Here is a 57,671-nt window from a genome sequence, read left to right as displayed (position 1 = left end):
GGATATGAATGATCCAAATGACCCAGTGAACAACGGCAACTTCGACAGTGATGGCGATGGCGTAAAAGATGGTAGAGAAGCCATAGAAGGATGGGATTCTAACGACCCTAATAGCCCTGTAATCGATGGAGATGCCGATGAAGATAGAGACGGTATCAATAAGGGGCTAGAAGAAATTGAAGGCTGGAGTGACACAAACCCAGATGACCCGGTTAAGAACGGAGACTCCGATAGTGATGGCGACGGAATTAAAAATGGTAAAGAAACAATTGAAGGCTGGAATCCAGATGATCCTAACGACCCCGTAAACAAGGGTGATTCAGATAGTGACGGCGACGGAATAAAAGATGGCAAAGAAACTATAGAAGGTTGGGATCCGAGTGACCCTAACGACCCTGTCGCTAACGGTGCCTCTGACGATGACGGTGATGGGCTTGAAAATGGACGGGAAGTAGTCGAAGGTTGGGATCCAAACGACCCTAATGACCCTGTTGTCGATGGCAATATTGACAGCGACGGTGATGGTATCCCAAACGGTAAAGAAACCATCGAAGGCTGGGATCCTAACGACCCTTCCGACCCATATGATGGCTTCTGCTCTATGCCGCAAGAAGATGGAAAGCCTGACTGTGGCGGCGAAGACAACGATGGCGATGGCCAAGGCGACAACGGCAGCAGTAACCTAAACGGGTATTGCGAAGCTGGTGAACACCATACACCTGATTGCGATGGTTTATACGTATCTCCCGCAGAAGATGGGTCGATTGACGGAAATAAGGGCTCTGCGTTAACAGATTTAGCAGTGACCCCCGAGGCTTTAGGATTAGAGCAAGATCTAAAAGGTCAACTTTCTGCAACGGCGACATTTGCTAATGACATGCAGAAAAACGTATCTGGCTTAGTTGTTTGGCTGAGTGATAACGAGAGTGTTGCATCAGTCTACAACCCTGCCGATTCGGGTTACGACGGTCATAAAAGTACCGTAGATGTCACCGCAAATTCGAGTGGAGAAACCGATATTTCAGCTACCGGTTCATCTAAATCCTCATCGGCCAGAATAACAGTAACAGAGCCAGGGGCTGTTTTAACAAATACAGTTCTATTAAAACTTGAAAATACTCACGTTGCTGTCGGGTTAACAAACCAAGCTTTTGTTGAGTATAAGGTCGAAGGGAGTGATCAAACCCGTACAACATTAGATATAGCTGACACCGACGCTATCACATGGTCAGTAAGCCCTGTGACCGAAGGCCTTTCAATTGATGCCGAAGGAAAGATAACGGTTGGAAAAAACGATAAAACCATAGCATTGATTGGAAGTAACAGCATTACCGCTACGGCAACCTATAAATCGACGGGGATATTTAATGGTGTAACCTCCCAGTCTGAAACTTTTTCACTAACTCTCGGGACAGTGTCTGATACTAACGTAGCGCTAAGCAAAGACGGTACGACGCTATCCACGACAGACAGTATTTATAAAGGTGATAATTTAAAAGCTGCGGCTGTATTAACCGATGGAAATGGTGACGAGTACATTACGTCAGATCCAGATCTCGTTGAATGGAATATTTCCCCAGCCAGTAGTGGAGTTACTATCGATAGCGATAGGAATATAGATACAAGTAATGCAGATACTTCACAAGGGCCAATCAAAGTAACGATAACGTGGACTGGTAAAGGAGGACTTGACGGTCAAAATGGTTCATACGAAATGACTATCAATGACGCCTTCTCTAACTTCAGCAACGCTGCATGTGGTAGTCAATTAAATGATACCGACCAAGAAAATGCAAAAGGTAGTTGTTTAAAAATTGCTACAGCCGAAGTTGATGGTAAAGCGTTGTGGTATACATCAAGCCCTAGTGTCGCATTAGTACAAGAGCTTGGCTTTGTAACTTCTAAAGGCGATATCAATACCAACAATGGTCTTACCTACGTCGATGGTTATAATGAATCAGGTTCTCAAGGGCCAAATGGCGGCGTATTTGCAAGATTTGATCAACTCTCATATGACGGTGTAGGTATCGAGAACAGTCAATATGCCAGATGGTGTAAACACTTGGCCTCAATAAACTATGCAGGTCGCGATAATTGGCGCCCAACAAACGCGCATGAGCTAGGATTAAATACAAATGACTCTACTGATTTAGGTGTCACTCAAGGTCAAGGTTTACGTAATATCAAAGGTAATATGTGGCAAAACTATGGCTGGCCAACCGATCGCCACTATTGGAGTACCACGTTTAAATCTGGAGACAGATACTACAACTTAGATCTTGGAGATTCTCAATTTCGTTTTGATCAACCTACCTCTGAAGCTGACTATGTATCTTGTGTTTCTGAATAACTTGAACACCAGATAATAGACAATAGCGCCACTTTACTATCAGAGTGGCGCTTTCATTTATTAAGCAAGCCGAAGACAATACCAAAGAGCATTTGCTTAATGTTTACTATAATCGGTCTGTTAACTCGTTACTGGTCATTTTCAATTGAAACTTCAAACTCAAAACGCACTCGCGACTTCGACTTGAGCTCGTTGCAATCACTATTACAAAAATAGCTCGCGGCACCACAGGCTTGAAGCTTCTCTAATTGGCTGCTGCACTCAGGGCAAAACCCAACTTTAGTAAAGTGAGCCTGACAACTTTCACAGTGATACTTGCCATCCCAAGCTAGCTCTGACTGACACTTAGGGCAGATATTTTCACTCATTAGCATTTCCTAATTCACTACTATTTCGACAATCTACTACTGCTGAGACTTAGCTTGCTTGATTTGATACATGTTCTTATCAGCTTGTGCGATCAACTGGTCTAATCCTTGAGGATCTTTTTCACAAGCAAGGCCAACACTCACTGAGAACTGCACATCATTAATGTAAAGCGCTTGCTGTAGTGCTTTCTCTAAGCTGTGGTAAAAGTTAACAACGCTTTCTTGATCATCAAAACAAGAGAACACCACAAACTCATCACCACCATAACGACCTATCTTGGCACATGCAGAGGTAGCATCATCAAGGACTTTTGCAACCGCTAACAGCACATCATCACCAAAGCTATGGCCATAGGTATCGTTGATCGATTTGAATTTATCGACATCGACAAACAAACACGCCATCACCTTTTCTGAAAAACATCGTTTAGCCAATACTTTTTCGGCTTCATTGAACAGTGCCCGACGATTCAAGCAATGGGTAAGAGAATCACGATTGGCGAAAAAGTTAAGCTGATTCTCCAACTCAAACTTTTCTAGTGCTACCGAATATAGGGAAGCCAATAGTTCCAAGATCTCGAGCTCAAATTCATGTGGCTCTGAGATGTACTGGCTATAAATGGCAAAGGTACCTAATACATTACCGCGCGATGAGATAATTGGCACCGACCAACAAGCATGCAAGTTAGCTTTGTTGGTTAACACTAAGAAAGGTGCCCAGTTTGGGTGTGCATTTATATTGGAGACCATCACTGCTTTCTTAAGCGCAGCGGCCTCACCACAGGAACCAATCCCAGCACCAATTCCCACCCCTTCTATCTGTTGATTGTAAAAATCAGGCAGGTTAGGGGCATATTCAAGGTGTAGAGTTTTAGATTCTGAGTTGAGCAGCAAGATTGAAGCCATACGCTGCCCAAAAAGCTGCTCGGTAAGCTGAATAATCTTGTGATTTAAATCTTTGCGATCCATCCCAAGAGCAAGCTTCCGCAGCAAACTATTAACGGCTCGATGGCCTTCTAATAAAAATTGTTGTTCCATTCACTAAGGCTTTCAATTGTGTAATCGGGTACAGCTTGTTCTTATGCAAGCTTGTTATTGGTTAATAATAACACACTAAATTAGTACGACACACAATCGAAGATCATAGGTTGATCTTTCGCTTTATCTATTTTGATCAGCGATCTACCCCAAAAAGAATATTTATATCACCACACACCGAAAGCATAAGTTACATGTGCTGCATTTCAATTTTAAATAGTCATTTATATTAAAAGTGACATCCAAAAACAAAATAAACAGCACAAGTTATTTCGATCTGTAACCTAAATCATCGAATTACATGCGTCAGCATTTCAATGTGTTGGTCATCTAGCTGGGTTAATTTAACCGATAATGCATTAAGCTCTGAGGTGTTCTCTATGTGAGTACCACCACACGGAATCGACACCAACGTCTCAGCATCCAGTTGCCATTCCCAGTAACGAGAGTCAGTGAGTGCCTCACCTTCTAGTCTCATCGCGACTGGAGTCGACTGTGTGAGCCAACCTGAAATCATCTGGTTAATGTCGGCTTCGATACCTTCAAGGTTTGCAAGCATGTCTGCAACGTTCAAGCCGCGCTTCTTCAGAGTTTTACCCAAACGATACTTATCAGTACATAGCTCAGGAGTCACAAAGCTGGTCACTTGTGCGTAGCTATTAAAGTCGTAACTTCCGAGCGGATCTTTTCTGTCGGCATCTTTACGCCAGTAGCTCTCAGCCAATACTTTATTCAACGCTAAGAAAGCAATGTGCCCCGCACTGTGACCACGACTCAAGCTTGCTTGATACTCTTTATCTACCGACAACACCACTTCGTCGTTAACATTAATCATAGAAGCAGATGCGGGTAGCTGGTGGACAACCACAAACGCCCACCCTTCCGTATCACGCTTAACAGGGATATCTGCTGCGATATGAAGCTTGCCAGTAGATTGTTCTATTGCACCAACAAGACAGTCTTCCATTGAATATTGAACGTCACCAACAGTCACAAACCCTTGGTCTGCCGGGTGATCAGGCCAAATATGACTTACAGGGTGAAAAGGCGTCACATCAGTGATCAGGTAGGTTTTACTGCTGTCACTTTCTACATACAACGCTTTCGCCGTCAGTTGCCACGCTTGATGACAGAATTGAGTAATGGTTGGCGTGATTGCTTGAGCTTGTGTAATCAAATCGCTAGTGGTCATATCGTTCTTCTTTTGGAATCTAGTCTGATTCGTTAAGCCACAGCGAAACAAAAATGTGCCGTTGTGGATTAACGTGAATTTTGCTTAAAAAAATACCCGAGACAGGCTCGGGTATCAAATCTATTGGAAAGGACTATTTACGGCCTTTAACCATGCTCATCATACGCTTACGTTTACGCTCTTGAGAGATTGTCAGCTTGTTAGTCTTAGCTTCAAATGGGTTCTCGCTGTTCTGGAATTGAATGCGAATTGGTGTACCCATAATCTCTAGTGAACGGCGGTAGTAGTTCATCAAGAATCGTTTGTATGAATCTGGCAAGTTACGTACTTGGTTACCGTGGATAACGATAATCGGTGGGTTATAGCCACCAGCGTGCGCGTATTTCAGTTTCACACGACGGCCACGAACCATAGGCGGTTGGTGATCATCAGTTGCCATTTTCATGATACGAGTTAGAACAGAAGTACCAACACGAGTCGTCGCTGACTTGTAAGCTTCTTGTACAGACTCAAATAAGTGACCAACACCTGTACCGTGAAGTGCAGAGATAAAGTGAATACGTGCGAAATCAACAAAGCCTAAGCGACGATCTAGCTCTTTCTTAACGCGTTCTTTAACGTCATTATCTAGGCCATCCCACTTGTTTACAGCAATAACAATTGAACGACCAGCGTTCAACGCAAAGCCTAACAAGCTTAGATCTTGATCAGAGATGTTTTCGCGAGCATCGATAAGCAGCAATACAACGTTAGCATCTTCAATCGCTTTCAGTGTTTTAACCACTGAGAACTTTTCTACCGTTTCGTTGATGTTTTTACGACGACGAACACCCGCAGTATCGATTAAAACGTATTCACGCTCATCACGTTGCATTGGGATGTAGATAGAGTCACGAGTTGTGCCTGGCATATCGTAAACAACCACACGCTCTTCACCAAGAATACGGTTAGTTAGCGTTGATTTACCTACGTTAGGACGGCCAATGATCGCTAGCTTGATCGGTTGATCTTGAAGGCGCTTGAATTCTTCTTCAGCTTCTTCTTCTGTAAACTCAACCTGCTCTTCTTCTTCGTCTTCAAACTCAGTCAAATCGCTTACTTCGCCATTTTCCGCTTTTAGCGCTTCTGCGAATGGGTTAAGAGCAAGGTCAATAAGTGCAGTAACACCACGACCGTGCGCCGCAGCGATTTGGTACATGTCTTCTACGCCTAGTTGCCAGAAGTCAGCACTTGCAGCATCAGGGTCGATACCATCAACCTTGTTTACTACTAGCATTGAAGGCTTTTCTAGTTGACGTAGGTGCTTAGCAATCGCCACGTCTGAAGGTGTTAGACCCGCACGGCCATCTACCATAAATAGAACGACATCAGCTTCATCAATCGCCGCTAGCGACTGTTCTGCCATTTTAGTTTCAACACCTTCTTCAGTACCGTCGATACCGCCAGTGTCAATAACAATAAAGTCATGCTCGCTAAAATGAGCATGACCGTATTTACGGTCACGCGTTAAGCCAGGGAAATCCGCAACCAATGCATCACGAGTTCGAGTCAATCGGTTAAATAACGTAGATTTACCTACGTTCGGACGCCCTACTAGAGCAACAACAGGTACCATAACAACCTCTACAATTTCTTCTCTAAATGTAGTTATAGGTAAGCACTTGTTCGCAAGTTTAAACTCTTACCTATAACCACATGGTTTATTAATTTTTAACAACAAAACGGCTCCTGGCTGTTACCAACCAGGAGCCGACTGTGAATTATATCACGCTTTTATTGGCTAATCGTTAGTTTCTTTACATCGCCATTGCGAGTCGTCACTAAGTAGCCTTCAGGCAGTTCAATTGGCGCAACCGCAAAGCCGCTATCATCGACAAGCTGTTGAGCAACAAACTCACCCGATGAACGATCTAACCAGTGCAGATAACCTTCTGTATCACCCACGACTACATACCCATTAATAATAGCAGGAGCTGTCAGTAAGCGGTTTTCTAACAATGGAGTGCTCCAAAGTTCAGTACCACTACGAGCATCGACTGCAACCACATGGTCTTTGTCGGTAACAACGAACAAACGGCTGCCATCACTTGCTAAATCAATCGCTGACGAATAGTTACGTTTCCAAATTGGCTTACCAGAACGAAGATCGATTGCAATCAGCTGACCGTTGATACCTACAGTATACAGGGTTCCACCAAGAACAATTGGAGATGCATCAACATCAACCAAACGATCGATTTCCGTTGCACCTTTTGGCGTACCTACTGGCTGTTGCCAAATAAGCTGACCACGGTCAACGATAGCTGCAGCTAGACGACCATTTGCAGTTCCCCAGAATACACCGCCAGAAACCGCAACAGGCGAGCTATCGCCACGAAGTGTTAGGCTTGGTACTTCAGTACTGATGGTCCATTTTTGTTCGCCGCTTACTTGATCTAACGCGATCAACATACCGCGACTGGTATGAACAATAACCATGTTGCTATCAGTTGCAGGGGATGCAAGCACCTCGCCATTCACTGATACACGCCACAGCTCTTCACCGGTTGATTCATCCATCGCGATCACTTCGCCATTTTCAGAACCAACAAATACTTTGCCGTAAGCCGCCGTTAAACCACCCGATAAACGAGCCAGTACGTCTTTCTCAAGATCGACTTTCCACAGCTCTTTACCTGTTTCAGGGTCAAGCGCTTTAACCATACCTTCACGGCTCGCAACAAATACTTTGTCGTAAGCCAATTCTGGCGATAGTTTTGAAAAGTAGTGACCAACACCATCACCAACCGACGTAGACCATTCCTGACTAGGAGTGAACTCGCTGTTTACCGTTGGTACTGGAGCCATGATTACGGTGTCTTCTTCACCCGCACAGCCAGCTAGTAGGCCAAGAGCAATCGCACACAACGCCGCTTTTGGAAACATCTTCTTCATTCAAAGCGCCTTATTTAGCTAGGTCGTCAAGTTTGATTTGAAGCGTTTGGCTAGCGTCAACAGCTTGCTGTGCTTCTGTGTAAGCACTGTATGCTGCGTCAGTGTCGCCTTTACGAAGTGAGATATCACCACGCAGTTCGGCAACACGGCCTTTCCAAGATTCATCTGTCATAGCAGCAAGATCAGCCAGTGCTGCGTCAAATTCACCTTGCTCAGCTTTAATACGTGCAACACGGTAAGTAAGTAGTGGCGCAAGTGCCGCGTCCTTAGTTGCCGATTTTGCCCACTCTAGCTGTTCAAGTGCTGCTGCTAGCTCACCCGCTTGTACTTGTACTTTTGCTAATTGCATAGCAGCAAGTACTGAGTACTCAGCATCTTTGTTTGCGTCGATGAAAGCTTGAATATCAGATTGAGCATCAACGCCCTTAGCATCAAGAGCTGAAATTACAGAGGTGTAGCTTTCTGAAGCAGCTTCACGCGCTTCAACGACTGAATCTTGGTAATAGCGCCAGCCAAATAGACCACCTAAACCAATAACCGCACCAAAGATTACGGCTTTACCGTTCTCTTTCCACCAATCTTTAATGGCTTCAACTTGTTGCTCTTCGCTATCGTAAAGTTCCACTTCCTGTCCTCTTTAATTCTTTAAACGCCAGCATAGTGCTGACGTTAGTATTCATTATGAGCGTTTGCTCAATGGCTAATTAGATTAGCGCAGCAACTTTCTCTGCAACTTCCGTTTGAGACACGGTTTCTTGCTCGCCGCCAACCAGATCTTTTAGCACAACTGTATTGTCAGCAACTTCGTTCTCACCAAGTACCAACGCCACAACAGCACCTACTTTGTCAGCACGTTTGAATTGCTTCTTGAAGTTACCACCACCGAAGTGGTTCATTACACGTACGCCTTCAACGGTGTCGCGTAATTGATTCGCTAACTGCATACCCGCGATCATAGTACCTTCGCCAGCAGCAACTACGTATACATCAACGCTACGGCGAACTTCTGTTAGCTCTAGCGTTTCCATCATCAGAACCAGACGCTCTAGACCCATTGCGAAGCCAACTGCATTGGTTGCTTTGCCGCCTAGTTGCTCAACAAGACCATCGTAACGGCCGCCGCCACATACTGTACCTTGAGCACCAAGACTATCAGTGATCCACTCAAATACGGTGCGGTTGTAGTAATCTAGGCCACGAACTAGACGCTCATTAACTTGGTATTCGATACCAACAGCGTCAAGAAGTTCACATAAACCAGCAAAATGTTGCTTCGATTCTTCACCTAGATATTCAGATAGTCGAGGTGCGTCACCTAAGATAGCTTGAACATCAGGGTTCTTAGTATCAAGTACACGTAGAGGATTAGTGTGCATGCGACGTTTACAGTCTTCATCTAGCACATCAATGTGTTGCTCAAGGAAAGCCACTAACGCAGTGCGGTAGCTTACGCGATCTTCTTGAGAACCGATTGAGTTTAGCTCTAGGCGAACGTGCTTATCGATACCTAGCTCACGCCATAGACGTGCTGTCATCATGATAAGTTCTGCGTCAACGTCTGGACCGTCTAGGCCAAACACCTCAACACCACATTGGTGGAATTGACGGTAACGACCTTTTTGAGGACGCTCGTGACGGAACATCGGGCCCATGTACCATAGGCGCTGTTCATCACGGTTGATAAGGCTGTTTTGAATACATGAACGTACACAACCAGCTGTGCCTTCTGGACGCAGCGTTAGGCTGTCGCCATTACGGTCATCAAAGGTGTACATCTCTTTAGAAACAACGTCAGTTTCTTCACCAACTGCACGGCTAAATAGGTTTGTTTCTTCAACGATAGGCATACGTACTTCGTTGTAACCGTATGCGCTCACCACGTTTTTAACTGCGCTTTCTACTTTCTGCCACAGTGGTGATTGAGTTGGAAGGCAGTCGTTCATGCCTCGAATTGCTTGGATATTTTTAGCCACAGTATTTATTCCGTAATTTCTCACGACCAGGTGTTAGTGCGAATAGACAATCACACCCCATCGCGTTGTATTAATCTTCTAAGTTTTCTACATCAATGCGATTTGCTTGATCAAGCACTGATGCTTTTGCACGAATCTTAGCTTCAAGTTTGTCGACAAGGTCATCGTTGTCGAATCGCTCTTTCTGACGCTTACCGTCTTCGTAGAAAGCACTCTTGCGTGCACTACCTGCAAGACCTAAATGAGACACTTCAGCTTCACCTGGGCCATTAACCACACAACCGATGATTGACACATCCATTGGAGTGATCACGTCTTCTAAGCGCTCTTCAAGGGCATTAACAGTGTTAATAACATCGAACTCTTGACGAGAACAGCTCGGACACGCAATGAAGTTGATGCCACGCGAACGAATGCGCAAAGATTTAAGAATATCAAAACCAACTTTGATCTCTTCAACAGGATCAGCCGCTAGCGAGATACGCAGCGTGTCGCCGATACCTTCAGAAAGAAGCATACCTAAACCTACCGCGGACTTCACAGAACCAGCACGCGCACCACCCGCTTCGGTAATGCCAAGATGAAGAGGTTGGTCAATCTGCTTAGCAAGCAAGCGGTAAGAACCGACGGCAAGGAATACATCAGACGCCTTAACGCTGACTTTGAATTGATCAAAGTTCAGACGGTCGAGGATATCGACATGACGCATTGCTGATTCAACAAGCGCTTCTGCTGTAGGTTCTGTGTATTTCTCTTGGATCTCTTTCTCTAGAGAACCGCCGTTAACACCAATACGAATCGGAATATTCATATCACGTGCGCAATCAACAACTGAGCGGATACGGCTTTCGTTACCGATGTTGCCTGGGTTGATACGCAGACAGTCAACGCCGTATTCAGCCACTTTAAGTGCGATACGGTAGTCGAAGTGAATATCAGCAACCAAAGGAACAGAGACCTGCTGCTTGATTAGCTTAAAGGCTTCAGCGGCATCCATAGTCGGTACGGATACGCGAACGATATCAGCGCCAACTTTTTCCAGAGCTCTAATTTGAGCAACGGTAGCGGCTACATCTGTTGTTCTTGTGTTGGTCATGGATTGCACAGCAATTGGTGCACCATCACCGATCGGCACATCACCCACATAAATACGGGTTGATTTGCGACGAATAATAGGAGATTCGTGTTGCATATTAACTCTAAGGTAAGGTTATTCTAGCTACTTTGCCTGAAGTATACCCAGAAAGGTCGACAGGTTCACTTGCAAATGTCATTGATACGCCCTCTGGCGCACCTAGAATCACTTTATATGGCGCAGTTCCTGAAAGATTTAGCGACTGACCTGCTTTTTTAATGCCAGTCGACAAGGTTTTACCCGTTGCATCTTTTACTTGGATCCAGCAATCAGCAGAAAACTGCATCACTAATTCTTTAGTAACAGCTTCAGGAGTTGTGTTTGCTTCAACAGCTTCTGCATTTGCAGTAACTTCAGCAGTTGGTTCTGTCTCTGTTGCTTGCTGCTCAGGAGTTTCGTCAGCTGGAGTAACTGCATCAGAAATATCTTCCGCATCGCTTATCGCAGCAAGGTCTTCAGTACCTTCAACAACAGAAGCACCCGCTTCGTTTTGTTCAGCTTCAATCACTTCTAAAGAGTTGAATTCAGGGGCAAGTGATTCTTCTACCGCTAGCTCTTCTGAGCTTTCAGTATTCGCTAAAGATTGAGATAGAGTGTCTTGCTGTTGGTTCTGCCACCACCAAAGTGAGGAGATACCCGCAATGACCGCAAAAATGCTCCAAGTCAGGATCATAATACGGCTGTTGTGCTTCTCGGTTTTAGTCTTACGAGAAAAGCTCAGCATTTCTTGCTCTTGATGCTGAGCATCACCGGCATGATGCAGAGCACTCAATACGACTTTTTCGTCAAGATTGACGTATTTCGCATATGAACGAATGTAGCCACGCATAAACGTCGCCACTTGATCTGACTCGAATTGGTTTTCTTCAATTTGTTGGATCAGCGTAACGCGAAGTTTTAAGCGATCAGAAATCTGCTTTTGCGTTAAACCAAGAGATTCTCGTTTGTTCTTAAGCAGCGTTCCTGCTTCCAAAGCTGGAGCTACGGTTTCTTGCGTCTGTGTATCTTGTTCTGTGTTCATAGAGAGTGAACTTCTAAAGTATTATCGCAGGTTGAGGAGAGCGTTTTTTTATTGTCGTTTAAGCTCAATCTAACAACCCACGTTATGTGGAATTTTTCCTGCTATCTAAATCATCAACCCTTAAAGACGAACATCATTCATTTATTATGGATGACCTTCTCAGGAAGCTAGTTTATCAAGTAGCCAACCTAAATAGACATATTGACGATCAGTAGCAAGCGAGCACTTAAATTAATTTAAGATTAGTTAATCATAAGCTAATGCCATTACAAGGCAAAAACACTTTAGACAAAATTTACCGTCAGCTCATGGTTTTGTCCAAAATTTGACGAAAAATGTAAGAAAGCGTGGGCAAGAAGTCCAAAAAATCAAAAACTGTACCCCAGAAAAGCAACAAGCCAGAAGTAAGACTTCTGGCTTGTTTAGGTTCTAATCGCGTTTTATACCGCTTTTACTTCAATCACATCACCGGCAATCAAGTTCGCTTCAGAGGCTGCTTTAAGCATTTTAGTGCGCTTGGTTCTGTCAATAACATCACCGACTAACTGACCACACGCGGCATCAATATCATCACCACGAGTTTTACGAACAGTTACTGTGTAGTTATATTCCATCAGCGTTTTTTGGAAGCGATCAATACGAGAGTTGCTTGGCTTCTTATAAGGCGAACCCGGGTAAGGGTTGAATGGAATCAAGTTGATCTTACAAGGCGTCTCTTTCATTAGCTCTGCAAGTTCACGTGCATGGTCCATATCATCATTCACATGGTCCAATAACACGTACTCAACCGTTACTTTACCGCGGTTAGCATTTGAAGATGCAATGTAACGACGAACAGATGCTAGGAAGTCTTGGATATCCCAACGGTCGTTGATCGGCATGATTTGGCTACGTAGTGCATCGTTTGGCGCGTGTAGAGAGATAGCCAATGCTACATCGATGTTGTCTGTCATTTGGTCAAGGCCAGATACAACACCAGAAGTTGATACGGTTACACGACGCTTAGACAGTGCGAAACCTAGATCATCAAGCATGATTTCTAATGATGGCATTAGGTTCTTCATGTTCAATAGAGGCTCGCCCATACCCATCATTACAACGTTAGTAATTGGACGACGACCGGTTTCTTTTTCTAGACCGATTTCGCGAGATGCACGCCAGATTTGGCCAACAATCTCTGAAACTTTTAGGTTACGGTTAAAGCCTTGTTGAGCTGTAGAACAGAACTTACATTCAAGTGCACAACCAACCTGTGAAGACACACACAGCGTCGCACGGTCACCATCTGGGATGTATACCGTTTCAACGTCTTGATCGCCAACGCTCATCGCCCATTTAATTGTGCCATCTGAAGAGTGTTGAGCTTCAGAAACAACAGGTGCAACAATTTCACAGCGACGTTGAAGTTTCTCACGTAACTTTTTGTTGATGTTGTTCATCTGTTCGAAGTCATCGACACCGAAGTGATAAATCCACTTCATCACTTGCTCTGCTCGAAACGCTTTCTCATTCAGTTCTTCTGTGAAAAATTTACGAAGACCTTTACGATCAAAATCGAGTAGATTGACTTTAGCTGTGGTCATGATGCCTCTCAATGACGGAACAATAATTAAGGGCGCGAATTGTACAGGCTTTACGCAACTTCAACAAGCATTGTAAAACCCTGTGTTTATTAAGACATTCAAACTTAAGCGATTAAAATTTGAACAAATATATTTATTAGCCTGAGATTACCCAATTTAAAGAAAAGATTCCCGATTACACTCCTTCGTCGCTTGCGGGAATGACGTAGACAATCACCGACAGCTCGCAATATTTATTACGATATTTTTTCTCCAAAGCTCCCCGTCATTCCAGAACCGAGGGACGAGGTATCTGGAATCTCGCTTTTCACTACACATCTTTTCCCACTACCTATCAGAAACGAAAAAAGCCTCACCGAAGTGAAGCCTTTAGAATTATTTGCTGTGCCGATTATTGAGCTGGGCGTGGGCAAATTTCAGATTCTGGAAAGAAGAATTCGATTTCGCGAGCTGCAGACTCAGGGCTGTCGCTGCCGTGTACTGAGTTGTAGCGCATGCTGATTGCGTAATCAGCACGGATAGTGCCGCACGCCGCTTCTTCTGGGTTAGTTTTACCCATTAGTTCACGGTAACGAGCGATCGCGTTTTCGCCTTCAAGCACTTGAACCATGATAGGTCCAGAAGTCATAAACTCTTTAAGAGCTGGGAAAAACTCTTTACCTTCGTGTTCAGCGTAGAAGCCACTCGCTTGCTCTTCAGTAAGACGAACCATCTTAGCAGCAATAATTTCTAGACCTGCTTTTTCGATACGGTGGTAGATTTCACCAACAAGGTTACGCTTAACTGCATCCGGCTTAACAATTGAGAACGTTCTTTCTAGAGCCATAGGGATTCCTTCACTTCATTTTTTTGTTATTAAATACTGAAATTACTGAGATCTTTCGATCTTAGCTTTATGAATGAGCGGCACAAAATACCGCTCACCCTTATTATTTTGCTTGGTCGATAAGAAGACGAGCCAGTGTGCGAACGCCCATACCCGTTGCGCCAGCCGCCCACTTGTCACTTGCTGACTTACGGTAAGTACCTGCGCAATCCATATGAATCCAACCTTTTTTGTAGTCATCTACAAAGTAAGAAAGGAACGCAGCCGCTGTACTTGCACCCGGTGTGTAATCGCCCGTGCTGATGTTTGACAGATCAGCAAAGTTTGAAGGCAACATACCACGGTGGAAATCAGCAAGAGGCAGTGGCCATAGGCCTTCTTTCTCTTGGTTTGCCGCCGTCAGCGCTTGGTGAGACAACTCATCGTCGAAGCTTAGTAGTGCGTGGTAATCATTACCTAATGCATTTTTAGCTGCGCCTGTTAGCGTTGCACAATCGATAATCAACTCAGGATTTTGTGCACTTGCGTACATCAGACCATCAGCAAGTACCAAGCGACCTTCCGCATCGGTATTCATGATCTCAACTGTCTTACCATTTTTGTAAGTAATGATGTCGCCAAGCTTCAATGCGCGACCAGAGATCATGTTCTCTGCGCAACATAGAATAAGCTTGATACGCTTATTCAGACCACGTTCAATCGCTAGACCTAAACCACCAGTAATCGTTGCTGCGCCGCCCATGTCAGCCTTCATCGCTGTCATGAATTGACCTGGTTTAATGCTGTAGCCGCCCGAATCGAACGTAATACCTTTACCCACTAAGCAAGCAAATACAGGTGCGTTTTCATCGCCTGTTGGGTTGAAGTCCAGTTGCAGCATTGCTGATGTACGCTCAGAGCCACGGCCTACCGCGTAGATGCCTTCCCAACCTTCAGTTAGGAGATCTTTGTCTTTAACGATTTTTGCTTTTACTGTGCCCGCTGGCGCCACTGATTTGATGTATTCAGCTGCCATCGTCGCTAATTGACGAGGCGCCACTTCTTCAGCGGTTTTGTTGATAATGTCACGCGTCCAGTCAGTTGCACGAATACGAGCTTCAAGCTCAGTTTGATCAGCTTCTGAAAGAGCATCCCATTCCAATGCATTCTTTTTCTTTGGTCCACGGTAGCCTTGGTAGAAAGCCCAAACGCTTTCTAGATCCCAACCTTCACCACGAAGTGAAACGAATGCGATACCTTGTCCGTCAAGCGTACGACCAGCACGTTGAACTGCGCCTAGATCGTGGCCTTCACCAATGTGAATGGTCGCTCCTGCTTCTGAGAACGATAAAATAGCTCTTGCTCCCCACTGAGGCTGGGCAGCTTCTTGACTTAAAAATACTGACATCTGTGTAGACATGATTTCTCCTTGTCATGAACCACTTTGAGTGTGTGATTCTGATTATTTTTTATTAGCGCACTGATGTTAGCATTATGTAGGAGGAAAATGTCATTTTGATAAAAAAACGGACCATAAGGTCCGCTTTTTTTGGTAAGAATTGTTAACTTGGCTGCGTTTTATATTTGACTGATACCAACCCGCGACCAAGTAATTAGACAAGAGGATTAATCCATCTCATCCATCCAGCATAAAATAATAGCCTCTAAGATTTTCTCATTCGAGTGGTTAGGCTCGTCATCGAACTCTTCAAGGTCTAATACCCATTGGTGTAAATCGGTAAAACGTACCGTTTTAGGATCAGTATCAGGGTACAAATCACATAGCTCAATTGCGATATCTCGCGAATCAATCCACTTCAAGCTCATAACACTTCCTTATATTTATTAGCGACGCTTGGTCGCCTTTATGATCTATATTTTAGGCCAGTTTTGTTAAACCGTAATATCAGTCATGGCGAAACCACCATGACCATAGAGAAGTTCTTAGTGATCTTCAGACGCTAGGTTCAATGTGTACTTTGGAATCTCTACTACAAGATCTTCATTAGCCACTTTTGCTTGGCAACCAAGGCGAGATTCCATCTCTAAGCCCCATGCTTTATCTAGCATGTCATCTTCTAGATCATCACTCTCTTCTAAAGAATCAAAACCTTCACGAATCACAACGTGACATGTCGTACATGCACACGATTTTTCACATGCGTGTTCAATACCAATACCGGCCTTCAGTGCAACATCAAGAACCGTCTCACCAGTTTTTGCTTCTAAAACAGCGCCTTCTGGACATAGATCTTCGTGAGGTAAAACAATAATCTTTGGCATGTTTATCTATTCTCTAACTATTAAATATTATCGACTGACTGACCTGACAGTGCAGCACGAATTGATTTATCCATACGACGAGAAGCAAAGTCTTGACTCGCTTTGTCGGTATTCTTAATTTCTAGTTCAATGGCATCGGCATTATCGCCATTACGCGCTTCAATCAGTGCTTCAATCGCTTGAACCAGTTGTTGTTTACCTTGCTCATCCAGCAGCTCATCGCCATCAGCTTGCATTGCAGCAATTAGGCCTTCAATAACGCGATCCGCTTCTACGCGTTGCTCAGCAAGAGCACGCGCTTGCATGTCTTCTTTTGCAAAAGTCATCGAGTCTTTCAGCATGCTCGCTACTTCGTTATCACTTAGGCCATAAGAAGGCTTAACTTGGATTTCAGCTTGAACACCCGTGCTCTTCTCCATAGCGGTGACCGATAGTAGACCATCTGCATCTACTTGGTAAGTCACACGAATATGCGCCGCACCAGCAGTCATCGGCGGGATGCCTTTAAGAGCAAATCGAGCCAGTGAACGACAGTCATCAACCATCTCACGTTCACCTTGAACGGTGTGCACTGTCATTGCAGTTTGACCGTCTTTGAACGTGGTAAATTCTTGTGCGCGAGCAACTGGGATTGTGGTGTTACGAGGGATGATCTTTTCGACCAAGCCGCCCATGGTTTCGATGCCAAGAGACAGGGGGATAACGTCCAGTAGCAGCATTTCAGAATCAGGCTTATTACCGACTAAGATATCCGCTTGAATCGATGCACCAATCGCAACCACTTCATCAGGGTTAATGCTGGTTAATGGCATACGACCAAAGAAGTCACCCACCATTTCACGTACAAGCAATGTGCGAGTAGAACCGCCGACCATCACGACTTCTAGTACTTCATCCGCGTCAACTTCCGCATCTTTCAGTGCACGACGGCATGAAAGCAATGTTTTCTTCACAAGTGGCTTGATGATCGCTTCGAACTCATCACGAGTTAATGAACCAGACCAACCTAGTACGTCAACCTCAACGCTTGCCGTTTCAGATAAGCCAATCTTCGCTTCTGTTGCGGCGTCGAGAAGAATACGATTCTGTTCTGCAGTTAGCTCTGATAAGCCCATTTGCTCTTGGAAATGATCCGCAACTAAATGGTCAAAGTCATCGCCGCCTAATGCAGAGTCGCCGCCTGTTGCTAAAACTTCGAAGACACCTTTAGAAAGGCGTAGGATAGAGATATCAAACGTACCACCACCTAAGTCATAAACAGCAATTACTCCTTCTTTACCTGAATCCAAGCCGTAAGCAATCGCAGCTGCAGTGGGTTCATTAAGAAGACGTAACACGTGAAGACCAGCAAGTTGCGCCGCGTCTTTCGTACCAGCACGCTGTGCATCATCAAAGTAAGCAGGAACGGTAATAACAGCACCAGATAACTCGCCACCAAGTGTTGATTCAGCACGTTGACCTAGCGCTCGCAGAATGTCTGCTGATACTTGAATTGGGTTCTTGTTGCCTTGTTCTGTGCTAATCACAGGCAGACCATTATCACTTTCTTCAAACTGATATGGCAGAGACGGGTATCGCTGTTGGATATCTGACAATGAACGACCGATTAATCGCTTCACCGAGATAATGGTATTTTTAGGATCAGTCTGTGCATTTGCACGAGCTTCATCACCAGTCGTGTACGACTCTGACGTATAGTGAACAACGGAAGGCAGAATACTGCGACCTTGTTGATCAACGAGCGTGCTCGCCTCACCACTGCGCACTGCCGCAACCAATGAGTTTGTTGTACCTAAATCAATACCCACAGCAAGCTTGTGCTGGTGAGGAGCGGCGCTTTGCCCTGGTTCTGCAATCTGAAGTAGTGCCATGGATGTGTCCTTGTTATACGAACTAGCCGATCAAACGATCTTCAACTAATTCGATTTCATTCTTTAATTTTGCAATAAACTTAAGCTTTCTTACTCGGTCTGCAGCTTCTAACCAAGCTTCGCTGTCGAGTTCTTGTTGGATAGCGCTTAATTGTTGTTTATACATTTTGCTAACCTTTCCTTCAAATGCAAACAATGCATCTTCCGGATCAGAACTGTCGGCGATGTCTTCAAGCTCTTCACGCAATTCCATTTGCTCCATCAGGAACATAGGATCTTGCATGGTCTGCTGCTCGCCGCGAATATCCTCACCATGTTGCACTAACAGGTATTCAGCTCGGCTGATTGGATTCTTCAACACCTGGTACGCATCGTTAATTTGCGCAGCTTTTTGCACGGCTAATAGGCGATCACGCTCAGAAGCTGTGGCAAATTTATCAGGGTGGAATTGACGTTGCAGATCTCTAAACTGAGAAGAAAGAAGGCTACCATCCAGTTGAAACTGAAGTGGTAGCCCAAATAATTCGAAATGATTCATGTAACGGTGGTCCTAAGTTTAGGCTCTTTAAACAGAGCCTAATTTTATTCTTCGCTCACTATAAACGCTCAACGATTGAGGCGTTTATACATTGAAGCTCTCACCACAACCACATTCGCCTTTCGCGTTCGGGTTGTTGAATTCAAAACCTTCGTTTAGGCCTTCTTTTACGTAATCAAGCTCAGTACCGTCTAGGTAAACTAGGCTCTTTGGATCAATGATGACCTTAACACCTGAATGCTCGAACACTTCGTCTTCTTCGTTAAGCTCGTCAACGAATTCCAGTACATACGCCATACCCGAACAGCCAGTAGTTTTTACCGCTAAGCGCAACCCGATACCTTTACCTCGGTTATCTAGGAAAGCTTGAACTCGGCTTGCTGCCGTATCTGTCATGGTGATGGCCATACTACAACCTTGTGTTTTATATAAATTGAGAACTCAGGGGGAGCACAAAGGATGCTCCCAAATATTACTTTTTGAAGTGATTACCTTGCAGAAGCGATTAGTGCTTCTTTTTGTAATCCGCAACTGCTGCTTTGATTGCATCTTCAGCAAGAATTGAACAGTGAACTTTCACTGGTGGCAACTCTAGTTCTTCTGCAATTTCAGAGTTTTTGATAGCCGCTGCTTCATCAATGCTTTTACCTTTAACCCACTCAGTTACTAGTGAGCTAGAAGCGATTGCGCTACCGCAACCGTAAGTCTTGAATTTTGCGTCTTCAATAATACCTTCTGCAGATACTTTGATTTGCAGTTTCATTACGTCACCACAAGCTGGTGCGCCAACCATGCCGCTACCTACACTTGGGTCTTCTTTATCAAACGAACCTACGTTACGTGGGTTTTCGTAGTGATCAATTACTTTTTCGCTATATGCCATGATAGTTACCTCGAATCCTCTATTTCCGTGAGATTAGTGATGAGCCCACTCAACAGTGTTCAAATCAATCCCTTCTTTATACATATCCCATAGAGGAGACATGTCGCGTAATTTGTTTACCGCTACACGGATTTGTGCAATCGCGTAGTCGATTTCTTCTTCCGTTGTGAAACGGCCGAATGAGAAACGTACTGAGCTGTGTGCCAGTTCATCGTTCAGACCAAGAGCACGAAGAACGTATGAAGGCTCTAGGCTTGCTGATGTACATGCAGAACCTGATGATACTGCTAGGTCTTTTAGAGACATAAGCAGAGATTCACCTTCAACGAAAGCAAAGCTCACGTTTAGGTTGTGTGGTACACGTTGGTCTAAGTCACCGTTTACCGTTACCGCTTCTAGATCTTGAACACCTTTCAATAGGCGCTCACGAAGTGCTAGTGCGTGATCGTAATCTTTCTGCATGTCTTGCTTAGCAACAGCACAAGCTTCGCCCATACCCACGATTTGGTGAGTAGCAAGCGTACCTGAACGGAAACCACGCTCATGACCGCCGCCGTGCATTTGTGCTTCAAGACGAATACGCGGCTTACGACGAACGTAAAGTGCACCGATACCTTTAGGGCCATACATTTTGTGAGCTGAAAGTGAGATTAGGTCAACTTTCATCTCTTGTACGTCTAGTGGGATTTTACCCGCAGATTGCGCCGCATCAACGTGGAAGATGATCTTGCGTGAACGACATAGTTCGCCGATTGCAGAGATATCTTGGATTACACCAATCTCGTTGTTAACGTGCATGATAGAAACTAGAACAGTGTCTTCACGCATTGCAGCTTGTAGCTTGTCTAGATCGATGATGCCGTTTGCTTCTGGCTCAAGGTAAGTTACCTCAAAACCTTCACGCTCTAGTTGGCGACATGGATCAAGAACCGCTTTATGTTCTGTTTTGCACGTGATTACGTGCTTACCTTTCTTCTCGTAAAAGTGCGCTGCACCTTTAATAGCAAGGTTATCTGACTCTGTAGCACCAGAAGTGAAAACAATTTCACGCGGGTCTGCATTTAGTAGGTCAGCAATTTGCTCACGAGCATTATCTACTGCTTCTTCTGCCTGCCAGCCGTAACGGTGTGAACGAGATGCAGGGTTACCGAAGTTACCGTCCATCGTCATGCACTGAACCATTTTCTCAGCAACTCGTGGATCGACTGGGCATGTAGCTGAATAGTCAAAGTAAATAGGCAGTTTCATTTTCTACTCCAATGTAAAAACTGACCGCTAAGAGCGGGCATTAACACCGTGAGGTGCTGCACTAATCGTTGTAGTGCTCGTATTTTTATGTGCAAAACCATTATTAACCGCAAGATCGATATCTTGACGATCAGAAATTTCTAAAACTTCGTTATCTTTCATTAGCTCACCGAGCGTAATGTCGTTTAAAAAGCTGCTGATTCGGGAGCTTAAATCACGCCATAGAGTGTGAGTTAAACAACGACTACCACCTTGGCAATCTGCTCGACCGTGACACTTAGTCGCATCGACTGATTCGTCTACTGCTGCAATCACAGTTCCGACAGCGATGTCGCTCGCTTCAGCACCTAAACGGTAACCACCGCCAGGGCCGCGAACACTAGCAACTAAGCCAGCTTTACGTAACTTAGAAAATAGTTGTTCTAAGTAAGATAACGAGATGCCTTGTCGCTCTGAAATATCAGCCAGAGGAACTGGGCTTTTTTGCGAATGCAGTGCTACATCTAGCATAGCTGTTACCGCATATCTTCCTTTAGATGTAAGTTTCATATCACACCGTATCCACATTGTTTATGTGGTTGGAATCTTCCCATACCCGACTAAATTGGTCAAGTATTTAGTTGACTATTTTAGTCAGGTATTCACCCTTAGCTATTGTATGGACTTTATTTGTCGCTTTTGCTCTTCTCAATCGAAGTCAAAATACCGCGAAGCGTGTTGATTTCTTGCAGTTCTGGACGAGCACGGCTAAATAGACGACGTAGCTTGTTCATAACCTGACCCGGCTTATCCTTAGAGATAAATTGGGTATCGATGATCACTTTTTCAAGGTGTTCATAGAACATTTCTAGTTCATCGTGACGTGGGTACTCATCTTGTTGCTGTGGCTGATATTGGCTAGCCACCATATCAAGGTGTGCAACACGTACTTCGTAGCTGAGTGTCTGTACTGCCATTGCTAGGTTTAGCGAGCTGTATTCCGGGTTAGCCGGAATGCATACATGGTAATGACACTTCTGAAGTTCATCATTAGTTAAGCCAGTACGTTCACGGCCAAATACTAATGCTACTGGGTGCTTCTGACCTTCAACCGCAAACTTTTCACCACACTCACGAGGCTCAAGCATTGGCCATTCAAGCGTACGAGAGCGAGCACTTGAACCCACAACCAAGCCACAGTCTTTTACTGCTTCTTCAAGAGTAGAAACAATCGTCGCGTTTTCTGCGATGTCACCTGCACCAGCAGCCAGTGCTAAGGTCTGCTCGTCAACTTCACATTGAGGGTCTACAAGAACTAATTGACTCAAACCCATCACTTTCATTGCGCGAGCTGCTGATCCGATATTTCCCGAATGAGACGTACCAACCAGAACGACTTTTACATTGTCTAACATGCTATATGACACCACTTTAAAAATAATCGCGAGATATTAACACATAGCAAAGTAAAATGGTCAGACCCTTCGCGGAATGTGAAACCAAGAGTTCAAAAAATAACCACTTCCCTTTTGGTAAAACTTTGGTATACTCGCCGCCGCTTTAAATTGTTCTTTAACATCTTGTGGGAAAAACCATATGCATCCAATGCTAAACATTGCGATACGCGCTGCGCGTAAAGCTGGCAACCATATTGCTAAATCTCTAGAAACAACTGATAAGATCGAATCGTCTCTAAAAGGTAACAACGATTACGTTACTAACATTGCTCAAGAAGCTGAGTACATGATTATTGAGACAATCAAAGCATCTTACCCAGAGCACAGCATTATTTCTGAAGAGAAAGGCCTGACTGAAGGTAAAGACTCTGACGTACAATGGATCGTTGACCCACTAGATGGCACCAACAACTTTGTAAAAGGTTTCCCTCACTTCTCTGTATCTATCGCTGTTCGTATGAACGGTCGTACAGAAGTTGCTTGTGTTTATGACCCAATGCTAAACGAGCTATTTACAGCTCAACGTGGCGCTGGCGCTCAACTTAACAACGCTCGTATGCGTGTTACTCAACTAAAAGACCTTCAAGGTACTGTTCTAGCGACTGGTTTCCCATTCAAGCAAAAACAACACTCTGAATCTTTCATGAAGATCATCTCTGGTCTATTCATTGACTGTGCTGATTTCCGTCGTACAGGTTCTCCTGCTCTTGACCTATGTTACCTAGCAGCTGGCCGTGTTGATGGTTACCTAGAACTTGGCCTTAAGCCATGGGATCTAGCAGCTGGCGACCTAATCGCTCGTGAAGCTGGTGCTATCATGACTGACTTTGCTGGCGGTACTGATTACATGACTTCTGGTAATGTTGTTGCTTCAAGCGCACGTGGTGTTAAGTCTATTCTTAAGCACGTTCGTGAGAACGCTAACGAAGGTATGCTGAAGTAATTCAGACCTTACGTTAAAGCTCTCTTATAGCAGAGCGTAGAAATTCTAAAGCCTCGCGATTGCGAGGCTTTTTTGTATCTGCGATTCCAAGATGCGAGATACGATCCGAATGTCTCTTAGTGAAATGAAGTACAACTCACTTCAACGTTAAATTGTATTGAGCGTCCCCGTAGAATACAGACGTAAAAAAACCGCTAGTTGCCTAGCGGTTTTTTTGGTTTAGCGAAACTTGTTAAGCCAAGGCCTAAGGCATTTCGTCAAACTCTTCACCTTCTTTATCCACTTGTGGTGGCATTAGGTGTTCACGCGTAATACCCAACTTCATAGCGAGTGCAGATGCAACGTAGATAGAAGAATAAGTACCAACAGTAATACCAAGTAGAAGTGCAGTTGCGAATCCGTGAATCATAGCGCCGCCCTGAACGAACAGTGCGATAACTACGAATAACGTTGTACCAGAAGTGATCAATGTACGGCTCAATGTTTGTGTGATTGAGCTGTTTAGTACTTCAGGTGCTTCTCCTTTACGCATCTTACGGAAGTTCTCACGAATACGGTCAAATACAACGATGGTATCATTGAGGGAATAACCGACTACCGTTAGCAATGCCGCGACAATGGTTAAGTCCACTTCGATTTGCATCATCGAGAACACACCCAGTGTGATGATAACATCGTGCGCCAATGCTAATACCGCACCCGCCGCCAAACGCCATTCGAATCGCACAGATACGTAGATCAGGATACAGATAAGAGAAACAAGAATGGCAAGGCCACCCGCTTCTGTTAATTCGTCACCCACGTTAGGACCAACGAACTCGATACGACGCATTTCAACTTGCTCACCAGTACCGCTCTCAATAGCAGAAAGGATCTGGTTACCAAGTGTTTCGCCCGCTACGCCATCACGTGGACGTAAACGAACCATTACATCACGAGCTGAACCGAAGTTCTGTACCGTTGCATCACCAAAGCCTTCTGCTTCTAGTGCACTACGGATATCAGGAAGATGTGCCGGTTGTTCAAAACCAACTTCAATCAGAGTACCGCCAGTAAAATCTAGCCCCCAGTTCAACGATTTCGTTGTTAGGGTGAAGATAGCAGTACCAATCATCAAGATAGAAAAAACAAAGGCAACCTTTGACCAACGCATAAAGTCGATCATTTTGTCTGCTTTTAGAATCTGAAACATATTAATTCCTAGCCTTAGATCGACAGTTTTTTAACGCGTTTACCGCCATACATCAGGTTCACGATACAACGTGTTCCGACAATAGCTGTAAACATTGAAGTCAAGATACCGATAGACAGCGTTACCGCGAAGCCTTTGATAGCACCAGTACCCACAGCAAATAGAATGATTGCTGTTAGTAGTGTGGTGATGTTGGCATCGGCGATTGTGCTGAATGCGTTCGCGTAACCTTGGTGAATCGCTTGTTGTGGACTGCGTCCATCTCGAAGTTCTTCACGTATACGCTCAAAGATCAGTACGTTGGCATCAACTGCCATACCGACCGTTAATACGATACCGGCAATACCTGGCAGGGTCATGGTAGCCCCCGGAATCATCGACATAACACCGATAATCAACACCAAGTTAGCCATTAGCGCAACGTTCGCAATCAAACCGAAAGTACGGTAGTAAAGCAGAGTAAACAACATTACTGCAGCCATACCCCAAACCATCGCCATGATACCCATATCGATGTTTTGTTGCCCCATAGATGGACCAATCGTACGTTCTTCTACAATCGAGATAGGCGCAATCAATGCACCAGCACGTAGTAGAAGTGCCAAGTTATGAGCTTCAGCCGTTGAGTCGATACCTGTAATACGGAAGTTACGGCCTAGCGCAGATTGAATCGTCGCTTGGTTAATTACTTCTTCGTGCTTACTTAAGATAACTCGACCTTCCGGTGTTTTACGACCGCTGTCTTTGTACTCTGCAAATACCGTTGCCATTAGCTTACCGATATTCTGACGAGAGAATGCAGACATCTTGCTACCACCTTCGCTGTCTAGCGAGATGTTAACTTGAGGACGACCATATTCATCAACACTTGAGCTTGCATCCGTAATACTCGAACCGCCTAGAATAACGCGTTTCTTAAGTACCACAGGGCGACCATCACGATCTTGCTTGATTTCGCTACCCGCAGGGGCACGACCAGAAGCGGCAGCGGCTAAGTCAGCACTGCTATCCACTTCACGGAACTCAAGTGTCGCAGTCGCACCAAGGATTTCTTTAGCGCGAGCCGTGTCTTGTACACCAGGCAATTCCACTACGATACGGCTAGAACCTTGACGTTGAACCAAAGGTTCAGCAACACCAAGTTCGTTTACACGGTTACGTAGAATAGTAATGTTTTGCTCAACCGCGTAGTTACGGATTTCTTGAAGACGAGCCTCTGTAAAGCTTGCAACCAAAGAGAAGCGACCGTTAGATTCAGAATCTACGAACGTCATATCTTGGTGCTTAGATTGCAGTAGCGATTTGGCTTCAGCAAGCTGTTCTTCGTTACGTAGGATCACTTCAACCGCATCTTTACCAGATGGGCGAATCGCACGGTAACGGATTTTCTCTTCACGAAGTTCACTGCGGAATGCTTCTTCTTGTTGGCCAACCAACTTTTGCATCGCAGCGTCCATATCCACTTCCATTAAGAAGTGAACACCACCACGTAGGTCAAGACCAAGTTTCATTGGCGCTGCGCCAATAGATTCAAGCCAATCAGGAGTTGAAGCCGCTAGGTTTAAAGCAACGATAACGTCATCGCCTAGTGCTTCTGTGATGATATCACGGGCACTAATTTGCGTATCTGTGTCGTTAAAGCGAACAAGAATGGAACCGTTTTCGAGAGCAACGGATTTAGTAGAAAGGTTTTCTGCTTCAAGAGCATTGGTGACAGCATCCAGCGTAGACATATCTACAGAGGCGCCGCGCGCCCCTGTAACTTGAACTGCCGGATCTTCACCGTATATATTTGGAAGAGCGTACAACGCAGCGATAGCGATGGCAAACACCACCATCAAATACTTCCATAACGGGTAACGGTTTAGCACAGCGAGGATCCTCTAGCTGTTTATAGAGATTTCAGAGTACCTTTTGGTAGCACTGCTGTAACGAAGTCTTTCTTGATAACTACTTCGTTGTTTGCATTCAGTTCGATAGCAACGTAGTCGCTGTCTTCAGCAATCTTAGTGATCTTGCCGATTAGGCCGCCGCTTGTAAGAACTTCATCGCCTTTGCCCATAGAAGACATAAGGTTCTTGTGTTCTTTAACACGCTTAGCTTGTGGACGGTAGATCATGAAGTAGAAGATCACAGCGAACATACCTAGCATGATAAGCATTTCGAAACCGCCGCCTGCTGGTGCACCTTCTGCTGCTGCCTGAGCTTGAGAAATAAACATTTAAAACATCCTCTATTTATATTTTCGTAATTGTTTGTCTAATTGGGTCGCATCCCTTTATTTTCAAGCCCCATCACTCGGAAGAGAGATAGGGCTCGCAAAAAAGAAATACTAAGATTCTTTACCTAATGGTGGCACTTCACGCCCCATTCTTGCGTAGAACTCTGCAACGAACTCTTCAAAGCGATCTTCATCGATAGACTGACGAATGTCTGACATTACTCGTTGATAGAAACGCAGGTTATGAATCGTGTTCAGTCGAGCACCTAGGATTTCGTTACAACGATCCAAATGGTGTAAGTACGACTTGCTGTAGTTCTTACAAGTGTAACAGTCACACTCTGAATCTAGTGGTGTTGTATCGGTTTTATGCTTCGCATTACGGATCTTGATCACACCTTCAGTCACAAACAGGTGGCCGTTACGTGCATTTCGCGTTGGCATTACACAGTCAAACATGTCGATACCACGACGAACACCTTCAACTAGGTCTTCTGGTTTGCCTACACCCATTAGGTAACGTGGCTTATCTTCAGGCAGTTGAGGACATGTGTGCTCAAGAATGCGGTGCATATCTTCTTTTGGCTCGCCTACTGCTAGGCCGCCAACTGCATAACCGTCAAAACCAATTTCAGTTAGACCTTTAACAGATACATCACGAAGGTCTTCATACACACCACCTTGAACGATGCCGAATAGTGAGTTCGGATTTTCAAGCTTGTCGAAGTGGTTGCGTGAACGCTCAGCCCAACGAAGAGACATCTCCATTGAGTCTTTTGCTTCTTTGTGTGTCGCTGGGTACGGCGTACACTCATCGAAGATCATTACGATGTCTGAACCTAGGTCTTTTTGGATTTCCATAGACTTCTCAGCGTCCATGAAGATCTTGTCACCGTTTACAGGGTTACGGAAGTGAACACCCTCTTCAGTGATCTTACGCATTGCGCCTAGGCTGAACACTTGGAAGCCGCCTGAATCAGTCAGGATAGGACCGTGCCAGTTCATGAAATCGTGCAAGTCGCCGTGCATTTTCATGATTTCTTGACCAGGACGTAGCCATAAATGGAATGTGTTACCTAATAGAATTTCAGCGCCTGTGTCTTTCACTTCTTCAGGTGTCATACCTTTTACAGTACCGTAAGTACCTACAGGCATGAATGCTGGGGTTTCAACGGTACCGCGTTCAAACTGAAGTTGACCACGACGTGCGCCGCTATTAGTTTTTTTAAGTTCGTATTTTAATTTCACGAAGCCTCCAATATGCCAGAGAAACAATCTGACTGTTAATTCAGAACCTTAAGCCAAACAAAAGTTCAGTTTAGTGGGTTCTATGAGGAGCGGTCGCGTATTCCTTGCGAGAGATTAGACAGACACCCTGCCCGACTCCTAGCTTACTGCTAGCACCCGTAAATTCTGTTTATATCGTTTATAACCAGCTTAAATTAGCTCGTTTTCTTATTGATGAACATGGCATCGCCGTAGCTGAAGAAACGATATTCGCTCTTCACCGCGTGATCGTATGCGCCCATCACATGGTCGTAGCCAGCAAATGCACTTACCAACATAATCAGCGTTGATTCTGGCAAGTGGAAATTGGTAATCAAGCAATCCACCAACTGGTACTCATAACCAGGGAAGATGAAGATTTCTGTATCACCAAAGAAAGGAACTAACTCAGTGCCGTTTTTCAGTGCATCTTGAGCCGCACTTTCGAGTGAACGTACCGATGTTGTGCCGACAGCGATAATACGGCCGCCACGAGCTTTTGCTGCAGCTACAGCGTCAACCACTTCTTGCGGTACTTCAACGTACTCAGCATGCATGTGGTGATCATTGATATTATCGACTTTTACCGGCTGGAACGTGCCAGCACCAACGTGAAGTGTCACGTAAGCAAACTCGACACCTTTAGCTTTCATACCAGCCATTAGCTTGTCATCAAAGTGAAGACCTGCTGTTGGCGCTGCAACCGCACCCGGCTTTTCATTATAGACAGTTTGGTAGCGCTCTTTATCTGCATCTTCATCAGGACGATCGATGTAAGGAGGCAGTGGCATGTGACCAACACTGTTAAGAATCTCTAAAACGCTTTGATCAGATGTGAAATGGATTTCAAATAACGCATCGTGACGCGCCACCATTTCAGCTTCATACTCATCGTTCTCACCAAGGAACAACTTGGTGCCCGGCTTCGGTGATTTAGAACAACGAACATGCGCAAGTATGCTTTTCTCATCAAGCATACGTTCAACCAACACTTCAAGCTTACCGCCTGATGCCTTGCGACCAAATACACGAGCAGGAATTACTCGAGTGTTATTGAAAACGACAAGATCGCCTGGCTCAACTAAGTCTAAAACGTCTTTAAACGAACCATCAGCTAGGTTACCGCTATTGCCATCTAATTTAAGCAGGCGGCTTGCTGTACGCTCCTCTTGAGGGTAGCGAGCAATGAGTTCATCTGGTAGGTCAAAGTGAAAATCTGAAACTTGCATGTGTCTAGTCTTGTCTTGTCTTGTCTTAGTTGATGAGATTTGTGCCATTAACGAACTATAAATCGTAGTTGCTGAACAATGGTTACGGTAAGTCAATCGTTACCGGAAACACATCGCAAACACGACTAAAATTTTCGCAGTGGGCTAGTATAGGCACACGAGCCGCAATAGCAAGGTTTACAGCAATGGATTATTGTAAAGAGGCGTAAAATAATGCTACTGATTCACCTCCTTAAACTAAAAAATTAGTTGCATAAAACTCACTCAAAAATGCGTCAGATCTCAGTTATTTTTGGGATAAAAAACTATAGTAATAGTAACAAATAAAAAAAGAAGGAGGTTCGTATGATCAAGGTTGAAGATATGATGACTCGCAACCCTCATACTCTATTGCGCTCACACTCACTGGCCGATGCTAAGCACATGATGGAAGCACTTGATATCCGCCATATTCCGGTCGTTGATTCCGACAGAAAGCTGCTTGGTGTTGTCACACAACGAGACGTTCTAGCCGCTCAAGAATCCAGCCTACAAAATATCCCACAAGCTCAATCTTTTACTCTTGCCACCCCCCTCAACGACATCATGCACAAAAGTGTTATGTCGGTAGAACCTCGTGCAGGATTGAAAGAATCGGCTATCTATATGCAGAAACACAAAGTGGGCTGTTTACCTGTCGTAGAAAACCATGAACTAGTGGGGATTATTACAGACAGCGATTTCGTCACGATAGCGATCAATTTGTTAGAGCTACAAGAAGAAGTCGAGCCAGAAGAAGCGGAAGTAGAGTAACGCTCGGAAGCTATAGAAAGAGCCTCATAAAACTATGAGGCTCAAAGTTAAGTTATTTATGTTGTTATTCGCCGCTACAAATTGAGGCACGTCGAGCCTTCAGGTTGTGCTGCACTATCATTCGGATATCATCAATCGCTTCAGTTTCAACAACGTCACCATATTCGTCACCTAACTGAAGAGACAACCTCCACCCTGAAGCTGCTACACTTCTCTCTTTAAATGAATAAGTTGGGTTAAGGATCTCTTTATTATCATGATAGCCAGTCATGATATTAGCGCTCATATGCTGTTTAAAACTGCTTTTAGATACAACACCGTTATTGGAAATATCTGAAAAACGTGTTGAATAGGGAATCAAATCTTCTTTAAGCCCTTCGCCATCATCAGTTAACATTCCTGGAATACGGCTACGCATGTAGTTATTACCACCATAAGTAAGAAGTGCGCGAGTTGCAGATTCACCCGATATGTCATAATTGATTGCAAGGTTAATCGAAATCCCGTCAATTTTATCGGAGTAATTCCCAGCAACTTCTAAACACATCACATCATCTTCGTTGCCAAGTATCGGGCCATGAAAAAGGTTCGTTTTAGGAAAGTGTTTCACGGTACTGAACTCTACAGTTAACCATTTATCAAAGCCAAAGTTACGAGAAAGCAGCTTTAACTTTGCGTTAAACGCTTCATCTGCAGTCAACATATCTCCGCTACCATCAGGAGCAGGGTAGTAAATGGTTTTCCCACCATGATTATCGATGTAACCAAAAACATGTTCCTTTAGGGAAATAACATCCGTCACTTTCTGGCCGAATGGCGTATACATCTTATCGTCAAAACGCTTTAATGCATCTAAGTAAGCGGTTGATCGCTGTGTATCTTGGAGCTTAAACACAAAGTTTTTATCAAAACCCTCAAGGCGATCATAAAACGACTCCTGCCATTTATACTCAAGTGCTTGTACAGCATAAAAAAGCCATTCTTTAAGGTTAGAGAACTCTGATTCAGCTCGAGATGTTTCAACGGTCAACGCACTGAAATTCAGCGGATTAGCATAAGAGCGTTCAGATTTAAGATGTTCATTTTGTTCTATTTGAGCAACCAAACGCTGAGCTTCTGCACTAAAGGCTACCAATCTATCGGCATCATCAACTAAATTAGAAAGCGACTTAGCCATATCAGCTTTAGCAGTTTCTAGCTCTAACGTTAGTTCCTTAATCCGACCTTCTGTAAAGACATCTAATTGTTCTGCTCGTAAGCCTTTGATTCTTGAACGCTCGAGCAAAGCCAACTTCTGAATATATAATTCAGCTTCAAGAGAGCTTCCCTTCAAAGCGCCTTGTAAGCTTTCAATAGCAGAAAATGTCGATGACAAGTCGGTGGAACCGATATCGTTCAAAAAGCGGCCTAAGATATCAAGAGAGCGCTTAACGCCTTCGGAAGACAGCACTAAATTCATATCCAAAGTCGACTTTCGGCTTTCATCAATTAAGCTTTTGAAAGGAATATCATTAAGACCCAACTTAACCGTAATCTCATCGATCGCATTGTTAACATCCTTATCTTGCTCAATACGTTCAATTTCTTTCGATATGTTTTTCAATACCTCACTATGAAGTCTATAGGCTCGTTCAACTTCGGTCTTTGTAGCTTGAACGCTTTTCAACTGGTAGCCGATTAAGCTTCCTTGACGTTGACTCTCGGTCTGTTCTTTACAAGGTCTAACATCCGAGTCGACCGAACATCCGAGTAAAGTAAACAATCTTGCCTTTAATCGGTCATTTTCTTGAGCGAAGTTTCGTGCAAATGAATCCAATTGGTAGTGGTAATCAACACGCTCTTTTTGAGCTTTATTCAATGAATACTCTAATGAGTGTGACATCCCACCTAACACTTTTTCCAAAGACTCGAATGAGCTGTTCCCAATATTATCTTGCGAGTTGTAATCTGGCATCAACAAAACAAAATCATCAGGCAGCCCTAAATAGTTAGCTCCACCTTCGAGCCAGTTGGCTACAGATTTCAAATCAACAATGTTGCCTTTAAATTTATCAAGCTCAGAGGACAACATTATATGGGTATAGGAATCAGCGCCTAACAAACGACGTAGCTGCTTCTCTTGTAAAGAAACTCGCTCAAGCAGTGAGCTTGCTTCATATGCAAGCTTAGATTTTTGCTCTGCAGAGCTCGCCGATACTGCCTTTAATTTACTGAGTTGTACTTGCTGAGACAATAACTCATTCATTAATTGATAAGCTAATAAAGCATCTTTATAACCTGTAATTAAAAGGTCTTCTTGATATACCGGTAATGACTGTCCTTTGTCATTTAGATATCGAGCACTTTTTACATCACGAAATGGCTGCGCATTAGCAAATGTTTGAGGGTGGTTTTCGATCAACTTCCAATAGCCATCAAAAGCATTTAATAGAATATCGAAAGATTGTTGACGGTATTTTTCTACAGTTGAGGTACTCGCTTGCTCAATCCACTGTATTCTAGCTTGGTCAGTAGAACGATTAGCCAAAATAAAATCGGCTGTAGCGCGATCATAATAAATATCAAAAAGTACCGCTTCTAAATCTTCCATGTCGGAAGTTTCGACAACGAGGTTTTCAATAGTTTCAACTGCATCGTCAGCTTGACGTTTTTCTGCAATACCCCATAAAGAATCGAAGGGTACTCCTTCTCTAACTGCAGATAGTGCAACGATAATCTCGCCACTTTTTGGATCGAGAGTAAACATACGTTCCAAATAACGAAAAGCTGTTAAGTCCTTATTTTCAATACTTTGGGCATACTGAGGATACAATTTCGATAAAGTTTCTTCGATGACTGCATGCTGATTAGAAAATTGAGGTAGGGTTGACCAACAAGGTTCACCTTCAATAAATTCCTGATAACAATTTCGCTCTAAATTTACCTCATCGAACAAATCGTTCCCGTTTTTATCACCTGAAGCATTAGCCATTCCTGACAATAAAAAGAAGGGTGCAACAAGCCCTACCAAACGTTGTTTAGTATCATTCATAATTATTCTTTTGATTTTATTTTTGACTAATTAGTAAATAACATCATCGTCATTTACTTTACCTAACTAACAATAAAAGTTATTTATTATTAGTTAGGCTTACTATCCATACAGAGAATGCAACATCAACTTTTATAAAACACAATTATCATTAACTTAATTAGGCTCACATTTCCTAGCAAGTAGAATGACAAAAAGGATAATAAAATCGAAGATTAATTAGATAATTAAAAAGTCGCCCCCGAAATATACAATTAGAAATGATGTTTTGTTCAATTATTCGTAAAAATAAAAGAGCGGCTTACATAGCCGCTCAAAGGTAGATTTTTATCTATTCGTACACTGAGATTTTAAAGCAACTCAGAAACCACATCTGCTAATTGATGGAAGGTTTCACGACGTGACGAGCTTGGACGCCAAACAAGGCCTATATCTCGATACGCTTGCTGACCTGGGGGATCAATCACCACTAGGTTTTGATTTTCCAACAAACCGTGATCAATCGCCATTTGCGGAATAAAGGTGGTTCCTAAACCATTTGCTACCATTTGCACTAATGTATGAAGACTCGTCGCTGTAAACGGGTTTATCTTCTCTTTATCTGTTAGCTTACAGGCTGATACTGCGTGCTCGGTTAAACAGTGTTCATTTTCCAATAAGAATACAGACTCGTCTGGTAGGTCATCATATTTAATCGGGACACGAATACCATCGGCTTGAGTTCGACTGATCACCATTCTGAATGGATCTTGCCCGACAACTTTGCTTTCCATGTTGTCGATATCGACGGGCAAGGCCAAAATCAGTACATCTAACTCACCATGACGTAGTGCAGCCAACAGATTGGTTGTCGTGTCTTCACGTAACAGTAAATTCAACTGTGGAAAGCGTTGGTTCGCTTCTTGTACCAAATCGCACAAAAGGAACGGTGCAATGGTAGGAATACACCCTACTCGCAGCTGCCCTTGCATCGCATCTCCGTTACATAGGTTACCGAGTTCGACAAGATCTTGCCCTTTCGCCAATAGCTCTCGTCCATGCTTGACCACCAGCTCACCCGCTTGCGTGAAGACCAATGGACTCTTTTTATCTTTCTTCTCATAAAGAGGGCAACCGATAAGCTCTTCTAGGTTTTGAATACCTTTACTTAGAGTAGACTGGCTAACGAAACAGCGATCAGCTGCGTCGCTAAAGTGGCGTGTTTCGTGAAGAGTAACAAGATAGTGAAGTTGCTTAAGACTTGGCCATTTATTCATGAAATTACTTTGTAATATGAGTAGGATAAGTTACACGAAGGTCATAAGACCTGAGAAAAGGACAAAGAATAAGCTTATCGCTTTTTTCGATTAACTTAATCTATTTAATTCGCTTTTTTCTATAGTACCGATTGTACTATAGTTTGTCGCGTAGAAACGGAGCCCAAACAAAGATGTGTTGGGCCAACTAATTTTTTAGGAGATTCCAAAATGGTACTAGTAGGTCGTCAAGCCCCTGACTTTACTGCAGCAGCTGTTCTAGGTAACGGTGAGATCGTTGATAACTTCAACTTCGCAGAATTCACTAAAGGTAAGAAAGCTGTAGTTTTCTTCTACCCACTAGACTTCACTTTCGTTTGTCCTTCAGAGCTAATCGCTTTCGACAACCGTCTTGAAGATTTCCAAGCTAAAGGCGTTGAAGTAATCGGTGTTTCTATCGATTCTCAATTCTCTCACAACGCATGGCGTAACACTGCTATCGCTGATGGCGGTATCGGTCAAGTTAAATACCCTCTAGTTGCTGACGTTAAGCACGAGATCTGCAAAGCATACGATGTTGAGCACCCAGAAGCAGGCGTTGCTTTCCGTGGTTCTTTCCTAATCGATGCTGACGGTCTTGTACGTCACCAAGTAGTTAACGACCTTCCACTAGGTCGTAACATCGACGAAATGCTACGCATGGTAGACGCACTAAACTTCCACGAGAAGAACGGTGAAGTTTGTCCTGCACAATGGGAAGAAGGTAAATCAGGTATGGACGCATCTCCAAAAGGTGTTGCAGCATTCCTATCTGAGCACGCTGACGACCTAAGCAAGTAATTACCTCTTAAGCCCGAACTCAACGCGGGTTAATGGTTGGAAGACTCTCTATAAAGAGAAATAAAGCATAAGCTAATAGCGCAAAGCGCACCGCCAATCAGTTAAGAAGTAAAGTCTTATTCAAAGCCCGAAGTTCACGCTTCGGGCTTTTTGCATCTATTGCTTCAATAATGATTTATTCCTCGCTCATATCCACTATGAATAGAGGTAACCGCAAAGCCAAACTTTACCTCTATTTTCCTCTATCTCTACCTATTCAGAATCATCCCAAGATTGCTATGATTTCATCAGTATCTTTTTAAACGGATAAACATGATGAACATCGAAATTGAAGTCTGTATCGATAACTTAGAATCTCTACACAACGCGCTGTCTGGCGGCGCAAATCGCATTGAACTTTGCTCCTCACTAGCACTTGGCGGGTTAACTCCTAGCTTCGGTATGATGAAACAAGCGGCAAGAGTTTCGTCCGTTCCTGTCTACGCTATGATACGACCAAGACAGGGCGACTTCATTTTCGATGATGACGATATGCTCTGTATGCTTGAAGATATTGAAGCTTGTGCGAGTGCAGGATTGAATGGGGTCGTACTTGGCGTGTTAGCGCCTAATGGAAGTATTGATATGCCAAAAATGCAGCAACTGGCTGACAAAGCGCACTCATTAAAGCTTGGGATTACGTTTCACAGAGCCATTGATCAAAGCTCTGATTACCAAACAACCTTAGAACAGGTCATCGCACTTGGATGTGAAAGGATCCTGACATCAGGGCTTGCTGTTAATGCTGAGCAAGGCATCAATATCTTGGCAGAGATGGTTAAACAGGCCGATAGTCGAGTCGACATCATGGCAGGGGCTGGCGTCAACGCAACGAATGCGAAAATGATTCATAGCACCACCCAAGTACCTGCACTTCACCTTTCAGGTAAATCGACAAGACCGAGCCTAATGGAAAGCAACTCAAGTGCTCAAATGGGCAGTGATGATATTGATGATTATCAGATCCCCGTGACTGATGCGAATAAGATATCCGATGTAAGAGCTGCCCTTACCGCTTTAGGACAATAGTCGCTACCAAAAATCGAAAAGAACCACGCTGACTAATCTAACTGACTGACGTATATTAGATTTAATAACGCAGTAAACCTTTCATGGACAGATATGGCTAAAGACTTATTCAGCTCTCTCGATTTAAACTTGTTACGTACCTTTCTGATTGTTTATCAAGAAAAAAACACCAGAAAGGCGGCAGAACGTTTATTCGTTTCTCAGCCAGCAGTTAGCCAAGCCCTACAGAAGCTAAGATACCACTTCAATGATGACCTTTTCGTTAAAGTTCATGGAGGTTTGCAGCCTACCGCTTTCTCAGAACAGCTCACTAATCAAATCAAACCGTTCATGGACGGTCTATCTATCGCGGTTAATACATCAAACACTTTTGATCCGAAAGAGATCGATTACACACTCAAAATAGCGCTATCACCTATCGTCTTATCTTGTTTATCTGGTTCTTTATTTAGAATGATAAAAGATCAAGCACCGGATGCGAATCTAGAATTAGTCTCTTGGAGCAATGCTTCTGTTTCTGATATTCAGAAAGGCGAAGTGTTGATGGGAGTTAGTTACCTTGGTACCAATACGAGTAAAGAAGTTTATACGAAGAAGCTAATTGAACTAACGGGGCGTATCTTTGTAAGAAAAGAGCACCCTTTGAAGCAATGCACTGTTACTCCTCATGATGTGGCAGGGTACGATATTGCTTCATTAGTCACACCAGGTTGGAACGACAACTATAGTTTGGCATCGAATATCCTAACTGAGCTTGCTGTTGAGCATAGCGTGGGCTTTCGTAGTGAGCTAATTATGGCCGTCATTGATGTCATTCAACATACAGATATGTACATGCCACATTCGAATCTTTTCCTTGTTGATAATTACCCAACCCTACGCGGAATCGATGTTTTAATAGATGGCGAACCTCCCAAAACTCCTGTTTACTGTCATTTTCATTCAAAGAATAGAAACTCGTTACTAACAAATTGGCTTTTTGAACTGATACAAAAAGCTTTATTAAAGCAGATCGATAAGCAGAACTTATAACTCATATGCGAATCTCTACTTAGCCTAAAGATAAGGCACTGTTTAGTATCTACTCCATCGACAAGGAGTCTACTTTGGTGCAGGACGCAATAACTTAGATATTAAGAGCGTCATATGAAAATGTTAACAAAAACACTTACCTTGATTGCAGTTGCTTCTACTTCCTCAGCCTTCGCTCAACAAGATTTCTCGGGCCACCGTATTGGTTTAGGTGTTACATCTAGCGAAATCGACAATCTAGATTCTAACGACTCTAACAGTGACTTAGGCAATGGGTTAAAGCTTGAGTATGGTTACGATATTAACCGAATTATTGGCGTTAACATTGCTATGGATACAAGCAAGGACGACGAAAGTTACGCCGGATATGGATACGACTATAAAGTTTCAACCTTCAAATTAGACTCGGATATCGGCTACGCGTTTTTCTTAGACGGGTTTAGCATCAAACCTTACGGGGCTATTGGCCTTGCTCGTGTTGAGGATAAGCTTACTTTAAAAGAGCCAGGGAATAGCATGACTCTTAAAAATACAGAAACATCGCTCCTACTTGGTACTGGAGTAAGAGCAAACTTTGATTTTGGCCTATACAGCGATCTACGATTCAACTTCATCATGATGGATGACTATGATATCGAACAGCTGTCTCTGACTGTTGGCTATAAGTTCTAACCTCTCTCGCCATCAAGCACACTATTTTGCTCACAATCACTTCTTATTGTGAGCAAAATTATTAACACCGTCTCTGTTCGAATCTCGTGAGTTACTCTTCCGGACGCCAGCTCAGTGCACTCGCGATAGTACCAATAACTAGCGTATCTTTCTCATCATCATTAAGTTCAGGCATCATCTGTAAAGTTAGCATTCCATTCGTCTGAGCGGCTGCTACCTCTTGTGAAACTTGTTTAAAGCTATACCCTAAAGGTTTTTCAACTGACATCAAAAGGTCTTTACTTGAGTGGACAGTTTCTACATCATATTTACTCGACCCAACTCGTATGTAGCCAGCTTCTTTCTTCTCTAAACTAACTTTAATCATCCCAGATTGAGGCTCTAAGACGAACTCTCCTACTTTCTCATTCCTTTGGGTTACAGAGCAGCGATAAGGCTTATTGCCACCGAAATCAACACCCATATAGTTAACTGAAGTCCCACCGCCAGAACAAATTAAGTTCCACACCTGGCCATTGTCGTTTCTAGTGATCTCAGCTGCAAGCTCTCCGTCTTTAAAAGAGACAGTATCAAACCATGTTGAACTTGATGAGTTTCGACTGTATTTGCCTTGATACATACCTGCAATATCAAACGTTCCTTCTTGTCCCAATCCCCAGAAGTCACCATCTGTTTTAATAATAAGTTGCGGTTGCTTACTAACCACTTCTGATTTGTCCATGATGGCAACGCTGCCGCACGCTGTTAACGTGAAAAGAGGGGACAAAACTAAAAGAAACTTTTTCATACTGATATCTACCTGAAAAATAAATGTGGAGGATAAATTCAGCAAGAGAATAAATTAAAGATTAATCGGAATATAGTAAACACTAATGAGCCACATCGACATTATCGTCATTTTCATCATTACATCGAAACAAATACGCTAAATAACATAAGGTTAAGTAGACATTTATCTATCAAACTCGTTTTGTAAGGCTACGTAAGACAAAGCACTCGCTAAATAACGATAACAACCACTGATAAGTACACGTTATTACAGAGATAACCAATACGAATTAGCCTGCTCTTTCAAAGTCCATATAATGATTACCGTTATCCAGTTAATTATCTGGGTTCATTCATGGATCGACCTAATGCTAAGGAGAGCAAAAATTACTTCGGTGGTACCATGAAACTAAAAACACTTCTTCTAACTTCGGCTTTATTCTCAACCTCTGCATTTTCAAGTGGTCTTCATTTATCCCCTGAACTAAAAATTGGTTCTTATCATGGCTTCGGGTTACAGGCGGGGGTTACTGATGTGGCAAATTTAGGTGCCGTTTACCTAAGTTATTCTCACCTTTGGTATGACAGCGATCGATATGATGAAACTGTCGATGCATATCGTGTTGGTATCCAAAATATGTTTGGAAGAAACCAAAACCACGGCTTTCAGGCTGAGATAGGTGTGGCAAGTTATGATGGTACAAAAACACGCTCAGGCGAAGTAGAAGAAAAGACAACACACGGGTTAAGCCTAGGCGGTGCCTACGTTTACCAAGCGACACCAATGCTTGGACTGCGTGCTGGTGTTGATATGAATATTTTTGATCACAATAAAACCTTTGTGCCTTACGACACGACGATCAATTTCAATCTTGGTGCAATTCTTAGCTTTTAAAGAGTCCCCTACTTCAGTGCGTCATCTAGGCTTTGATCGCCTAAATGGCGTACATCTTTCCCTTTCACAAAGTAAATAATGTATTCACAGATATTCTGGCAACGATCCCCCACTCGCTCAATCGCACGAGCCGACCACATCACCTGTAAAATATTTGGGATGTTATTAGGGTCTTCCATCATATAAGTCATTAACTGACGAATGACAGCCTCGTATTCCGCATCCAACTTATCATCAAGCTTGTGAACTTCTGCCGCCGCATCGACATCCATACGAGCAAAAGCATCTAATACTTGGTGAAGCATGGTGATAGCCTGACGGCAAAGAGGCTCTAACGAAACATGGAACTTTTGTTCTTTGGTCGAAGGGATCTCTATCGCACCTTGAGCGATTTTAGAGGCAACATCGCCAATACGTTCTAGATCGGTAATCGTTTTGATGATCGCCATAATCAGACGCAAATCTTTCGCTGTCGGCTGACGCTTTGCAATGATTCGAGTACACGCCTCATCAATCGACACTTCCATCGCATTCACTTTATGGTCGTCACGAATCACTTTTTTAGCCAATTCAACATCGTCTTTATGAAGCGCCTGCATTGCAAACGAGAGTTGTTGCTCCACTAACCCGCCCATGGTCAATACATGAGTACGGATCGACTCTAACTCGACATTGAATTGCCCTGAAATGTGGCGACCGAAATGCATACCTGCTCCTTGAAAGAAATGAAGAAATCCATTTTTATAGAGTGACTTAGCTCTAGATGACACCTCTGTAGAGGTTAGCCATATCTACCAGTAATGTAGTCTTCCGTCTGATTTTTCAATGGAGACGTAAAAATTGAGTCCGTATCTGAGTATTCGATCAATTTTCCCATATGAATAAAGGCAGTATGATCACTCACACGCGCGGCTTGTTGCATGTTGTGGGTGACAATCACCACTGTGTATTGTGTTTTGAGATCGTTGATCAGCTCTTCAATCGTCAAAGTAGAAATCGGATCGAGTGCAGATGTCGGTTCGTCCAACAAGAGTACTTCAGGCTCAATCGCGACCGCACGAGCAATAACCAAACGCTGCTGTTGGCCGCCAGATAAGCCAAAGGCGTTCTCATGCAGTCGATCTTTCACTTCATCCCATAGCGCTGCAGCACGAAGAGAGCGCTCAACCGCATCATCAAGGTCTCGGCTGTTGCTAACACCTTGCAGCCTCAAACCATAAACCACATTCTCATAGATAGATTTAGGGAAAGGGTTCGGGCGCTGGAATACCATACCAACACGACGCCGTAAGGTCGCAACATCCACCTCAGGGTGATAGATATTCTTGCCATGAAGCTTCACTTTCCCAGAAACCTTACACCCTTCAACTAAGTCATTCATGCGATTAATGCAGCGCAGCAAGGTCGATTTACCACACCCTGATGGGCCAATAAAAGCCGTCACTTGCCCCTTCGGAATTTGCATTGAAATATCATCGAGTGCTTGGCTCTCTTTATAATAAAGATTTAGCCCCTCAATTGAGATAGCAACTTGCTCATCCTTCAGGTTATGAACATCTAGTGGTGCTTGGTAACCCAAGGTTTCATTAATCGAGAACATTTAATCTTGTCCTAAGGTTCGGTATTTTTCACGCAAGTTATTACGGATATTGATGGCTGTTAAATTCAATCCAACAATCACCGTAACCAATAAAAATGAAGTGGCATACACTAAAGGTCGTGCTGCTTCGATATTAGAGGTTTGAAACCCAACATCATAGATATGAAAGCCTAAATGCATGAACTTTCTGTCTAAATGTAGATATGGAAACTGACCATCTACTGGCAAGCTTGAAGCTAATTTCACAACACCCACCAGCATTAGTGGAGCCACTTCCCCTGCGGCTCTCGCGATTGCCAAAATTAAACCCGTGATAATAGCAGGACTTGCCATCGGTAAAACAATACGCCAAAGCGTCTCAAATTGAGTCGCACCTAGCGCTAATGAACCGTGCCTCACAGAGCTAGGAATCCGCGTTAGGCCCTCTTCGGTGGTTACGATAACTACTGGAAGCGTCAATACCGCTAAGGTTAGAGCAGACCATAATAGGCCTGGGGTACCAAATGTCGGAGCAGGTAATCGCTCAGCATAAAACAGCGTGTCAATCGAGCCACCAATGGTATATACAAAAAAGCCTAAACCAAAAACGCCGTATACAATCGAAGGGACACCCGCCAAGTTAATCACGGCAATACGAATCAAGCGCGTCAGGGCATTGTTTTTTGCATATTCATGAAGATATATTGCAGCAACTACGCCAAGAGGCATCACTACGATCGACATAAGAATAACCAGCAACACGGTGCCGAAAATCGCAGGAAACACACCGCCTTCAGAGTTTGAGTCTCGTGGGTTCTCAGATAAGAACTTCCAAACTTGTTTGCCCCAATGCCCAACCTTTTCAAGATAGGACATATTATTCGGGTACCAATAATCCAGAATGTGACTGAGCGAAATTTCAACCACTTTTCCTGTCATATCCTCAACGAGTAAGCTTTCTACATTAAGCTGCGTTCTCAAGTGCTCGAGCTTTGCTTCAGCCTCACCTAATTGGCGGTTTAATTCCAGTCTAGTTTGAGTATAGGTTTTAAGATATTCATCGCTCACTGACTCATTGAGTTCAAGCTTACGCTTTTCTAAACGCAAGTTTTCCAATTGCCAGCTGATATTGCGAATTTCTTGATTTACAACACGCGACGTTTCTTTACGTAACGTATCGGCAAACGCTAAACCTTGTTCGAGCTTTTGGTCTATGTTCGAATCAAATGTGCCAGAAGCGGTTTTAAAACCCACTGGCTTACCAAAGAAATAACCACCTCGACTTCGTTCAATCACAACCCAATCAAGTGGAGTGGTTGGTTCACGTAAGTTAACATCCAGAATCGAAACAAAGTCCGCAGAGTACAGTTCTCTGTTCGCGACTTTGATGCTTAAGCGCTGTATTAGCCCTGTCGACAAATTTTGAGGCGACAGAAGGTCATGGACTTGTGGAACTTGCTCTATCGGAATGTACTTTCGTTCATATAACTGACCAATCAATAAATCTTGTTTTGATACGGTTTCGTCAAGGTCGACCACTAACGATAAGTCTTTGGAATCAACTTGCCATTGGTATAAAGGAGCTGGCCAAAAATAGGTTAGGCCCTTCCAGCCAATCAACAGCATGAGCCCAAGGACAGAAAGCATACTGATGCTCACCGCCCCACCCGTTAGCCATATCCACGGAGAGCCCGATCTAAACCAAAGTATTAATGACTTAAATTTATTCATCACGATCTACCTTACTCTTGACGAGCGGACTCAAGGAACAGCAAATGCCACGAGGTAGGCTAGTCAAACAGCTAACAGTCATTGATGCATATTGAAGTAAATCTTTAATACTACAGCGCACGATATTTATCTCTCAGTCTTTGTCTAACCCACTCTGCAACTGAGTTCACCGCAAACGTGAAAATAAACAGCAACAATGCTGCTAAGAACAATAAGCGGAAGTGAGAACCGCCAACTTCTGATTCAGGCAGTTCAACTGCAATCGTTGCTGATAGCGTTCTCATCCCTTCCAAAATATTCCAATCGAGAATAGGTGTGTTACCTGTAGCCATCAAGACGATCATTGTTTCGCCAACCGCTCGTCCTAACCCCATCATGATGGCTGAAAAGATACCCGGACTAGCCGTCAATAACACTACATAAATAAGGGTTTGCCACGCTGTTGCGCCCAACGCCAATGAACCATCTGATAAGTGTTTAGGTACAGAGAAAATAGCGTCTTCGGCGATAGTGAAGATTGTCGGGATAACCGCAAAGCCCATAGCAAAACCAACCACCAGCGCATTGCGCTGGTCAAAATCGATGCCATAATTAGCCAAAAAAGTACGAATATCACCACCAAACAACAAGGCTTCGATGCTGTTTCCACCAGCAAACACAGCGCCCACCGTAATCATCAATACCGGTATCAATATTAAAGCATGCCAGCCATTAGAGAAGCGACTCGTCACCATTTTAGGTAAGCAGTACCAAACAAGCCCCGTAAATAATGTGCTTAGTGGTAATAAAACCATTAATGAGAAGACTGCAGTTAAATGCGTTTCAACAATTGGAGCAAACCAAAGCCCGGCCAAAAATCCGATGATCACGGTCGGAAGTGCTTCCATCAGCTCTATCGAAGGCTTAACCACTCTTCGCATTCGTGGAGACATGAAGTAGGCAGTGTAAATGGCTCCGAGCACAGCAACCGGCACGGCAAACATCATCGCAAACAGAGCGGCCTTAATGGTACCGAACGTGATAGGTACTAAACTGAATTTCTCTTCAAAGTCATCGTTCGCCGACGTTGATTGCCAAACGTATTGTGGCTCAGGGTAACTTTCATACCAGACCTTTTGCCAAAGTGATGAGAATGATATTTGTGGGTATTCATTGTCGACTTTAGCTACACTGATAGTGCCATCAATCAACGTCGCCAGATGCAGTTCATTGGCAGACATAGCGGCTAATTGTGGTGACTTATCAAACGCTCGTTCAAACAACGACAGCTTTTCACTGGTTGTATAATGGCTTTGTAATGTGCCGTTTTTATAGAAGCTGTAAAAACCCTTTCTATAAGTATCGGGCAGAATAAATTGCACTTGTTCGGCAAGTTGGAAATCTCGAATATGGGTCAGACTACGCTTTTCATCTTTGAGTACATCGAACCACTGAGAAACCTGTCCGTCCTCATGCGTGACCAGCAACGAGTATGCCCCAGACAGTAAATCGATGCTTTTTACGGAATGCTTCGCATCGTTTAAGCTAAGGTCAATCACTTCACGAACACCAAAGCCGTTATCTGATAGTTTTAAAACAACCAAATCCGATTGTGCTCGGAGATATAAAGTTTGCCCATCAGGTGTGACGAGCAGTTGCTGCTGCAAGCCCAATTTATCCGACAGCCATTGGCTCTGCTGAAAAACATACTGACCAGTAAGGTCGCTCTGATACCACTTAACCAAGACTCGCTGGTCACTTAACTGAGCAGCAACCGTAATACCGCGTCCATTTTTTGAGAACGCAAATTTGTCGATCGTTGCCCCGTTTGAGGATTCATCATTTAAAAACGGTTCAGGAAGATCGATTTGCTCAATTTTAGGTTCGGCTTCGCTGCCCTTTTTCAGCACAGGCGCACTATACTCAGGATAGAAAAGAGTAAGGTTGCTGGCGCTGTCGGCAAAAGCAAACCAGTTTTCAGATGGGGTATTTCGAGAAAAGGCGACTGGGTTGGCTACAACATTACGCTCAAAGTAAGAGTGTGTATTTTGGGCCTCTAAATCCCAAAACTGTACCAAACCGGATTTTTCGATAGTAAATGCATGCTGACCATATTCGTCAACTGATAAGACGATAGGCTTTTCTACGGCAACGGTCTTCACGGCTTGGTCAGTATCTAAACCAGTGTCAGAAAACACAGGTAAAATGACCATCGCCAAGTAAACAAAGATCAATACCAGAGCAGCGAGAACACTGACCGCACCACATGTCACCGAAAAACGGACGAGACGATCTTTCAACCATCTTTTTTTGTCGCGCTCTTTCAATGAAAATTGGGCTGAAGCCATCTGTTTATCTACCTTTTTTTAGCTACTGACATAATATGTATCTTAGATGACAATTATATTACAAGTTACGTTAAACAACTGAAACTAATAACAAGTTTGTTAGCCATATTTCTTAAAGTAAGATCATAGATTTTGTGCATTTTGCTATTCTAAATTAAAGTAATCAGCTCTATAGCCAGTACTCAAGGATTCTCATCTCGATGGAAAAAGACTATGTCACAAAAGAACTTAGCTGGTTATCGTTCAACGAAAGAGTGCTCCAAGAAGCGGCAGACAAGTCAGTACCATTAATCGAAAGGGTTCGTTTTTTAGGTATTTACTCGAAAAACCTCGATGAGTTTTACAAAGTTCGATTTGCTGATGTGAAGCGAAAGATCTTACTTCAAGATCCACAGCTACTCTCCAACTCGCCGAAAACTTTACTGACTCAAATGCAGAGTAAAGCGAGCAAGCTCGATGCTCAATTCCATGATCTGTATAACGACCTGTTGTTGGAACTAGCGCGCAATCGTATTTTTCTGGTCAACGAACAGCAAATCAGCGAAGAGCAAAGTGACTGGATCAAAAAGTACTTTAAGAAAAAAGTGCTACCACACTTAACTCCGTTTCTCTTGAACGAAGATAGCCAGTTACTCAATATTCTCAAAGACGAACAAAGCTACTTAGCCATCGACATCGGGCATGAGGCATCTTCTCAATATGTCTTACTCGAAATCCCATCAGAGGAACTCCCTCGATTTGTAAAGCTACCGGAAGCTTCGGGTTCGCAGCGTATAACTTTGATCTTGTTAGATAATATAGTTCGATTTTGTTTGGATGACTTGCTTAAAGGATTCTTTGAGTATGACTCATTGCGTTGTTTTGCGATAAAAATGACGCGTGATGCCGATTATGACCTTCAAGAGGACAATGAAAATAACCTATTAGAATCGATGTCTTTAGGTTTAGAACAGCGCTTAACGGCACTGCCGATACGTCTGATCTATGAATCAGAAATGCCAGCTGAAATGCTCAACTTCTTACAAATCAGGCTTAAATTGTCTGACTATGATAGTGTCATTGCAGGTGGTCGTTATCATAATTTCAAACATTTCTCTGAGTTCCCAAGCCTTAACCGACGTGATTTAGTTAATCGCCCACTACCCGCGATTAAGTGCGCGCATTTCAACCACTACCCAAACTATTTCGAAGCAATCAAAGCGCGTGACATCTTACTCCATTACCCTTATCACACCTTTAATCACATCACTGAACTTGTTAGGCAGGCTTCCTTTGATCCCAAGGTAACCTCCATCAAAATAAATGTTTACCGTGTTGCGGAAGGCTCAAAACTCCTCAGCTCGATCATCGACGCTGCGCACAATGGTAAAAAGGTCACCGTGGTTGTCGAGCTGCAAGCCCGCTTTGACGAGCAAGCCAATATTCAATGGACCAAGAAACTTCAAGAAGCGGGTGTAAAAGTCATCCATGGCATCCCGAGCTTAAAAATTCACTCCAAGCTGCTGCTCATTAAACGAAAAGAAGGCAAGCATACAGAGTATTATACCCATATTGGCACCGGTAACTTTCATGAAGTTACAGCGCGCGTGTATACCGATTTTTCTCTGCTCACTGCGAATGAAGATTTGACTCAAGAGGTGAGACAAGTCTTTAAATATATTGAAAACCCTTATCAAAAGTCACAGTTCAAACAACTGATTGTGTCACCAAAGAATACAAGAAAACGCCTCTACCAGTTGATAGATAATGAAATACAAAATTCGTTAGAAGGTAAGCCCGCAAGCATCACTCTAAAACTCAACAACTTGGTTGATCGAGAGATCATTGAAAAACTCTATCAGGCCAGCCAAGCCAATGTAAAAGTGAGAATGGTCATTCGCGGCATGTGCTCTCTTGTCCCTAGCATACCCAACATCAGTGACCATATTGAGATTGTCAGTGTGGTCGATCGTTTTCTCGAACACCCGAGAGTAATGATATTTAGTAACGCTGGAAAGCCGAAAGTCTATATCTCCTCTGCTGACTGGATGACACGAAACTTTGATCACCGCATCGAGGTTGCAGCCCCAATTTTAGATCCAAAGATCAAGCAAACCATCATCGATATCACCGAGTTTCATTTCGATGACAGTAACAAAGCTCGAGTGTTAGACCAATCGATGAGCAACCCTTACATACAACCACCAGCTAACCCACTTGATTACCCGACGTCACAACTCTCCACTTACCACTATATTAAACGTATGGAGAAACTTGCTCGCAAGAAGTACAAACAAGAGAAGAAATCATGCCGCTAATTGATAACAGACATTCTCGATGTATTGCCGCTATAGACTTGGGCTCGAACAGCTTTCACATGGTAGTTGCCCGAGTATTCGATCAACACCTGCAATTAGTCAGCAGACACAAACAGAAAGTGAGATTAGGTAATGGATTGGATGAACGTAACTTCCTATCCGAAAGCGCTATCGAGCGAGGCCTAGAATGCCTTAAAGTATTCGCAGAGCGACTAGCAGATTTTGAACTTGATGATGTCAGAGTTGTTGCGACTCATACTCTAAGAAAAGCCAAAAACGCTAAAGACTTCTTAGAGCAAGCTAAACCATTGTTCCCTTTTCCAATCGAGATCATTTCCGGTCAAGAAGAAGCTCGAATAATCTATAACGGCGTAGAACACACTCAAACCGCCTCTGAATCTAAATTGGTTATTGATATTGGTGGAGGGAGTACCGAACTCGTCGCAGGACAAGGTTTTACTCCCTTAATTATGCGCAGTTTACCTATGGGATGCGTCAGTTTCACTCAACGTTTCTTTGCTGACGGAGGGCTAACCTCAAAACACTTCTCAGATGCTAATACCGCGGCTACTCGTCTATTGATGCCATTAATTGAAGAATATACAAAAGCCCCTTGGGAAATCGCCTTTGGCTCATCAGGGACGGCTAAATCAATAAAAGAGGTACTCATTGGCTTAGGGTTCACCGATGGCCTCATTACGCCCCAACGCCTGTCCTATTTAAAGAATCACTTATGTGAATTTTCATCATCCAAAACCTTAAATCTTTCAGGTTTAAGTGATGAGAGAAAGCCAGTGTTTGCTGCTGGCGTTACCATTCTTTCAGCAGCCATGGATACGCTAGACATCAAAGAGTTACATTTTTCTGATGGAGCCCTGAGAGAAGGCGTTCTTTATGACATGGAGGATCGATTTAAAGATATAGGTGTTCGAACAAGAACTGCCGAAACGCTCATCTCTCGATACCATGTAGACGTAACTCATGGCAAGAAAGTGAAAGAACTCTCTCTTTCATTGCTGAAACAAATACAACCTCAAGTGACAACGGCGGTCACTAATGAGCTGTATGATCTGCTTAGTTGGGCTGCATTACTTCATGAGGTAGGACAAAGTATTGCATTCCAAGGCTATCATCGCCATTCGGCTTATCTACTTAAGCACACGACAATGCCAGGCTTTAATACTGAGCAACAACGTCTTATATCAACATTGGTTCGCTATCAAAGAAAAGCGCTCAAGCTACAAGATTTGCCGGAACTTTCTCTGTTTACCCTGCAACAAATCACCCTGCTGATTCGTGTATTGAGACTCGCTATCTTACTCAACCGTCAGCGAAATCAAGCACAGGCCCCAGACGTATCGCTAACTATAAAACAACAGGATAACTGGGAATTGAAAGGATCTAACAGCGACTGGTTGGCCCATAACCAACTGCTTGATTATGAACTCAGAGAAGAGCAACGACGTTGGCAAAATGCTGGATGGTTGTTGAAGCTAAAATAACGAACCATCAAAATAAAAACAGCCTGCGGCATCGCAAGCTGTTCATATGTTTCTTTTCTAAGTTTGTAGTAGCCTCAATCAGAGCCCGACTTTTGCCAACTCTTGCTCTGCGAACTCAGACGGTATCGCTAAATAGCCATCTTTCTCTACCAGTTCTTGCCCTTGCTTTGAGAACACAAAAGTGAGGAACTCTCTCTCAACAGGAGAAAGCGGTTTATCTGGGTGTTTGTTCACGTATACATAAAGAAAGCGTGATAGAGGGTAATCACCACTCAAGATATTCGCTCGAGTCGGCTCTACATAATCAGAACCATGCTCGGTAATAGGAATTAACTTAACGCCAGCCACTCGATAGCCAATACCCGAATAGCCAATCCCGCTGATTGATGAAGCGACCGACTGCACAACCGATGCAGAACCTGGCTGTTCATTGACTCGGTTCTTAAAGTCACCACCGCATAAGGCGTTTTGTTTGAAATAGCCGTAGGTTCCCGAAACGGAGTTACGACCAAACAGTTGGAATCGATGTTTTGCCCATGGCTGATCGACTCCTAAATCTTGCCAATCGGTTAGCTGTTTCGTTGCACCGCAACGCAGTGTCTCTGAAAATATACCGTCAATTTGGCGAAAATTGAGCCCTTCAATAGGGTTATCACGATGCACAAAAATGCCAATGGCATCGATAGCAACTCGCAGTGCCGTCGGCTTATAACCATGCTCTCTTTCGAATGCTTCGACTTCTCTTAGGCGCATCGGTCGGCTCATTGGCCCTAAGTGAGCAGTACCTTCGGTTAAGGCTGGAGGAGCGGTAGAAGAGCCAGATGCTTGGACTTGAGCATTTACATTCGGGTAGTAAGACTTGAACTCTTCCACCCATAGCGTTGTCATGCCTGCCAAGGTATCCGAACCTACCGACAATAAACTCCCGGAAATGCCTGGAACCTTAGAATAATCAGGAAGAGAATCGACACCTTGTTCTGCATGGACAGAGTTAACCAAAGCCAACGCTAACAATGAACTGACGGGGAAACGCACCCTGCGTATGAGAGAAATCATGACACAGTCAATCGATTTGGAAGCGTGAAGTAGAAGCGGCTACCGACACCCACTTCACTTTGAATTTCTAAATGTGAGTCATGGTGACTAAGCGCATGTTTCACAATAGCTAATCCAAGACCACTACCACCAGTATCACGTGAACGGGCTTTATCTACACGATAGAAACGCTCTGTGAGTCGATGTAAATGCTGAGGTTCAATACCATCCCCCGTATCTGACACGTCTAAGCAGGCACCTTGACTAGTCTGATACCAACGTACCTTAACCGTAGCGCCCGGTGGTGTGTATTTCACTGCGTTGTACACCAAGTTAGATATCGCACTCCTCAGTTGATCTTCATCAGCTAAAACTCGTAGGCTCTTATCGATATCAAATTCCAGCTTATGCTCACGCTCACCACTTAGGCTTGCAGCCTCTTTTTCAAGAACCTCAAGCATCGCCGGAACGTTGACCACTTCATCGAGCTCATGCATTGGCGCAGCTTCAATTTTAGAAAGCGTGAGTAGTTGATTAACCAGACTGTTCATGCGATTCAATTGCTCGGTCATCACACCATGAGCTTTAGGCCACATAGGCCCAACGATCATATCTGGATCTTCCGTCATTTCAAGGTAGCCCTGAAGTACGGTCATTGGAGTACGTAGCTCATGAGATACGTTAGCGAAGAAGTTACGACGCATGCCTTCCAGTTGTTTTAGCTGAGTAACATCACGTACTACCATCAGGTGTTCGCCCTCGGTATACGGCACGATACGCAGCTCGAGCATACGCTCTACATTAAGTGGCGAAGGCATCTCTAATGGATCAGAGAAATCTTGCTTATTCAGGTACTTAATAAAATCTGGAGTGCGGATCAAATTCGAGATCGGTTGTCCAGAGTCGTCTGGCCAACGAAAGCCCAACAAATACTGAGCCAGTTTGTTACACCAAACGATATTGCCTTCGCCACGAAATACCACAACGGCATCGGGAAGGGATTCTGCACCGTTGCGGAAACGGCGAATAAGGTTGGTCAGTTCTTTACGTTTGCGACGCTGTCTCTGCTGCATACGATAAATACCGTTAAACAAAGATTCCCAGTTTCCAGAGCCTGAAGGTGGTGTTAGACGCTTCTCATCCCACAACCACGCGGACAAACGCATTTGGTTGTGTAGATGCCAGCCGAGCTGCAATACCGTAGCAGCCAGCAGTAACCAAGGTAGATAACCGAATATCCATCCGACTAAAACCCATGGTGCGTAAAAAAAAGCCAGCTCCCAAGCCAGCTTTTTCCAGGTTAACTTTTCAACCATTCAGGACTCCGTAAACTGGGCAGCGAAGCCACATTAAGCCTTTGTAGAAAAACGGTAGCCAGCGCCACGAACCGTTTGGATTAGCTTATCGTGACCTGCAGATTCAAGCGCTTTACGCAGGCGTCGAATATGTACATCAACCGTGCGGTCTTCAACGTAAACGTTAGTACCCCAAACGTTGTTAAGCAGCTGCTCTCGACTGTATACACGCTCTTGGTGTGTCATAAAGAAATGCAGCATTTTGAATTCTGTTGGCCCCATATCAACTGGACCTTCGCTTGCGGTAACGCGGTGTGATACTGGGTCTAATTTAAGACCTTGAACATCAATCACATCTTCCAATGCCGTTGGTGTTACACGGCGGATAACCGCTTTCAGACGAGCGACGAGCTCTTTGGGTGAAAATGGTTTGGTAATGTAGTCATCAGCACCCACTTCTAAACCACGAACCTTATCTTCCTCTTCGCCACGAGCCGTCAGCATCACCACTGGGATGTTGCGAGTTAACTCTTCACGCTTCATGTGCTTGATAAAGTTTATCCCGCTACCACCAGGTAGCATCCAATCTAGTAATACTAGATCTGGGAAAGGTTCACATAGCTTGTTTACCGCTGTATCGTAATCTTCAGCCTCTACTGCTTGGTAGCCTTTTTGTTCAAGCACGAAACACAGCATCTCACGAATAGGTGCTTCATCTTCAACAACCAGAATCCTTCTCGACATAATTGAATAGCCTTTGTATTTAATCAACGCATTGCATTATCTGAGTTAATTATGACACTTTTGTGACCTTTGAAAACAAATTTTCATATAACTGTCTCAAACATTTCACTTTATAACTTTTGATACAGAGCTAAGGACAAATCGAATTAGATCTCATATCATGAAGCACTTCTAAAAAGGTATGAGAAAAATTATGTGGTTTAAAAATTGCCTAGTCTATCGCTTCAACCGTGATATTGATTTCAACGCAGATCAGCTAGAGAAACAACTTGAAGAATTCCGTTTTACTCCTTGTGGTAGCCAAGACAAACAGAAATTTGGTTGGGTACACGCAATGGGTCGACATGGCGATATGATGACGCACGTATCAGAAAACCGCATTCTAATCTGTGCAAAGAAAGAAGAGAAAATGCTACCGGCTTCTGTGATCAAAGAATCATTGAACGCAAAAGTAGAAACGCTTGAGGCAGAGTCTGGCACACCTCTGAAAAAGAAAGAGAAAGACAGCCTAAAAGAAGACATCATCATTGATCTACTTCCTCGCGCATTCAGCCGCAGCAACTTCACTTACGCGCTGATCATGCCAAAAGAAGGCTTTATCGTAGTTGATGCGAGCAGCTATAAAAAAGCAGAAGATGTATTGGCATTGCTACGTAAGACAATGGGTAGCCTACCGGTTGTTCCTGCGATTCCAGAGCAAGCGATTGAAACAACGTTAACTGAATGGGTTAAGTCAGGCGATACGCCTCAAGGTATCACTATGCTTGATGAAGCAGAGTTAAAGTCTATCCAAGAAGACGGCGGTATTGTCCGAGTTAAGAAGCAAGAACTAGAAGCGGATGAAATTAAGAACCACATCGAAGCCAATAAGATGGTGACGAAACTTCTTATCAACTGGCAAGACCGTATTGAATTCATTCTTGCAGAAGATGGCAGTATCAAACGCCTAAAATTCAGTGATGAACTAAAAGACGAAAACGACGATATTCCTCGTGAGGACCAAGCTGCACGCTTTGATGCAGATTTCTCATTGCTATGTGGTGAGTTCAGCGTGTTCCTTCCGAACCTGTTCGAATCACTAGGTGGCTTAACTCAACCAAACGCTTAATAAGTAACTTCAAAGCTCAGGTGCACCGTGCCTGAGCTTATTTTCCCTACATTTCCCGCTGTATATTTATCCCTTCACTCTCTTCTTAATATCATTGCTATCTTTAGGGCTATCAACCAAACTCATTTTAGCGTAAAATTTGCGCCCCTTTGATATCACTTGGTGGTATCAACCTGACTTGAGATCAGATTAGAGAACGAAGCAATGACTACACAAAAACCATTTGTACCTGAACTATTATCACCGGCAGGAAGCCTTAAAAACATGCGTTACGCATTCGCCTACGGCGCAGATGCAGTTTACGCGGGTCAGCCACGTTACAGCCTTCGCGTTCGTAACAATGAGTTCAACCACGAAAATCTACAAATCGGTATCGATGAAGCTCATGCTCAAGGCAAAAAGTTATATGTTGTATGTAACATTCAGCCACACAACTCTAAACTAAAAACTTTCATTCGCGACCTTAAGCCAGTTGTTGATATGGGCCCAGACGCTCTTATCATGTCTGATCCTGGTCTTATTATGATGGTTCGTGAAGCATTCCCTGAAATGCCTATCCACCTTTCAGTTCAAGCTAACGCTGTAAACTGGGCAACGGTAAAATTCTGGGCTACACAAGGCGTTGAGCGTGTCATCCTATCTCGTGAGCTATCACTTGAAGAGATCGAAGAGATCCGCGAACACTGTCCTGAAACAGAACTAGAAATCTTTGTTCACGGTGCACTTTGCATGGCGTACTCTGGTCGTTGTCTACTTTCTGGTTACATGAACAAGCGCGATCCTAACCAAGGTACTTGCACTAACGCTTGTCGTTGGGAATACAAAACAGAAGCGGCAAAAGAAGACGAAAACGGTCAAATCGTTGAAGCAAACCCTACTGGTGTTGAGATTCAGGATGTTGAAGTTCAAGACGAACGTCCAGACAACACACTAGGTCTAGGTAAACCAACAGATGAAGTGGTTCTACTTTCAGAGTCACACAAGCCTGAAGAGAAAATGGCTGCGTTTGAAGATGAGCATGGTACTTACATCATGAACTCAAAAGACCTTCGTGCAATCCAGCACGTTGAGCGTCTAACGAAGATGGGTGTTCACTCACTGAAAATCGAAGGCCGTACTAAGTCTTTCTACTACTGTGCTCGTACAGCACAGGTTTACCGTAAAGCTATCGATGACGCCGTAGCAGGCAAGCCATTTGATGAAAGCCTAATGGGTACACTAGAGAGCCTAGCGCACCGCGGCTACACTGAAGGCTTCCTACGTCGCCATACTCACGACACTTACCAAAACTACGAGTACGGTTACTCTATCTCTGACACTCAACAGTTTGTTGGTGAATTCACAGGTAAGCGCCGCGGTGACCTAGCGGAAGTAGAAGTGAAGAATAAATTCCTAGTTGGTGACAGCTTAGAAATGATGACACCGAAAGGTAACGTTGTTTTCAAACTGGAAGTTATGGAAAACCGTAAATCTGAAGCTGTCGAAGACGCAAAAGGTAACGGTCACTTTGTCTTTATTCCGGTACCAGCAGATCTAGACTTAGAGTATGGCTTACTGATGCGTAACTTGAGCGAAGGCCAAGATACACGTAACGCTTCAGGTAAGTAACTTTACTTAGAAACTCAACTGAGAAGAAAGCAATGGCTCTGTTAATCACTGACAAGTGCATAAACTGCGATATGTGTGACCCTGAATGCCCAAACGGCGCAATAACTATGGGTGACAGCATTTTCGAAATCGACCCAGATTTATGTACTGAATGTAAAGGTCACTATGAGAAGCCAACGTGTCAGTCTGTATGCCCAATTACCAAGTGCATCATCACTGATCCAAACCATATTGAAACTGAAGATGAGCTACTAGAGAAGTTTGTTATCATTCAAGGCTTGACCTAAAAGAAGAAAGGTTCAACTTAACCATAAGTTGAACCTTTTTTTTAACCTGATTTTTCGATTGGGTAAATATTGCAGAAGAGCTCTTTTTCAAATTGGTACTCGAGTCTCTCTCGCCAGTTTATCGACTGAGATACAGGAACAAGATAAAAGTTTTCCCTGCTGGTATCTGTCACAAATGCCATTCCATACTGCATCAATTCATAGTGCACATCATTTACGAAGCTAGGGTCTAAACGTTGTCTGCCCGTCAATTGAGTGATGTCATCCCTCGAAATAGAAATACCCGAACTTTCAGCGTTGAACCTATGTCTTAACCATCCTGAAAATTCCTTTGCACAAATCATAGTCATAGTCTTATCCTTGAATTATCTATCTACGGGTATCAGACTCTGATTTTACATACTGCATATAAGCCGCATCTTTCACCCCAAAAACACTCCACCCTTGACCAAGCCGTGTCAAATTCGTCATCGCCCTTGCTGATAGCGTTATTAGTTTTATTAATATCAAACGATGTTCTTAATCTCGTGTTTATAAACACTAGACAAAAGTGTGATATTTCTCCAGTTTTAGAGTCGAGAAAACCAGTGGCTGTACCACTGTAAAAAGCCTCGATTAACAGGATTACTTATTCGATATCAAGGCCAAACACTGACTTGGCATCACTTTAACTTTTTTCTTTTTCTTATTTTTCGCTACTTTTGGGGGAGGTGGAACTGGAATGGTCTTTGGAGCCCAACTGGCAAGTTCATCTCCACAGCCATCACCTTGAGGAGGGTTTGCTTGAGCTATACAATTTGAACTGCCTTCAGGACACTTTAAACGAACGTGAAAATGTGAATGATGCCCCCACCAAGGCCTTATTTTGCCTAACCAAGCTCTATCATTAGCGTCAGAGCTTTCTTGTTCACAAAGGGTTTGCTTAATCACTGGATGAACAAAAATACGTACCACTTTTTCATCTTTCGCGGCATAGCGAATGACTTGGAAGTGATCATCAGTCCAATTCGATTTGCGCAATTTGTAGTTGGTAAGATCGACAACGCTGATTGGCTTAGGAACAGCGAGTTCATTTTCGGACAGCCTCTTATCGGTGAGCCTTAACCATATATCAATATCCAAGCCAGTCTGGTGACTTGAATGACCAGACGAAAAGCGCCCTCCTCGAGGTAGAGAAATATCACCAACCAATAAATTAGTGTTGAGCTGTTCGCTCGCGGTCACACCTAGCCTTTCAATAAACTGAATGGCCTCTGTATGTCCATAGTAGCGCTCTCTCTGAGGACGAATCACTTGGTAACCTTGACCGTCAATTGGCAAAGCCTGCGCACCGTCTAGACAGCCATTAGCGTAACTACCGATAGATGAGGTTGAATTTCTTGTCGGGCTCTTTTCTTTTTCCCATGGGGTTGCCGATACGTAAAACGAACAAAAGATAAGAGCTGATGTACAAAATAACCTCATAACAATTCCAAATAAATGATCTCTATTTTCATACTAGTCGTCATTAGGAAATAGGTGCATATCGAGGATGATATTTTGAAGATAAAGAGGGATTTTCATTTGGAGAGAGGGTAATGTTCAAATCATAGAAAGCAAAAGGCTCGAGCATTTCTGCCGGGGCGCGCAAGTCTAGAGCCTTAAATATAACAGGGGGGACTGAGCCGGCACTCCGGAGATTCGACCGGGCTGGCGCTCGAACTCCCAACACGCGCTGTTTTGGTAAGTAGGAGAATCCGCTGCTCTGCTAATGGCGTATGTTAGATTCAGAAAGTAAAAAGGCTCTAGCATTTCTGCCGGGACGCGCAGTCTAGAGCCTTAAATATGGCAGGGGTGGACTGGGCCGGCACTCCGGAGATTCGACCGGGCTGGCGATCCAGCTCTCAACATTGCTTCGTAGAAGCAACAAATGCAAAAAAGCCTCAGCATTTCTGCTGAGGCTTCGTATATGGCAGGGGTGGAGAGATTCGAACTCCCAACACGCGGATTTGGAATCCGCTGCTCTGCCAATTGGAGCTACACCCCTATTTTCAGTTTTAAAGAGCTGAAACTCTGAATAAGTGGCGGAGTGGACGGGACTCGAACCCGCGACCCCCGGCGTGACAGGCCGGTATTCTAACCAACTGAACTACCACTCCGCAGTGGACTACTTGTCGTCGCTGACAAGTCGTTCATAACACTTTTTGTCTTCACTTTTGAAAAGTGAAAATAAATTTTGAGCCTGGCGATGTCCTACTCTCACATGGGGAAGCCCCACACTACCATCGGCGCTATTGTGTTTCACTTCTGAGTTCGGCATGGAATCAGGTGGGTCCA

At 43.7% G+C, this 57,671-nt stretch carries 51 protein-coding genes, 2 tRNA genes and 1 rRNA gene (1 of these 54 running past the window's edge); 13 read left to right on the top strand and 41 right to left on the bottom strand.

Going from position 1 to position 57,671, the window contains the following annotated elements; translation table 11 throughout:
* Positions 1-2,350, top strand: the 3' portion of a protein-coding gene (locus tag QQ041_RS21310; RefSeq protein WP_285954988.1) for an Ig-like domain-containing protein. 299 nt of this gene lie to the left of the window's left edge; 2,350 of the gene's 2,649 nt are visible here — the last part of the coding sequence; its start codon lies beyond the left edge, outside the window; it ends in the stop codon at positions 2,348-2,350.
* 128 nt (positions 2,351-2,478) lie between these two features.
* Here the strand turns inward: QQ041_RS21310 and QQ041_RS21305 are convergent, their stop codons facing one another.
* The 21 genes from QQ041_RS21305 to trmJ form a co-directional block, all read right to left on the bottom strand.
* Complete coding sequence (locus QQ041_RS21305; RefSeq protein ID WP_285954987.1) at positions 2,479-2,718, bottom strand: zinc ribbon domain-containing protein; 240 nt, start codon at positions 2,716-2,718, stop codon at positions 2,479-2,481.
* 36 nt (positions 2,719-2,754) lie between these two features.
* Positions 2,755-3,756 carry a sensor domain-containing diguanylate cyclase gene (locus QQ041_RS21300; protein WP_146489677.1) on the bottom strand — a complete coding sequence of 334 codons (1,002 nt, stop codon included), beginning with the start codon at positions 3,754-3,756 and terminating at the stop codon, positions 2,755-2,757.
* Positions 3,757-4,045: 289 nt separating this feature from the next.
* Entirely contained in the window at positions 4,046-4,948 is a 903-nt protein-coding gene (locus QQ041_RS21295; RefSeq protein ID WP_285954986.1) for an alanyl-tRNA editing protein, read from the bottom strand.
* A 133-nt stretch (positions 4,949-5,081) separates the two neighbouring features.
* On the bottom strand, positions 5,082-6,563 hold the full coding sequence (der, locus tag QQ041_RS21290; RefSeq protein ID WP_017629857.1) for a ribosome biogenesis GTPase Der: 1,482 nt from the start codon (positions 6,561-6,563) through the stop codon (positions 5,082-5,084).
* 158 nt (positions 6,564-6,721) lie between these two features.
* Complete coding sequence (gene bamB, locus QQ041_RS21285) at positions 6,722-7,882, bottom strand: outer membrane protein assembly factor BamB (RefSeq protein ID WP_060983301.1); 1,161 nt, start codon at positions 7,880-7,882, stop codon at positions 6,722-6,724.
* A 10-nt stretch (positions 7,883-7,892) separates the two neighbouring features.
* The gene (locus QQ041_RS21280; RefSeq protein ID WP_061019465.1) at positions 7,893-8,507 is read right to left on the bottom strand and encodes a YfgM family protein; all 615 of its coding nucleotides are present in this window, start codon (positions 8,505-8,507) and stop codon (positions 7,893-7,895) included.
* Positions 8,508-8,586: 79 nt separating this feature from the next.
* Positions 8,587-9,855: a histidine--tRNA ligase gene (gene hisS, locus QQ041_RS21275; RefSeq protein WP_017062514.1), complete on the bottom strand. Its 1,269-nt coding sequence runs from the start codon at positions 9,853-9,855 to the stop codon at positions 8,587-8,589.
* A 70-nt stretch (positions 9,856-9,925) separates the two neighbouring features.
* Positions 9,926-11,047: a flavodoxin-dependent (E)-4-hydroxy-3-methylbut-2-enyl-diphosphate synthase gene (gene ispG, locus QQ041_RS21270; RefSeq protein ID WP_048658835.1), complete on the bottom strand. Its 1,122-nt coding sequence runs from the start codon at positions 11,045-11,047 to the stop codon at positions 9,926-9,928.
* A 7-nt stretch (positions 11,048-11,054) separates the two neighbouring features.
* The gene (rodZ, locus tag QQ041_RS21265) at positions 11,055-12,011 is read right to left on the bottom strand and encodes a cytoskeleton protein RodZ (protein ID WP_285954985.1); all 957 of its coding nucleotides are present in this window, start codon (positions 12,009-12,011) and stop codon (positions 11,055-11,057) included.
* Between the two features lie 440 nt (positions 12,012-12,451).
* Positions 12,452-13,594, bottom strand: a complete 1,143-nt coding sequence (locus tag QQ041_RS21260) for a bifunctional tRNA (adenosine(37)-C2)-methyltransferase TrmG/ribosomal RNA large subunit methyltransferase RlmN (RefSeq protein WP_060983298.1) — start codon at positions 13,592-13,594, stop codon at positions 12,452-12,454.
* A gap of 391 nt (positions 13,595-13,985) precedes the next feature.
* Complete coding sequence (gene ndk / locus QQ041_RS21255) at positions 13,986-14,420, bottom strand: nucleoside-diphosphate kinase (protein ID WP_016797173.1); 435 nt, start codon at positions 14,418-14,420, stop codon at positions 13,986-13,988.
* Between the two features lie 103 nt (positions 14,421-14,523).
* A complete protein-coding gene (gene pepB / locus QQ041_RS21250) occupies positions 14,524-15,819 on the bottom strand; it encodes an aminopeptidase PepB (RefSeq protein WP_146489674.1) in 1,296 nt (431 codons plus the stop codon).
* A 206-nt stretch (positions 15,820-16,025) separates the two neighbouring features.
* Positions 16,026-16,226 (bottom strand): Fe-S cluster assembly protein IscX, encoded by a 201-nt coding sequence (iscX, locus tag QQ041_RS21245; protein WP_004740335.1) that lies wholly within the window; start codon positions 16,224-16,226, stop codon positions 16,026-16,028.
* Between the two features lie 117 nt (positions 16,227-16,343).
* The gene (gene fdx, locus QQ041_RS21240; protein ID WP_017629863.1) at positions 16,344-16,682 is read right to left on the bottom strand and encodes an ISC system 2Fe-2S type ferredoxin; all 339 of its coding nucleotides are present in this window, start codon (positions 16,680-16,682) and stop codon (positions 16,344-16,346) included.
* 20 nt (positions 16,683-16,702) lie between these two features.
* On the bottom strand, positions 16,703-18,553 hold the full coding sequence (gene hscA, locus QQ041_RS21235; protein ID WP_285954984.1) for a Fe-S protein assembly chaperone HscA: 1,851 nt from the start codon (positions 18,551-18,553) through the stop codon (positions 16,703-16,705).
* A 22-nt stretch (positions 18,554-18,575) separates the two neighbouring features.
* On the bottom strand, positions 18,576-19,091 hold the full coding sequence (gene hscB / locus QQ041_RS21230) for a co-chaperone HscB (protein ID WP_017629865.1): 516 nt from the start codon (positions 19,089-19,091) through the stop codon (positions 18,576-18,578).
* Between the two features lie 84 nt (positions 19,092-19,175).
* A complete protein-coding gene (gene iscA, locus QQ041_RS21225) occupies positions 19,176-19,499 on the bottom strand; it encodes an iron-sulfur cluster assembly protein IscA (protein WP_010440519.1) in 324 nt (107 codons plus the stop codon).
* Between the two features lie 97 nt (positions 19,500-19,596).
* A complete protein-coding gene (gene iscU, locus QQ041_RS21220) occupies positions 19,597-19,974 on the bottom strand; it encodes a Fe-S cluster assembly scaffold IscU (RefSeq protein ID WP_004735094.1) in 378 nt (125 codons plus the stop codon).
* Between the two features lie 33 nt (positions 19,975-20,007).
* Positions 20,008-21,222 (bottom strand): IscS subfamily cysteine desulfurase, encoded by a 1,215-nt coding sequence (locus tag QQ041_RS21215; protein ID WP_017629866.1) that lies wholly within the window; start codon positions 21,220-21,222, stop codon positions 20,008-20,010.
* Positions 21,223-21,249: 27 nt separating this feature from the next.
* Positions 21,250-21,771 carry a Fe-S cluster assembly transcriptional regulator IscR gene (gene iscR / locus QQ041_RS21210; RefSeq protein WP_010440512.1) on the bottom strand — a complete coding sequence of 174 codons (522 nt, stop codon included), beginning with the start codon at positions 21,769-21,771 and terminating at the stop codon, positions 21,250-21,252.
* Positions 21,772-21,887: 116 nt separating this feature from the next.
* Positions 21,888-22,616, bottom strand: a complete 729-nt coding sequence (trmJ, locus tag QQ041_RS21205; protein ID WP_285954983.1) for a tRNA (cytosine(32)/uridine(32)-2'-O)-methyltransferase TrmJ — start codon at positions 22,614-22,616, stop codon at positions 21,888-21,890.
* A gap of 181 nt (positions 22,617-22,797) precedes the next feature.
* Between trmJ and suhB the strand changes: the two genes are divergently transcribed.
* Positions 22,798-23,601 (top strand): inositol-1-monophosphatase, encoded by an 804-nt coding sequence (gene suhB / locus QQ041_RS21200; RefSeq protein WP_017062836.1) that lies wholly within the window; start codon positions 22,798-22,800, stop codon positions 23,599-23,601.
* Positions 23,602-23,845: 244 nt separating this feature from the next.
* Here suhB and secF read toward each other — a convergent pair whose 3' ends face one another.
* The 5 genes from secF to queA all read right to left on the bottom strand — a co-directional run bounded on the left by secF (position 23,846) and on the right by queA (position 29,509).
* Complete coding sequence (gene secF / locus QQ041_RS21195) at positions 23,846-24,793, bottom strand: protein translocase subunit SecF (RefSeq protein ID WP_285954982.1); 948 nt, start codon at positions 24,791-24,793, stop codon at positions 23,846-23,848.
* Positions 24,794-24,807: 14 nt separating this feature from the next.
* Entirely contained in the window at positions 24,808-26,664 is a 1,857-nt protein-coding gene (gene secD / locus QQ041_RS21190; RefSeq protein ID WP_081090147.1) for a protein translocase subunit SecD, read from the bottom strand.
* Between the two features lie 20 nt (positions 26,665-26,684).
* Complete coding sequence (yajC, locus tag QQ041_RS21185) at positions 26,685-27,014, bottom strand: preprotein translocase subunit YajC (protein ID WP_285954981.1); 330 nt, start codon at positions 27,012-27,014, stop codon at positions 26,685-26,687.
* A gap of 111 nt (positions 27,015-27,125) precedes the next feature.
* The gene (gene tgt, locus QQ041_RS21180) at positions 27,126-28,262 is read right to left on the bottom strand and encodes a tRNA guanosine(34) transglycosylase Tgt (RefSeq protein ID WP_017056177.1); all 1,137 of its coding nucleotides are present in this window, start codon (positions 28,260-28,262) and stop codon (positions 27,126-27,128) included.
* 194 nt (positions 28,263-28,456) lie between these two features.
* Complete coding sequence (gene queA, locus QQ041_RS21175) at positions 28,457-29,509, bottom strand: tRNA preQ1(34) S-adenosylmethionine ribosyltransferase-isomerase QueA (RefSeq protein WP_285954980.1); 1,053 nt, start codon at positions 29,507-29,509, stop codon at positions 28,457-28,459.
* A 345-nt stretch (positions 29,510-29,854) separates the two neighbouring features.
* Between queA and QQ041_RS21170 the strand changes: the two genes are divergently transcribed.
* A complete protein-coding gene (locus QQ041_RS21170; RefSeq protein WP_017070674.1) occupies positions 29,855-30,301 on the top strand; it encodes a CBS domain-containing protein in 447 nt (148 codons plus the stop codon).
* A 64-nt stretch (positions 30,302-30,365) separates the two neighbouring features.
* On the opposite strand, the gene QQ041_RS21165 is transcribed toward QQ041_RS21170, so the two are convergent.
* Together QQ041_RS21165 and QQ041_RS21160 are read right to left on the bottom strand one after the other, a co-directional pair.
* A complete protein-coding gene (locus tag QQ041_RS21165) occupies positions 30,366-33,332 on the bottom strand; it encodes a hypothetical protein (RefSeq protein ID WP_285954979.1) in 2,967 nt (988 codons plus the stop codon).
* Between the two features lie 350 nt (positions 33,333-33,682).
* Entirely contained in the window at positions 33,683-34,588 is a 906-nt protein-coding gene (locus QQ041_RS21160) for a hydrogen peroxide-inducible genes activator (RefSeq protein ID WP_146489667.1), read from the bottom strand.
* 210 nt (positions 34,589-34,798) lie between these two features.
* Between QQ041_RS21160 and QQ041_RS21155 the strand changes: the two genes are divergently transcribed.
* The 4 genes from QQ041_RS21155 (at position 34,799) to QQ041_RS21140 (ending at position 38,179) form a co-directional block, all read left to right on the top strand.
* The gene (locus QQ041_RS21155; RefSeq protein WP_004740353.1) at positions 34,799-35,407 is read left to right on the top strand and encodes a peroxiredoxin C; all 609 of its coding nucleotides are present in this window, start codon (positions 34,799-34,801) and stop codon (positions 35,405-35,407) included.
* 315 nt (positions 35,408-35,722) lie between these two features.
* Positions 35,723-36,475 carry a copper homeostasis protein CutC gene (locus QQ041_RS21150; protein ID WP_146489705.1) on the top strand — a complete coding sequence of 251 codons (753 nt, stop codon included), beginning with the start codon at positions 35,723-35,725 and terminating at the stop codon, positions 36,473-36,475.
* Positions 36,476-36,568: 93 nt separating this feature from the next.
* On the top strand, positions 36,569-37,507 hold the full coding sequence (locus QQ041_RS21145) for a LysR family transcriptional regulator (RefSeq protein ID WP_285954978.1): 939 nt from the start codon (positions 36,569-36,571) through the stop codon (positions 37,505-37,507).
* Positions 37,508-37,621: 114 nt separating this feature from the next.
* Positions 37,622-38,179, top strand: a complete 558-nt coding sequence (locus QQ041_RS21140) for a porin family protein (protein ID WP_285954977.1) — start codon at positions 37,622-37,624, stop codon at positions 38,177-38,179.
* Positions 38,180-38,270: 91 nt separating this feature from the next.
* Here the strand turns inward: QQ041_RS21140 and QQ041_RS21135 are convergent, their stop codons facing one another.
* On the bottom strand, positions 38,271-38,966 hold the full coding sequence (locus QQ041_RS21135; RefSeq protein WP_285954976.1) for a hypothetical protein: 696 nt from the start codon (positions 38,964-38,966) through the stop codon (positions 38,271-38,273).
* A gap of 384 nt (positions 38,967-39,350) precedes the next feature.
* Here QQ041_RS21135 and QQ041_RS21130 point away from each other — a divergent pair, with 384 nt between their 5' ends.
* Positions 39,351-39,842, top strand: coding sequence for a hypothetical protein (locus QQ041_RS21130; RefSeq protein WP_146489704.1), 492 nt, complete (start codon positions 39,351-39,353; stop codon positions 39,840-39,842).
* A gap of 8 nt (positions 39,843-39,850) precedes the next feature.
* On the opposite strand, the gene phoU is transcribed toward QQ041_RS21130, so the two are convergent.
* From phoU to QQ041_RS21110, 4 genes are all read right to left on the bottom strand, one after another.
* Entirely contained in the window at positions 39,851-40,549 is a 699-nt protein-coding gene (gene phoU / locus QQ041_RS21125; RefSeq protein ID WP_146489664.1) for a phosphate signaling complex protein PhoU, read from the bottom strand.
* A gap of 74 nt (positions 40,550-40,623) precedes the next feature.
* The gene (gene pstB, locus QQ041_RS21120) at positions 40,624-41,442 is read right to left on the bottom strand and encodes a phosphate ABC transporter ATP-binding protein PstB (protein WP_146489663.1); all 819 of its coding nucleotides are present in this window, start codon (positions 41,440-41,442) and stop codon (positions 40,624-40,626) included.
* Positions 41,443-43,152 (bottom strand): phosphate ABC transporter permease PstA, encoded by a 1,710-nt coding sequence (pstA, locus tag QQ041_RS21115; protein WP_146537671.1) that lies wholly within the window; start codon positions 43,150-43,152, stop codon positions 41,443-41,445. It abuts the gene before it with no gap.
* A gap of 110 nt (positions 43,153-43,262) precedes the next feature.
* Positions 43,263-45,479, bottom strand: a complete 2,217-nt coding sequence (locus QQ041_RS21110; protein WP_146489661.1) for an ABC transporter permease subunit — start codon at positions 45,477-45,479, stop codon at positions 43,263-43,265.
* Positions 45,480-45,679: 200 nt separating this feature from the next.
* On the opposite strand from QQ041_RS21110, the gene ppk1 reads away from it, so the two are divergent.
* Both ppk1 and ppx read left to right on the top strand, forming a co-directional pair.
* Positions 45,680-47,776, top strand: coding sequence for a polyphosphate kinase 1 (gene ppk1, locus QQ041_RS21105; protein ID WP_285954975.1), 2,097 nt, complete (start codon positions 45,680-45,682; stop codon positions 47,774-47,776).
* Complete coding sequence (gene ppx / locus QQ041_RS21100) at positions 47,767-49,278, top strand: exopolyphosphatase (RefSeq protein WP_285954974.1); 1,512 nt, start codon at positions 47,767-47,769, stop codon at positions 49,276-49,278. Before ppk1 ends, ppx begins: the two co-directional genes overlap by 10 nt.
* Before the next feature lie 78 nt (positions 49,279-49,356).
* Here the strand turns inward: ppx and QQ041_RS21095 are convergent, their stop codons facing one another.
* From QQ041_RS21095 to phoB, 3 genes are read right to left on the bottom strand one after another with little or no spacing between them, the layout of a single operon-like run.
* Positions 49,357-50,334: a PstS family phosphate ABC transporter substrate-binding protein gene (locus QQ041_RS21095; RefSeq protein ID WP_146489658.1), complete on the bottom strand. Its 978-nt coding sequence runs from the start codon at positions 50,332-50,334 to the stop codon at positions 49,357-49,359.
* Positions 50,331-51,629, bottom strand: a complete 1,299-nt coding sequence (gene phoR / locus QQ041_RS21090) for a phosphate regulon sensor histidine kinase PhoR (RefSeq protein WP_285954973.1) — start codon at positions 51,627-51,629, stop codon at positions 50,331-50,333. Before phoR ends, QQ041_RS21095 begins: the two co-directional genes overlap by 4 nt.
* Before the next feature lie 33 nt (positions 51,630-51,662).
* Positions 51,663-52,352 (bottom strand): phosphate regulon transcriptional regulator PhoB, encoded by a 690-nt coding sequence (phoB, locus tag QQ041_RS21085; protein ID WP_004735064.1) that lies wholly within the window; start codon positions 52,350-52,352, stop codon positions 51,663-51,665.
* Positions 52,353-52,545: 193 nt separating this feature from the next.
* Between phoB and rdgC the strand changes: the two genes are divergently transcribed.
* The 3 genes from rdgC to QQ041_RS21070 all read left to right on the top strand — a co-directional run bounded on the left by rdgC (position 52,546) and on the right by QQ041_RS21070 (position 55,355).
* On the top strand, positions 52,546-53,460 hold the full coding sequence (gene rdgC / locus QQ041_RS21080) for a recombination-associated protein RdgC (RefSeq protein ID WP_017062534.1): 915 nt from the start codon (positions 52,546-52,548) through the stop codon (positions 53,458-53,460).
* A 204-nt stretch (positions 53,461-53,664) separates the two neighbouring features.
* On the top strand, positions 53,665-55,068 hold the full coding sequence (gene yegQ, locus QQ041_RS21075) for a tRNA 5-hydroxyuridine modification protein YegQ (RefSeq protein WP_285954972.1): 1,404 nt from the start codon (positions 53,665-53,667) through the stop codon (positions 55,066-55,068).
* Positions 55,069-55,100: 32 nt separating this feature from the next.
* Positions 55,101-55,355 carry a YfhL family 4Fe-4S dicluster ferredoxin gene (locus QQ041_RS21070; RefSeq protein WP_004740368.1) on the top strand — a complete coding sequence of 85 codons (255 nt, stop codon included), beginning with the start codon at positions 55,101-55,103 and terminating at the stop codon, positions 55,353-55,355.
* Positions 55,356-55,396: 41 nt separating this feature from the next.
* Here QQ041_RS21070 and QQ041_RS21065 read toward each other — a convergent pair whose 3' ends face one another.
* The 5 genes from QQ041_RS21065 to rrf all read right to left on the bottom strand — a co-directional run.
* The gene (locus tag QQ041_RS21065) at positions 55,397-55,705 is read right to left on the bottom strand and encodes a hypothetical protein (RefSeq protein WP_060983276.1); all 309 of its coding nucleotides are present in this window, start codon (positions 55,703-55,705) and stop codon (positions 55,397-55,399) included.
* A 274-nt stretch (positions 55,706-55,979) separates the two neighbouring features.
* Positions 55,980-56,819 carry a penicillin-insensitive murein endopeptidase gene (gene mepA / locus QQ041_RS21060; RefSeq protein ID WP_285954971.1) on the bottom strand — a complete coding sequence of 280 codons (840 nt, stop codon included), beginning with the start codon at positions 56,817-56,819 and terminating at the stop codon, positions 55,980-55,982.
* Between the two features lie 485 nt (positions 56,820-57,304).
* Positions 57,305-57,381: transfer RNA gene (locus QQ041_RS21055), tRNA-Trp, on the bottom strand.
* Between the two features lie 35 nt (positions 57,382-57,416).
* Positions 57,417-57,493 (bottom strand) — tRNA-Asp (locus QQ041_RS21050).
* A gap of 81 nt (positions 57,494-57,574) precedes the next feature.
* A 5S ribosomal RNA gene (gene rrf / locus QQ041_RS21045) occupies positions 57,575-57,671 on the bottom strand; the annotation flags it as partial.

This window comes from Vibrio sp. TMPB1044 (genome assembly GCF_030442075.1).
GTDB lineage: Bacteria > Pseudomonadota > Gammaproteobacteria > Enterobacterales > Vibrionaceae > Vibrio > Vibrio satsumensis.
The sequence above is the reverse complement of the archived record's forward strand: the minus strand, read 5'-3'. Positions and strand labels throughout refer to the sequence as shown.

What these genes read in the sequence shown, in the direction of transcription:
- yajC (WP_285954981.1), bottom strand. Translation starts at nt 27,014, where the DNA reads ATGTTTATTTCTCAAGCTCAGGCAGCAGCAGAAGGTGCACCAGCAGGC.
- hscB (WP_017629865.1), bottom strand. Translation starts at nt 19,091, where the DNA reads ATGAATCATTTCGAATTATTTGGGCTACCACTTCAGTTTCAACTGGAT.
- QQ041_RS21065 (WP_060983276.1), bottom strand. Translation starts at nt 55,705, where the DNA reads ATGACTATGATTTGTGCAAAGGAATTTTCAGGATGGTTAAGACATAGG.
- fdx (WP_017629863.1), bottom strand. Translation starts at nt 16,682, where the DNA reads ATGCCAAAGATTATTGTTTTACCTCACGAAGATCTATGTCCAGAAGGC.
- QQ041_RS21260 (WP_060983298.1), bottom strand. Translation starts at nt 13,594, where the DNA reads ATGACCACAGCTAAAGTCAATCTACTCGATTTTGATCGTAAAGGTCTT.
- hscA (WP_285954984.1), bottom strand. Translation starts at nt 18,553, where the DNA reads ATGGCACTACTTCAGATTGCAGAACCAGGGCAAAGCGCCGCTCCTCAC.
- QQ041_RS21110 (WP_146489661.1), bottom strand. Translation starts at nt 45,479, where the DNA reads ATGGCTTCAGCCCAATTTTCATTGAAAGAGCGCGACAAAAAAAGATGG.
- QQ041_RS21135 (WP_285954976.1), bottom strand. Translation starts at nt 38,966, where the DNA reads ATGAAAAAGTTTCTTTTAGTTTTGTCCCCTCTTTTCACGTTAACAGCG.
- rdgC (WP_017062534.1), top strand. Translation starts at nt 52,546, where the DNA reads ATGTGGTTTAAAAATTGCCTAGTCTATCGCTTCAACCGTGATATTGAT.
- queA (WP_285954980.1), bottom strand. Translation starts at nt 29,509, where the DNA reads ATGCAAGTTTCAGATTTTCACTTTGACCTACCAGATGAACTCATTGCT.
- QQ041_RS21300 (WP_146489677.1), bottom strand. Translation starts at nt 3,756, where the DNA reads ATGGAACAACAATTTTTATTAGAAGGCCATCGAGCCGTTAATAGTTTG.
- bamB (WP_060983301.1), bottom strand. Translation starts at nt 7,882, where the DNA reads ATGAAGAAGATGTTTCCAAAAGCGGCGTTGTGTGCGATTGCTCTTGGC.
- pepB (WP_146489674.1), bottom strand. Translation starts at nt 15,819, where the DNA reads ATGTCTACACAGATGTCAGTATTTTTAAGTCAAGAAGCTGCCCAGCCT.
- QQ041_RS21305 (WP_285954987.1), bottom strand. Translation starts at nt 2,718, where the DNA reads ATGAGTGAAAATATCTGCCCTAAGTGTCAGTCAGAGCTAGCTTGGGAT.
- iscA (WP_010440519.1), bottom strand. Translation starts at nt 19,499, where the DNA reads ATGGCCATCACCATGACAGATACGGCAGCAAGCCGAGTTCAAGCTTTC.
- iscX (WP_004740335.1), bottom strand. Translation starts at nt 16,226, where the DNA reads ATGAGCTTGAAGTGGATTGATTCGCGAGATATCGCAATTGAGCTATGT.
- ndk (WP_016797173.1), bottom strand. Translation starts at nt 14,420, where the DNA reads ATGGCTCTAGAAAGAACGTTCTCAATTGTTAAGCCGGATGCAGTTAAG.
- trmJ (WP_285954983.1), bottom strand. Translation starts at nt 22,616, where the DNA reads ATGTTAGACAATGTAAAAGTCGTTCTGGTTGGTACGTCTCATTCGGGA.
- QQ041_RS21215 (WP_017629866.1), bottom strand. Translation starts at nt 21,222, where the DNA reads ATGAAACTGCCTATTTACTTTGACTATTCAGCTACATGCCCAGTCGAT.
- QQ041_RS21160 (WP_146489667.1), bottom strand. Translation starts at nt 34,588, where the DNA reads ATGAATAAATGGCCAAGTCTTAAGCAACTTCACTATCTTGTTACTCTT.
- ispG (WP_048658835.1), bottom strand. Translation starts at nt 11,047, where the DNA reads ATGCAACACGAATCTCCTATTATTCGTCGCAAATCAACCCGTATTTAT.
- phoB (WP_004735064.1), bottom strand. Translation starts at nt 52,352, where the DNA reads ATGTCGAGAAGGATTCTGGTTGTTGAAGATGAAGCACCTATTCGTGAG.
- ppx (WP_285954974.1), top strand. Translation starts at nt 47,767, where the DNA reads ATGCCGCTAATTGATAACAGACATTCTCGATGTATTGCCGCTATAGAC.
- phoU (WP_146489664.1), bottom strand. Translation starts at nt 40,549, where the DNA reads ATGCATTTCGGTCGCCACATTTCAGGGCAATTCAATGTCGAGTTAGAG.
- rodZ (WP_285954985.1), bottom strand. Translation starts at nt 12,011, where the DNA reads ATGAACACAGAACAAGATACACAGACGCAAGAAACCGTAGCTCCAGCT.
- ppk1 (WP_285954975.1), top strand. Translation starts at nt 45,680, where the DNA reads ATGGAAAAAGACTATGTCACAAAAGAACTTAGCTGGTTATCGTTCAAC.
- QQ041_RS21140 (WP_285954977.1), top strand. Translation starts at nt 37,622, where the DNA reads ATGAAAATGTTAACAAAAACACTTACCTTGATTGCAGTTGCTTCTACT.
- QQ041_RS21295 (WP_285954986.1), bottom strand. Translation starts at nt 4,948, where the DNA reads ATGACCACTAGCGATTTGATTACACAAGCTCAAGCAATCACGCCAACC.
- iscR (WP_010440512.1), bottom strand. Translation starts at nt 21,771, where the DNA reads ATGAAACTTACATCTAAAGGAAGATATGCGGTAACAGCTATGCTAGAT.
- phoR (WP_285954973.1), bottom strand. Translation starts at nt 51,629, where the DNA reads ATGGTTGAAAAGTTAACCTGGAAAAAGCTGGCTTGGGAGCTGGCTTTT.
- QQ041_RS21155 (WP_004740353.1), top strand. Translation starts at nt 34,799, where the DNA reads ATGGTACTAGTAGGTCGTCAAGCCCCTGACTTTACTGCAGCAGCTGTT.
- QQ041_RS21170 (WP_017070674.1), top strand. Translation starts at nt 29,855, where the DNA reads ATGATCAAGGTTGAAGATATGATGACTCGCAACCCTCATACTCTATTG.
- QQ041_RS21130 (WP_146489704.1), top strand. Translation starts at nt 39,351, where the DNA reads ATGAAACTAAAAACACTTCTTCTAACTTCGGCTTTATTCTCAACCTCT.
- mepA (WP_285954971.1), bottom strand. Translation starts at nt 56,819, where the DNA reads ATGAGGTTATTTTGTACATCAGCTCTTATCTTTTGTTCGTTTTACGTA.
- QQ041_RS21095 (WP_146489658.1), bottom strand. Translation starts at nt 50,334, where the DNA reads ATGATTTCTCTCATACGCAGGGTGCGTTTCCCCGTCAGTTCATTGTTA.
- QQ041_RS21145 (WP_285954978.1), top strand. Translation starts at nt 36,569, where the DNA reads ATGGCTAAAGACTTATTCAGCTCTCTCGATTTAAACTTGTTACGTACC.
- der (WP_017629857.1), bottom strand. Translation starts at nt 6,563, where the DNA reads ATGGTACCTGTTGTTGCTCTAGTAGGGCGTCCGAACGTAGGTAAATCT.
- secF (WP_285954982.1), bottom strand. Translation starts at nt 24,793, where the DNA reads ATGTTTCAGATTCTAAAAGCAGACAAAATGATCGACTTTATGCGTTGG.
- QQ041_RS21150 (WP_146489705.1), top strand. Translation starts at nt 35,723, where the DNA reads ATGAACATCGAAATTGAAGTCTGTATCGATAACTTAGAATCTCTACAC.
- QQ041_RS21070 (WP_004740368.1), top strand. Translation starts at nt 55,101, where the DNA reads ATGGCTCTGTTAATCACTGACAAGTGCATAAACTGCGATATGTGTGAC.
- suhB (WP_017062836.1), top strand. Translation starts at nt 22,798, where the DNA reads ATGCATCCAATGCTAAACATTGCGATACGCGCTGCGCGTAAAGCTGGC.
- iscU (WP_004735094.1), bottom strand. Translation starts at nt 19,974, where the DNA reads ATGGCATATAGCGAAAAAGTAATTGATCACTACGAAAACCCACGTAAC.
- pstB (WP_146489663.1), bottom strand. Translation starts at nt 41,442, where the DNA reads ATGTTCTCGATTAATGAAACCTTGGGTTACCAAGCACCACTAGATGTT.
- yegQ (WP_285954972.1), top strand. Translation starts at nt 53,665, where the DNA reads ATGACTACACAAAAACCATTTGTACCTGAACTATTATCACCGGCAGGA.
- QQ041_RS21165 (WP_285954979.1), bottom strand. Translation starts at nt 33,332, where the DNA reads ATGAATGATACTAAACAACGTTTGGTAGGGCTTGTTGCACCCTTCTTT.
- pstA (WP_146537671.1), bottom strand. Translation starts at nt 43,152, where the DNA reads ATGAATAAATTTAAGTCATTAATACTTTGGTTTAGATCGGGCTCTCCG.